This is a genomic window from Algoriphagus sp. PAP.12 (assembly GCF_026652115.1).
In the GTDB taxonomy this organism is placed as follows: Bacteria; Bacteroidota; Bacteroidia; order Cytophagales; family Cyclobacteriaceae; genus Algoriphagus.
The window spans coordinates 173,015-220,257 of record NZ_JAPPSQ010000008.1; the positions used below are offsets into that span (position 1 = coordinate 173,015).

The following is a 47,243-nucleotide window of genomic DNA, read 5'->3' on the forward strand; positions in this document are numbered from 1 at the left end:
ACTTCTCTTTTGGGCTGTGTTTGCCCAATCGCTAAAGCGGGAATTAGGAAAAGGAACAAGAGTAAAATCTTTCTCATATAAACCAATTAAAAACTAGTTGGGTCAAATTGATACAAATCCATTGGAAAATCCCCAGATAAAGTAATATCAGGTCCTCTTATGATGTACAGAAATCCATTCTTTATAAAATGCCCAACCAATATACTCTGAGGATACCCTGGCATTGGATTTTTTGATTTCCAAGTAAAAGTCTCCATATCAAGTTCCCACATCTCATTACTTCTTCTAAATAGACCAATGTAAACCTTATCTCCCAATACTCTGGCCATACCATATCCTTGACCAAGGCTTCCTGGATATGTTGACACAGGTTCCCAATTAAGACTATTGGGATCAAATCGCCAAAGCGTTCGATCTGCACCGATTACATAGCCATATCCGCCATATGAAAAAACAGCATCTTCAGCATTAAAATTTTCAGGTGGAGCAGGCAAAGAGGTCCATTGGGCCAATTGTGGATCATATTTCCTAAACGAAGCCCCCTCCTCCATTTTTGTTCCTAAGACAAAAAGGTCACTATTGATTTCAAATGCAATTGATTCTAAACTTTCAAAAGGAAGATCTGGCAATTGAGTAAAGCCATTTTCATTGATTCTCCAAAATGTATGATCAATATCTGTAGGGTTTGCTCCTCTTTCTGCAGTTCCTCCCCCTATAAAATGGTCTGTGAAAAATGCATAAGATCTATTATTTCCTGGAAACGAAACCCTTGACCACTCCTTAGAAATAAGGCTAAACCTTTGAAATCCATCTATTAAATCAATCCTTCTTCGAGAACCTAAACCAATAGTAAAACCCTGATCGGTTTGAAAGAATACATTATCATAAAGCCTAATGGCTTCAGGATACGTTGTCACCAATTCATAAGCTCCAATTTGGTATTCAAAGTTTTCAGAAAAAATTTGCTCTTCTCCTTGGGATATTAATTTTATACGTACGGATGATTCATCTTTTAATGGTGGCACAGTGAGTGTGATTTGGCTCTCTAGAATAATATCTAGTATTTGGGCTTCTTGAGAACCAAAAAATATTCGAGTATTCGCAGCGAAATTTCCTCCTGATATTACTAACTGGTCACCTTCCTCCCCATACAAAGGAGAGATACTCTCTATAAACGGCTGGAGTGTTTCTACTTCCATCACATTTCCTTCAAGAATTTCCCCTCCCAACTCCATAAAAGATTTGACATAGTATAATTGGTGTATTTCAAGCCCCTCTGCAAGACCTATAAACCTTCCGGGACCCTCTTTGGGACCTAAAGAAATAACAATAGGAGAAGAAAATGATGGATCTTGAGAAAAATAGAATCCATGGTCAGAAACCTGAATTTGGCTAGTACTAATCACTCTTCCCAAAACTCGGATCTGATCCCCACTAGCATGGAGAATTTGTTCAGTAACTACGAAAGAATTTTCATCCTCTTTTTCAGTACATGCCCATCCCAACAGCAGCATTGACAAAATGCCAAGAGACAGAAGTTTTTTCATAAATAGTTGGCAGTTAATCCAAATTGAAAATAAAAAATGTTTTTTTCTTTTTGACGGTTTAAAGAGTTATTAAACAAATAAATAGTGGAATAATCCAATCCAGTAAGAAGAAAAAAAATGGCAGTACGAAAGCACTGCCATTTCTATAAATTACTATTTCAATTATTGAAATATTGGGAAAGACTCACCGTCATTTGCGAAAATGGTAACAGTACCATATTCACCCCAAGTATTAATCCAATCGAAAGTAAACTTCTCGGAATCTGAGCTTGTAACTGTCATTGTATAAGAATCACCGTAAGTATCAGTACCTGACATAGTCAAATTGTTACATGCGTCATTCAATCTAACAGATCCAGCCCAATCATCACCATAACATTCTCCCCAAAGGCCGAACGCTGCATCACTAATGGTATAAGAACCAGTAGTACTAGTCGCTGTGAAAGTTACTGATCCTTCAAATGTTGCGTCTCCACAATAATCAGAAGTCTGAGAGTAAGCATAAGTTCCACCCAAATCAGATGGACAAACAACATTTACAAAGTACTGGAAAGGAGATGCGTAGAATGGAGCACCTGCAATATTTCCAGAAACGTTTTCTCTGTTGAAAGTACGGCCATACTTGTCATGCAATTCCAAGCTGAACTCAAACACATCCCCACCCTCGATGTCAGCCTCAGTCAAACCTACTGCAGCCATAGCTTCGGCAGCAGTGATCACAAAAGAGGTTCTCAAGAATCTAGAATCAGAGTTTGGTCCAAAATCAGATGCAGACAAAGTCTTCACTGTAACTGGTCCAGCTGTAGGAGTGTACTCCAAACCCACGCCTGTAATCAATCTTCTATGCTGAACATTGATATCTACTGTTTCCACTGAAGCTCCGTCTTCTGAATCAACAGCTTCCAAAGTCAAAGCGAAATTAGAACTTCCTAAATCGAAGAAATTAAAGGTTGTACTGGTTCGAGAGATCGTTCTCAAATATGCCCCTGTATCGAAATCAGTATAAGGGATATTTGGATCAACAGTATCGCGACAAGAACTAAGGAACACTACGGCTCCAACCAGTAAACCAAAGGTATATTTTAACATTTTCATATTATCTCAATTTTTTTTGGTTTAGTATACCCAAGAGTTACCAGAAGGATTGTTATCCCAGAAAACCTGAGCATCCAAACCGGATTTTTGAGTAGCATTGGTATTGGTTACCATGTAGTTATTAGGATACAAGAATGAGCGTGGGAAATCTCCAAAATTCTCGGCTAAGCCCGGCTGCATTTTCCTAGGTGTTCCTGTTCTCTTATATAAATTATAAGACTCCACACCATTTCCGAAAAGTGATAGCCAATATTCTCTTCCAATGATATCCATTTTATCGCTTTCAGAATCAAATTCGGAAGAAACATAATCTATATAGTCTGCAATCTCTCCATCTAGTAGATCTAGGCCATCCTCAGATAGTTCATTATAATAATCAACGACATCTCCAGAACCTCCTGAACTCAAAGCAAAATCCACAACAGAATTCATGTGCTTTTCAATTCCAGAAAGCAAGTACTCCTTTGCTTTTGCAGCATCTCCATCAATTTCCAAAGCTGCTTCTGCCAACATAAAATCAACATTTGCTGCATTCATAATAGGGAAAATACCAGCTCCTTGAGCTCCAAGGCTTGGGTTATTGGTTGGCGATGCAGAGTCATCATCAAATCTGCCACCTGCAGGGTATATTCCCCACATTGTTCTTTTCAAACCATCTGGTGGAACCCCATCTGGATCTAGGTGATCACGACCCCAGTATCCTCTTTCTCCAGGAAGACAGTAGATAAATCCACCAGCTAGGTAATGAGGAGGAGCAATCTGTCCAATACACTCAATTTCATCAACATTGGTAGAATTTACCAATACCTGACGGTACCAATAAAACCTTGCTCTAGGATCATCAAACCCTTTCGCTTCAGTCATATGCCACATGTAATAGGTAGAATGGTATTGCCCACCTCCTGAGATATAAGAACCGGTAAAATAAGGGTGCCTGGAGTCAGGATTGGCAATCGATGTTCCATATCTAAATACAAAGTCATCACCTGCCTTCAACATATTGTCAGCAGCAACCAAAGCGGAGATACCAGCTGCAGAACCAGCTTGATCTACTAACCTTGTATTCAAGAAATATCTCAACTTCAAGGTATTTACCAATCTAATCCACTTAGTATAATCATTACCATAGTAATAATCATTCGGAGTTCCAGAAGAACCAGATGCTGCAAAGTGAGCCGCAGCTTCATCTAAGATGGCAAATGCCGCATTATAAATAGACTCACCAGAATCTACTTTCGGGAAGAAGTTAGAAGGATCCAAGGCTTCAGAATAAGGAACATCTCCATAAGCATCCACCAAATTGAATAAAATCATTGCTTTGATGGTTTTGGCGATCCCCAAGTGTCTCTCTAATCCAGCTTCTTCAGCCAAAGGCTCAAGAAAAGAGATGTCCTCCAACATGTCCGCGTACGAATCTGACCACCAGCCATTTGTAGACTGAGTAGTATAGGCAGACTCATAATTCGCGCTTCCCTGATTGATCATACGGGTCAATCGCATCCCAGTATCATTAATATTTCTATAATGATCTTTGTAATCTAATTGAATCCTGTTAAGCAGGAAGTCCGGAGAAGCCGTTGCCGCAGTTACAGCATTTGGATCATCTAGCAAATCTAAGTCACAAGACGAAGCAAACAACATGGTACCTGCACACAACAAGCTATATAAGTATTTTTTCATAATTGTTTCAGTTTTGGAATTAGAATGCAAGAGTTACAGTTCCACCAAATCTCTTAGAACTAGGGCCAGTAACAAAGTCAAAGCCCAAACCGTTACCAACACCAGTTCCCAACACATCTACATCAAAGTTCATGTTTGGAGGGAAGTTCAAAGCAAGGAACCAAAGGTTCGTTCCGCTCAACGCAACAGAAGCTCTCTTGAATGGAGTCTTAGCCAACAATGTGGAAGGTAATTCATAACCCAAAGAGATTTCTCTTAATCGAATCATAGATCCATCGAATACGTTAGGAGCATCCGTTCTTCCTTGGTAACCTCCGAAGAAATAATCAGAAGCAGAGATCTGAATATCATTCTTGATATAATTAGGAGAACCATCAGCATTGGTTCCATCCTGTCTTACACCTGGCATGATGAAAGTCATTTCTCTATCAGCAACGGGGTCTTTTGTTACACCTCTTGCCAATGTAGCAGTTACAGTGTTAGAGAAAACTGCACCTTTATGTCTGTATTCCAACATTGCATTTAAAGTGAAACCTTTCCAAGAGAAGGTGTTGATCCAAGAACCTGTCCATCTTGGATTTGGATCACCTAAGATTTGCAACTCTGGATCAGCCAAATACAGCCCATCAGATGAAGACACAATCGGATTACCATCGTCATCTCTTAGAAAATCAGTTCCCTTGATCACGTTGAATGGTTCGCCAGGAATAGCGAAGTTCCCCAAGGTAGTAAAACCAGCAACCACGATCTCATCCAAACCTGAACCCAACTCTGTAGTTACAGATCTATACAAACTCCAGTTAACAGTAGAGTTCCAGGTGAAACCAGAAGCAGTAGAAACCGGAGTTACATTTGCCTGAAGTTCAACTCCTCTCGTCCTAATATTACCTATGTTGATATTTGTACTAGTGTACCCTGTAGCAGGATCAATAGGAGAGGATGTTATCAAATCACTCGTATTTTTTTCGAACAAAGAAAGATCGAATCTCAATTTATTATTAAACATCACGGCCTCAACTCCGAATTCCAATTCTTGAATCAATTCTGGCTTCAAGTTAGGGTTACCCAAGGTGTTGTTTACAGAATGGGTTTGGGTAACAGATCCATCTCTGGAAAAGGCGATTGCGTTTTGAGACAAACGATTCCTTGTATTGTATGGATTTGGGAAACCTGCAGATGTACCATAACCTAATCTCAATTTCAAATCATTCAATGTGGAAGAGTTCCAGTCAAAAGCCGTACTTGGGATAAAGGATACTGAAGCTCCTGGATAAAGAATTCTTCTGTTGTCTTTCTCAACTGTGGAAGTCCAGTCATTTCTCGCAGAGAACGTGAAGTACAAGTAATTAGAATAATCCAGAGTGATGTTGGTATAAATACCCATTCTTCTTTGCTCTTCAGTTCTATTTAACACATAAGACCCAATTGCATCTAATGAAGAAGAACTTGTAAAGTTAGAGTGCCGGAACAATCCGAAAGCCAACTGACCTTGGGAAGAAATTCCGTCTCTGATAAATGAATCATAGCGGGAGTTACCACCCAACAATACGCTCATCCCTAATTTGTCAGAAAATTCCTTCTTCCAATTGAAGATCAAATCTTGGTTCCAAATAGTATTGACAATGTTAGTAGTAGTATAAACACCTGACTGAACAGCAGCACTACCTGATCCCGCTCCTTTGTTGTACATCTTCTCTTGCTTTTCAGTATAGGTATCCAAACCAATTCTATAAGTCACAGAGAAATTATCATTGAAATCATAAATCAATGAAGTAGAGTTAAAGAAACGATTTACATTAGAAGTATTCTTGTAATATTTCGCCAACCATCTTGGGTTTACGATGTCGTTACCACCCCTATAGTATACAGAACTATTATCAACTGGATTTTCGAATGGCAAACCAGCCAAATCCACAGAACGAGGAGTATACAAAACGTGAGCAAATACAGACGGTACACCATTGGCAGGACCAGAACCATAAGAGGCATTAACTGGTGGAGCCTGCAAATCTGTGATCGCAAATGTAAATGAAGAATTCACTGATAACTTGTCATTGATAGCAGATCTGATACCCAAACCGAAGTTATATTTTTTCAATTCGTTACCAGGAGTAAATCCTTTGTCATCTGTATAACCAAAGCTTGAGCTAAAGCTAGTTCTATCAGAACCTCCAGAAATTTGGATGGAAGTATTTGACACCATGCCAGTTCTGAAGAATGCAGTAGAAGGATCTTCATAAGCCTTGTACTCATACTGAATAGGTGTACCACCGACGATTCCATCTACCCAGAACTCTGGGAAGGCTTCTCTTACTTTTGCAACAGATGAGGAAGCATATGGATGGTTAACAGTTAAGCCTTGATCCAATCTTGGACCGAAGTTGGAGAAGAAGAAACCAGGGGCTTGCTGGAATCCGTTTCCATACTCATAACCATAGGTAGGCAAAGAAGCCGCCTTATTGGAGAATACTGATTGATTGATAGTTACTTCAGCAGCTTTTCTCTTAGATGCACCAGACTTGGTAGTAATCAAGATTACACCATTTCTACCTTGGTCACCATAAAGAACTGTCGCAGAAAGACCTTTCAATACAGACATGCTCTCGATGTTGTTTGGATCGATATCCAAGAAACGAGAAGATGTCGTAGCACCACCATTCGTAAAGCCTTCCGTATTATTCGTGCTAGTATTAAATGGAACACCATCCACAACGAATAAAGGCTGGTTGGATTGAGTTGCAGAGGAATAACCTCTAATGACCATATTGGTACCAGATCCAGACATACCATTGGTAGCGGTGATATTCACACCAGGCACTTTCCCTTGCAATACACGGGATACGTCTTGTTCAGGACGATTCTCAAGTTGCTCGTCACCCACAGTGGTCACGGCATAACCCAAGGCTTTCTTTTCCCTTTCGATACCGATCGCTGTTACTACCACTTCGGATAGTTGAGCAGCGTCAGCTGTAAGGGTTACATCAATTACGGATCGATTACCGATTGTCTCTTCGTGAGTCTCAAGACCAACGAAAGAGAAAATCAGTACATCTGAACCCGCCGGCACGCTAATGGAGTAATTACCATCCAAATCGGTGGTAGTACCCACTGTCGTACCCTTAACGAGGACGGTTGCACCCGGCAAGCCTAGTCCATCTTCGTCGGAAATTACCGTACCGGTAATTACCCGCTGCTGCGCCGACACCTCATAACTGAGGGTCATGGTGAAAAGCGCAACAACAAAGAGTAAAGCTTTTCTCATAAGGTATTTAGTTTAGTTGATTCGTAAATAAAATCCCTTTCCTCTTAATTTCAAAATAGGAAATAAGAGCCTGGAAAAATATTAATATTCCAATATTTTATTTAAAAAGGATAATTTTACAAATGTTTATTCCTTATTTTATTATAAATATTGGTTAAATACCATTTTAAAGACTACACCAACAATTAACGGCGATTATTTTATGTGGATGGCTCAAAACAATGATTATTTGGCCCAACCCTCTTCATTAACAATAATTAACAGTTTATTATTTTTTTTCGAGTCAATACAGAATTTTATTCTGTTTAATATTTCAAAAATTGAATTTTGTAAAAAAATTTTAATCTGACTTTTCAATCTTTTACAAAAAAAAAGTAAAACTAAATCCGTTTAAAAAAATATATTTCTGTCAAAAAAAGCTTTTAAATAAGTTTATTTGGAAAACAAAAAAAATGAAAAATTTTACCTCCATTTTTTTTAAAAAAAATAAAAAGGAGGGGTAAAATTTATTTATACCAGCCCATTTTTTTACCAATTTTTCAAAAAGAGGTTCAAATTTTTAGGGATTCATCTTTTTTAAAAGGAATATCTCAATGTAAAGGCTGCTTCATCCTCCCATAAATCCGTGAAATCAGCGAAATTATATGCTGGTTTCCAGTATCCGCCAATATAAAAGTTGCTATGGTTGATATTATACTCTAATCCGACTATCGCATCTACCCCAAATACATTGTAATCCTGAGTAATCTTGTATTCCCAAGGCGGGATTCCTTTCCCTTTTTTCCACATTCCGTAATGACCACCTCCACCGACATACCATTCTAACCCATCAAATTCACGAATATCCCAGTGATGTTCAAAAAGCAAAGCACCAACCCATCCTTTCCATCGATTATAAACCAGCAAATCCAATGCTCCTGCATCGGTAATAAACTGCTTTACAGTCCCACCTACATTTGTCCCGCCTGTCACACCGATCATGGTATTATAAGCCCCGATCTGGGCATGACTTTTTTGACTAAAGAAAAATAGGGTGCCAAAAAATAGCACCATTAAAAACACTCTTTTCATCCTTTTCTGTGATTAATTCTAAAATGTAAGAACTTTTGCCGGAGTAATACAAAAGTCCAATGGGATATCGTGCTCTTCTGAAGGCAAGATTTCTTCAGGCTCAAAAAAACTTAATCCAACCTTTATGGGGTTATTGGAGAGACCATCAAAAAAACGATCGTAATAACCTCTACCAAAGCCCAACCTCATTCCTTTTTGATCATATGCCAAGAGGGGAACGAAAATCAAATCCAAAATGGGATTTTGAACTTCTTCAAATTCTACTGGCAACGGAATACCCCATTTATCCAAAACAAATTGAGAATGGGGCTCAAGAGTAATAGTCAACAAATCATCACTTGAAATATCAACCATGGAAGTATATGTCTCGAATCCCTTTTTCCAAAGTGACTTTAATAAAGGAATGGTATCAACTTCCATTTGAGCTTTTATCGGTAAAAAAATATGGGTTTTCTGGATAGAGCCATTTTCTAAAAGCCAATTGAATGCCCTTTCACAAATTTGGCTTGAAAGCTTTTGAAGCTCTATCTCTGAAAGCCTCTTCCTTTTTTCTTTGTAAAGCTTCCTCCAGTATGATTTGGAACTACTCATACTTCCAAAACCATCATTCTGAAATCCAATGGATCAAATAATGGATATAGATTCATAACAAATTCCGGATCCCCCAAGTAAAATTGCATCATATTAACAACTCGCTCCTGGGGACTTCCTCCTGGCTTGATCATTTCATCAATTGCATCCACTCTTTCCAAAGTAATATGCTGGCGTCTTTCCTCAGCTTTCCTGAGTTTTTTACTCATTTGGTCCAAAATCTTCAAAGACCTTACTTTTGCAGCCTCAAAGGATGCACCCAAACTCTTTTCTAATTCTGCAGAGGACTTTCCCCTCTCTTCAAAAAGCTTAGAAACTACTTCTCTTTCAGCACTCAATTCAATATCCTCCAAAGCATGAGAAGCAACATAGTCCTTTTTCCATGCATTAAAATCCTGAAACAGATCTTTAGGAAACCATCCCAATTGTTCCATTTTTTGTTGAGTCAATGAATTAATGACCAAAGCAAAGTTCCTTGGAAGTAATACTGGAAAAGGAACATCGAATAAATCAAATACTCCTTTCAATTGCAGCCAATAAACAACTTCCGCCGGACCACCCAGATAAGCAAGGTTTGGAAGAATCATTTCCTGATACAAAGGTCGAAGCACTACATTCGGGCTAAATTTCTCAGGTGATTCTTCGATTAAAGATTCAAGTTCATCTTTAGAAAATTTCAATTTGGTATTTAATACCACATACTCTTCGCCTTGTTGCTCAATTCTTTCTCTAATTCCTTTATCCAAAAAGAACAAATTGATCTCACGAGGAAAAATCTGCCCACTATAACCTAAAGACTCTAAAGACTCTGTTTTCAAAGTGGCTTCTTTATAAGGAGTATGGTCAAAAAGATCTGCCTTCATCACTTCTTTGAACAAGGCCTTCAATGAAGTATCATGTCCATCCACAATCAGTAATCCCTTTTCACCAAACAACTCGTGAACATACTTTCTTGCAGCTTCTTTTAAGGTTGTGCTTGAACCATATGCATTTTTGAAAACTTCAGCAGCAAAAGGTACCGATTTTAAAAACTCTTTAAAATCTTTGCCTAGCTCAAAGTCTCCTACAGCTCCTGTTTGATCGGATTTCCATTGGTATTTCTTTCCATCCAGCTTGAAATAATTGATTTCATCAAAATCATGATCCTCTGTCGCCATCCAATAAACCGGAACAAAGTGATAATCCGGATAAGCCTCCTTAAGCTCCTCTGCCAACCTAATAGTCGACACGATTTTATAAATGAAATAAAGGGGGCCGGTAAAAAGGTTCAGCTGATGTCCTGTAGTGACTGTAAATGTTTTAGAATCTTCTAAAGCTTCTATTTGAGAGCTCTCGATTTCAAAAAGTTCTATTCCATGATATTGTTCTTTTAAGCTTTGACAGAGAATTTTTCTCTTCTCCTGGGTAAATCCCTTTTCATCAATTGCCCTCTGAAAACTTTCAATCTTTGGTAAATGTCTATAATAAGGTCTCAGTTCGGCATTCCCTTCGATATAGTCTAAAAAAAATGAAGAAAACTGATTGGTTTCTTTAAGATCTATACTGTGTTTTTTCATGGGTGAAGAGAATGATTATTTCGTATGCAAACTGGAAGAGCCTATCCAAAGTTCTATTTTTTCATTAAAAATCTCCTATTCTTATTTCAAAGGATCATAGTTTCTTTGAAAGTTTTATGGAAATGGAACAATTCATGGCAATTTAGCTTTTCCTAGAAAATATCTGATTGTTCAAAAAAGATTAGCTTTGCAGCCTTTATGATGCTACCGTATAATCGTTTTTTTCTTGACAATGGACTAGAAGTGATCGTCCATGAAGACCATAGCAGCAAAATGGCTGTGTTCAACTTATTATATAAGGTGGGCTCAAGAAATGAAATCCCAGGTAAAACAGGATTAGCACACTTTTTCGAACATTTGATGTTTGGAAGCTCTGCCAATGTCCCTATTATTGATAGAGAACTGGAAAGAGTCGGAGGAAATTGCAATGCCTTTACCTCTCCAGATATCACCAATTACTACATGAATTTACCTGCGGCGAATCTTGAAACAGCTTTTTGGCTGGAATCAGACCGCATGCTGCAGCTATCTTTGAATGATAAAACCATCGAGACGCAACGCAAGGTTGTGCTTGAAGAGTACAAACAGAGATACCTGAACCAACCTTATGGAGAGGTCTGGCATCATTTAAGAGAATTGGCTTATGAAGTCCATCCTTACAGATGGCCAACCATCGGGCAAAGTCCAGAGGATATCGTCGGATATACCAAAGATGATGTCTGGAGTTTTTACAAAAAACACTATGCACCCAACAATGCCATCCTAGTAGTGGGTGGAGCGGTCACCAAAGATCAGGTAGCAAAACTTGCAGAAAAGTGGTTTGGCCCAATCCCATCTTTTGAATTAGATGCCCATTTGATTCCACTTGAAAGCGAACAAGACGAAAAACGAATCAAAGAGGTAGAATATCCTGTTCCTACTGACGCGCTTTACAAAGCTTTCAAAATGCCTGCAAAAGGCGTAGAGGGTTTCCTGGAAGCGGATTTAATTAGCGACTTGTTGGGATTTGGCAAATCTTCCATCTTGGAACAAAGGCTGGTCAAAAACGGGAAACTATTCGCCTCTGCCGGAGCCTATATCTTAGGGTCAATTGATCCAGGCTTACTGATTTTCTCAGGAAAAATGGAAAAAGGAGTCTCTGCTAAAGAAGCTGAAAAAGCACTCGATGAAGTGATCTATGATTTTCTTCAGCAGGAAGTTTCAGAAGAGAACTTCCAGAAAATAAAAAACCAAGGTAGAGCGATGAAAACTTACGAGTCTATTCAGCTCATCAATCGGGTCATGAATTTGGCATTTTATGCTAATTTGGGGCATCCAGACCTTTACTGGGAGGAATACGAAAAGAAATCTAACATAGGACCTGATCAATTGATGTCCTGGTCCAAAAAACTTTTAAACGAGAAGCAAGCTTCCGTTTTATATTATCAAAGCAAATAAGATGAATGCATTTCGAGTAGGATTTGGCTACGATGTACACCAGCTAAAAGAAGGATATGATTTTTGGCTGGGAGGGATCAAATTAGAACATGAAAAAGGTGCGGTGGGACATTCTGATGCAGATGTTTTGATCCATGTGATTTGCGATGCTCTTCTTGGCGCTGCAAATATGCGTGATATCGGATTTCATTTCTCTGACAAAGATCCGAAATACAAAGGAATTGACAGTAAAATCCTTCTTGCAGATGTTATGAAACTAATTCGTGAAGCTGGCTATGAAATAGGAAACATTGACACAACTATTTGCCTTCAGCAACCTAAAGTAAATCCTCATATTCCAGCTATGAAAACTTGCTTAGAAGAAGTCATGAATATTCCTGAATCTTCTATTTCCATCAAAGCCACAACGACTGAATGGCTAGGGTTTGTAGGCCGTGAAGAAGGAGTTTCAGCATATTGTGTCGCTTTAATCTACCAGGTATGAGTGAAAAGGTAAAAATCATCACGACAGAGGATGGCTCTCATTCTTTGTATCATGAGGACTTAAAAGAGACGTACCATAGTTTTCACGGAGCTTACAGAGAATCTCTGCATGTGTTTATGCTTTATGGCTTGGATACCTGGCTGGCAGAAAACCCGCAGAAATACCCAATCCGGATTTTTGAAGTAGGATTTGGGACAGGACTAAATGCCTGGCTCACTTTGGTTTGGGCGGAACAGAATCAGATTCCTGTTTTGTATCACTCCATAGAGCCCTTTCCACTAAGTGAGGAAATATATTCCCAGCTGAACTACATCGACCAAAACGATGGAATTTGGCACTACCACAAATATTTTGAGGCATTGCACAAATTTACATGGAATGAAGGTGGGCCTGTTTCAGAATATTTCAATTTCAAAAAGGATCAAACTACCCTTCAAGACGCTCAACTTTATCCAAGCGATGTGGTGTTTTTTGATGCCTTTGCTCCAAGTAAACAGCCAGAATTATGGGAATTTAGCCAATTGGAGAAGGTTTCTAAATCCATGAAGCAAGGGGGACTCTTCACTACTTACTCGGCATCTGGACAACTGAAAAGAGATCTTAAAGCTTTAGGACTAGAAGTCGTCAATCCTCCTGGACCTCCGGGCAAAAAGGAGATGACACAGGCATGGAAGAAATAAATCAATGAGTTGGAATGAGGTTTGGAAAATTGAGTACACAACCAAACCTCTAAACCAATGAAATCTGCACTATTCTTTTGGATGCTTTTTCTTCCTCTTACCATCAATGCTAGCAATGCATTGGATCAACTTTTTGAAAAAAGAAGCCAGCTTTATTATGAGCTAAAAAATAACTCTCAGGCAGAAGTCTTTGGGATTTCACTTTCCAGCAATGAAGACGCCCGATTGTTGAGGAAAATTATGGAGATAGACAATGCTATTATCCAGAAACTCCAATTGGAACAAAACATCGAAGAATCAAAAGAATTCACAACAGCAGAAAAATACAAGGCTATTGCATTCTCTCAGGAAAAAGACATTCAGTCTCTTAAATCTGCTCTCGCTAGAAAATCTCACGAATTCAACCAGGCAGGATTTGAAATCAGAAAATTCAGGCATGGAACTTGGATATTCTTCCTAGGAACGCTACTATTCTGTAGCCTTTACCTAAAAGACAAAATCAAATTCAATTTCTTGAAAGGTAAAATCCTCTCCTTTATTCCATTTGAATCTCAATAGAAAATGAAATCGCTTCTCCTTTTTTTATTCCTGCTTTCACCTCTTCAAGATGACAATGCCAGCGCTAAACTTGAGCGCCTTGTAGAGGAAAGACAATCCCTTCACGCTCAATGGCAAGCATCTGAATCCAAGAAATCTGGAATTTTCGGGAACCGTACCAAAAAGGACATGAAGGAAACCAACGATTGGCTAGAAAGAATTATCAGTAAGGACAATCAAATAGTGGAGGAACTGAAGTTGAGCGGAAAGATTGAAACCGCAGTAATTGGGCAAGAAAAAGACGATTACAAAACCATCACCTTAAGCCTTGAGCAAGACGTTCAGGCCCTCAAAAGAGCAATAGGGGAACGAGATAAAACCATAGAGGAAATGCTTTCCAACCGGAGAACATTCGAATGGACTACCCTCATATTTTTCCTGACAACTTTGGGACTGGGATATTGGATTTACAGAAGCAAAAAAGGAGCTTAATTCGACCTTTTGTATTTTTTCAAAACAGGGCAATTTCCGTCATAAGACGGGCAAGAAAATGATAAATTAAGTTCCAGCTGATTTTCTGATAAACTCCATTCTGCATAGCTATCCCCAAAAGAAAAATCTATTAGAAACTCCCTTAGATCCTCAAAAGGAGCGTAGAGAGGTCCTATATCGGGGTGCGGAAACATATAAACTTCAAAACCGTCTATAAATTGGTAATCGATAATTTCATTTTCCAAGCGGTAATCGAAATTATAAATAAACCGATAACCTAAATCAGACCCAAATTCGGATTCTCTAAACGTCTGCCGCAACTGGTAAGTGCTATCTGTTAAAAAATCTAAGGTCTCAACTGACCAAAGCCCCAAAGAATCGACATAGGCTCGGCTTTCCCACTCTCCAATCAATGGACCAAGTGGTTCTTCATCCTGATCTGAATTGCAAGAAAAAATCAAAGGAGCGCTCAAGAGCACTATTCCTAAAATCAATAGTAGCTTTTTCATCTTAATCGACTTTTATAAAGGTCCGAGCGGGGAATTCATCTGATTCTCCAGTTTCAAGTTCTAAATCATCCGGTTTTAGAATAAATTCCAATCCATTTTGGGAAAAAGTTAAAGTACCAGTCGGAATCATAAAAATATCGACAACCCCTGGTCTCATTTCCTCCTTGGGCCCATATCGAATCCATCTTGTATCTGATTCACCTCCCCAATAAAGTAAGGCGTCAGAATAATAATATTTAAAAATATCCCCCTTGTAATTGTACCAAGAGTCAGCTATCATTTGATAACCAAGAATATTCTCAGTCTCCGTTTCTCTCACAAATCTTTCATAGGTCATCAGGCTATCATTTTTGAAAGCCCAAGAATCTATCATCCAAATATCCAGAGAATCTACATAAGTTCTGTTTTCCCAAGTACCGATTAATGGACTCAAAGGTTCCTCTTTATCCTGACAGCTAAAAAGTGAAACTGAAAGAACAATAAGCATTAAATAAAAAATAGATTTCATAATAGGTTGTTTTAGTTGATACACCTATCACGAAATCTATTTAGAAAATGATACAATTGAAATGTATCTTTTTTTATTTCAGGATTTTAATCTGGCAATTGGAGTTCTACCTCCTTTGGTCACTTGCTCCAATGAAACCAGAATCTCAGCATCTAATGGTAAATACAAATCCACTCTTGATCCAAATTTGATAAAGCCAAACTCTCCGTTTTGCTCCAACTGGTCCCCTTCTTTGACATACCATTTGATTCTCCTAGCCAAAGCTCCAGCAATCTGTCTGACCATGATTTGAGTTCCATTTTTCATCTTCAGCACCATGGAAGTTCTCTCATTTTCCGTGCTGGATTTAGGATGCCAAGCCACCAAGTATTTCCCTGGGTGATATTTGAAAAACTCCACTTCCCCTTCCACTGGCGAACGATTAACGTGGACATTGATCGGAGACATAAAGATGGAAACCTGCTTTCTTTTTTCTTTCAGATATTCATCTTCTACTGCTTCTTCAATCACTACCACTTTGCCGTCTGCTGGAGCATAAACCAAACTATCATCCTTTGGGAGTTGGAAAATAGGGTTTCTGAAAAATTGCAGAATGATCAAATAAAATACGACGCTGACGATAAGACTGAAATTCAGCCAGAATCTAGCGTCAGGTAGAAAATAATACAATGCATAATTGGCTGCAGTTAAAATAATTAAGAGCCAAAATAAAAGAACTCGTCCTTCGCGATGTATGGTCATAGTATAAATGATAAGAGGCGTAGATTAAATCCACGCCTCAAAGATAAGTGTTTCTATTTATAGATTAGCCTTAGAAGCCTCCACGATAAGTATATGTTTGCGCCACTTTATCGATTGCAACGATATAAGCCGCAATTCTCATGGGCACATCATATTTTACAGCAGCCTGGTATACATTTTCAAAAGCATCCTTCATGATTCTGTCAGATCTTCTGTTAACTCTATCGGCAGTCCATTTGTACCCCAAACGGTTTTGTACCCATTCGAAATAAGAAACGGTTACACCGCCTGCGTTTGCCAAAATATCTGGAACAGCCATGATGCCTTTTTCATTGATAATTGCATCTGCTTTGGCAGAAGTCGGACCATTCGCACCTTCTACGATCAACTTAGCCTTAATGTCATGGACATTTTTGGCAGTGATCACATCTTCAACTGCTGCTGGCACCAATACATCAACCTCCAAAGTCAACAAATCCATGGCATTGTCCATCTTGTCTCCACCTTGGAATCCTTCAAGATGGCCTCCATTGGCATCCCTGAACTCGATTGCTTTGACGATGTCAATTCCTTTTTCGTTGTAGAAAGCTCCGGTATGATCAGAAATCGCAACAATCTTTAAGCCTCTTTCTTCTAAAAGTCTAGCTGCCCAAGACCCTACGTTTCCAAATCCTTGAACTGCACAAGTTGCTTGGAATGGATTGATTTTCAGCTTTTGCATCGCTGCAAGTGCTGAAACCATTACACCACGACCAGTTGCTTCTGTTCTTCCTAGTGAACCTCCCAAGACGGTTGGTTTCCCCGTCACTACCGAGTTCACGGTCATTCCTTTTGCTTTGGAGTATTCATCCATCAACCAGGCCATTTCTCTTGGCCCAGTTCCCATATCAGGGGCAGGTATATCTCTGTCCGGACCAAAATCGTCGACCATAGCCTTGGTGTATGCACGCATCAATCTTTCGATCTCTCCTTTGGACATCTCTCTAGGATTGCAACGTACGCCACCTTTACCACCACCATAAGGGATGTCTACAACCGCACACTTCCAGGTCATCCATGCTGCTAACGCTCTTACTTCATCGATATGTACATCTGGAGCAAATCGAATCCCACCCTTCGCAGGACCCAAAATATTAGAATGTACGACACGAATTCCTTCGAACACCTGAATCTTACCATTGTCCATGGTAATGGGTAGTGACACGATCACTTGACGGGCCGGATTTTTCAACACGTTGTAAACTTCATCAGACAATCCCAGCTTCTCAGCTGCAATGTTGAATCGTTCCATCATTGACTCCAGTGGATTTTCTTTATCCTTAATCGGAGCCGGTTCAATGTAAGCCATATTGGGTTTTTATTATGATAGTGAAATGCGACGCAAAATTAAATAGATTTTTAGTTTCCCCCGCCTTCAATTAGAAGATTTTCAAAAAGGCGGTAATAAATGGGGCCGATAATAACAATCCGTCAAAACGGTCCATAAAACCTCCATGCCCTGGAAGTACCGAACCTGAGTCTTTGATCTCAATAGATCTCTTAAAAAGTGACTCAATCAGGTCTCCATATGTACCTGCTATAATAATAATTCCAGCGATCACCAACCACTTCCAATCCTGAATGGAATGAAAATATCTTGCTATTAAAAATGAAACGGCAATCGCAGAAAACGCTCCTCCCAAAAAACCTTCCCAAGACTTTTTAGGAGATACTCTTTCAAATAGTTTGGTCTTCCCAAACTTGGTTCCTGCAAAGTAGGCTCCAGTATCACTTGCCCATAGAATAAGCAAGCAGCCTAATAGAATCTCGTAATGATAAACTTTGTCCACAGAAAACACTGCAAGGTTTAGCAGTGAGAACGGAACTGCCACATAAAAGATTCCTAAATAGGTAAAAGCTACGCCTGTAAATGGCTTTTTATCGGTCTTTTTATAGAGTTTGATAAAGAATACCAAAGATAGGATTGGGAAGATCAGGAAAAGGTATTCGTTAGGGAACTGCTCTTTCTCAATCAGGAACGTCACGGTAAAAGTCAACAATCCCAAAATCGTCCCGAAACTCTTTAATGGGAGCATTCCATCCAAGCCGCAAAGTTTATAAAACTCCATTTGGGCAAAGCCTAGAATGCATGCGAATACCAAAAAATAAGTCCAGTCTGAGAAAATAATTGCAGAAATTACCACTACAGCTCCTACGGCGGCGGTTATTGCTCTTTGACCCAGGTTGCTGTAGTTATTAATATTAAAACGAGATCTCATTCTGGATAATGTTTGTTGCTTTTAGGAGGTTTTCGCGATTAACGTGGACTTCATTCTTTCCAAAAACATTATAGACCGTTTCCTTTTTTTTCAAGACAACAGCCGGAATATCATTTTCCTCCAGTACCCCTTTTACGATTTCAGCCCTTACAGGCACTTCAGTTTCATAGACTTTAATCCAATTCTCCATCCGGTTCGGGCTTATTTTTTTGAAGGTAATAGATTCCCGCAATAAGGACTAATAATCCTACCAAAGCCATAGGATAAGACACTGTATCTGTTGATTCAATATCAAATTCTATCATTCCTTGATTGGAAGCATAGACCATTAAAACAGTAAAAGTATTATTAATAATATGGGCTAATATAGGATAAACAAGACTACCTGTGAATACATACATATATCCGAACATCGCACCTAAGAAAACTCTTGGCAAAAATCCGTAGAACTGTACGTGAATAGCAGAGAAAATAATTGCCGACAACCAAATTCCCCAATGTACTGAACCTGTATATAAATGCATTTTTGGCTGGAGAACCCCTCTAAAAAACATCTCCTCACCAATTCCTGCCAAAACCCCAATCACCAAAATCCCCGCCAGTAACTCGGGGATCGTCTGGAAATCTGTCAAATACTTGGTCATTTCCATCAACTGCTCCTCCATGGATCTCATCCAAGCTTCCAAAGAAGCCATGGATTCAGGAAGTACCATTTGAGAATTCCAGTAAATCAACAGGGCATTGAAGAACATTCCTCCAAAAGTAATCCCAAGCGCAACCCAGAATTTCTTGTTATTGAATCGTGAAAGCTGCAAATCCCATTTTAGGTTGGCTTTATCCAGCCAATGAATAATAATCCAAGCAGTGAGCCAAAAGCCTATACCAGAACCTAAACCTTGGATAAATAACATAGCCATCCGTCCATTTGGGATGCTATCATCCCCTTGCATCAAGGACATAATCTCCTCAATTGAGATATTAAAAAGGGGAACCGCGAGAGCTAAGGCTATTCCTTGAAGTAAAATAAGGACGCCAAGTGACACTAAAACAATGACTACCAGAGCCAAGAGCCAGCTTTTCCGCTTGGCTATTTCTGAATGAGTTTCGTAAATCTCCATATTTGGACGTAAATTTACGCCAAATTTATAATTAGCAGTGGTAAAGATAGGAAACTTAGAACTTGGAGATTATCCCCTTTTGCTGGCACCCATGGAAGATGTGAGTGATCCACCATTCCGTGCAGTATGTAAACAAAATGGGGCTGATTTGATGTACACCGAGTTTATCAGTTCGGAAGGGCTCATTAGAGATGCAGCCAAAAGCGTCCAAAAACTGGATATTTTCGACTACGAAAAGCCAATCGGGATTCAGATTTTCGGAAATGAAATCGAATCTATGAGAGAGGCTGCGGAGATTGTAGAAGAGGCCAAACCAGATATTTTGGATATTAATTACGGCTGTCCTGTTAATAAAGTAGCATGTAAAGGTGCTGGCGCTGGAATTCTTTTGGACATCGACAAGATGGTATCAATGACTGCTGAAATCGTCAAAGCTGTAAAAATCCCAGTGACTGTAAAAACCCGCCTAGGCTGGGATAATGATACCATCCGCATCGTCGAGGTTGCTGAAAGACTTCAAGATGTAGGAATCCAGGCAATCAGCATACATGCAAGAACCCGAAAGCAGATGTATAAAGGTGAGGCTGATTGGTCTTATTTGAATTTGGTAAAAGACAATCCAAGACTTCATATTCCTGTTTTTGGAAATGGTGATATCGACACCCCGGAAAGAGCTGCTGAGTATAAAGCAAAATACAATGTGGATGGCATGATGATCGGAAGAGCATCAATTGGATACCCTTGGATTTTCAATGAGATCAAACATTACTTGGCCACTGGTGAAAAATTAGCAGCTCCCACATTGGATGAAAGAATCGCTGTCGCCAAAAAGCATTTGGACTTTTCAGTAGAATGGAAAGGTGAGAAATTGGGAATTTTGGAAATGAGGAGGCATTACACCAATTATTTCAGAGGCATGCCCAACTTCAAACAATATCGAACTGAAATGGTCACCTCAGACACTTATGATGAGGTTTGTGCAATCTTGGATCAAGTCGCCAAGGTTTATGCAGACTATGAATTTTCCGTTTAATCAATTGAATATTAGATTTTTTTCATATTAATCGTCCCGATCCTGATATATATTGGGATCGGGACGATCAGCCTGACCAAGGATGTTTTTTTAAGACAGACACCTCTTTTTTAATGGGAATCTAAATTGGATTTGCTTTTTTTGCTTACGAATTCAATAAGCATCTGAATGTCTACTGGCAACTCCGAAAACACCGCAAAAAACTGGGCTTATCTGGGCATCCTAGCATTGGTTTGGGGCAGCTCATTTATATTAATAAAAAGAGGCCTTGTTATTTTTTCTCCCGGTGAAGTGGGCGCTTACCGAGTGGTAGCTGCTGCTACTTTTCTTCTTCCTTTATCCCTTCCACGAGTTCGACACCTCAATGCTACTCAAATCCAAAACCTGATTTTAGTTGGATTGGTTGGGAGCTTTATTCCTGCATTTCTTTTTGCAAAAGCTCAAACTCAACTTTCCAGTTCATTGACAAGTGTTCTAAATGCTTTGACACCTTTGTTTGTGGTTTTGGTAGGGTGGATTTTCTTTGGCTCCAGAATTACAAGACAGAATCTGATCGGTTTGGGAATTGCCTTTTTGGGCGTGATTTTCCTGGTTATGGCCAAAGAGGGCGTAGGATTTGGCGCTTTTTCCGACATCAATGCATACGCTTTCTTTGTGATCCTTGCCTGTACCTGTTATGGATTCAATCTCAACTTGATCAAATTTCGATTTGTCGAGTTGAAACCCATTGAAATTACCGCTATCTCTCTTTTAATGGTTTTGCCAGTGGCTCTGATTTATCTGATGATGGGTACGCAGTTTTCATACAAACTTGCCAACATCGATGGGGCATGGAAAGCCTTTGGCTACATCACCTTATTAGGAATAATGGGGACATCGCTGGCCCTAATTCTATTTAATATGCTGGTCAAGACTGCCAGTCCTGTATTCGCCAGTTCGGTAACTTATTTGATCCCAATTGTAGCCATCATTTGGGGAGTTTGGGATGGTGAAGTCCTTCTTTGGGGACATTATTTAGGTTTTGCAGCCGTGATTTTTGGAGTCTGGGTAGGGAATCGGAAAAAATAACTACTCCTTCCCATAATTCTTAAGTTCCTTTTTGGTCATTTCACGTGTAATCACTTCCTCTGGAAATATCACTTCAAAAGGACCATAATTTTCCAATAGGACTGACTCTCCATTTATTGCAAAATTTACTGGGATGATCTTATTCTTGATTAATCCTTCCTCATTTTTCACCACCTCCATCACTGCCATTCTTACATGTTTTCCTCCTTGATAATTATCTCCTGCTGAGGTTGCCAAAACATCACCTGGGAATACTTCTTGTCCCAATTGCACCTGTTGGGAACCTGATTTCAAAACCATGATTTTGGTAACCTTACCGTCCTCATGGTAAATCTCAATAAAATTCTCTGAACGGGTAAAATCCAAATTTTCACTTGATTTATCATTACTCATACTCAAACCTGCAACAATACCCTTTCGAGGCGCAACTATTTCAACCTCTTCATCAAAATGAAAGGAAATACCTACGTACTCATCATTGTGTTCTTTGGGTTGCAGGCGATTTTCCAGATGGGTCATGGGTACAGATCTTACAGTAGTCCCTTCCTTTACCGGGACCAAATAAATCGGCTCTACCTTTGTTTTACCGTAAATATTTCCCTTCACAAAAGTGTATTTATAAGAGTAATTGGTCCTTTGGTTAGACTGCAGCGGTTTAAGCGTTGTTAATCTACCTTTTCCAGGATTGGCTATGGCTATAACTCTTGAACCACCCGTAGTAGAAAGATTTAATAAAACCGGAAACTCCAATAAAACAGTGTAGGTCATTTCACTACTATTAACATAATTCAAAGTAACCTCACCTTTATCATCCCTTTCGGAGGTAACCTCGATTTGGGAAAAAGCTGAGAAAGAAAAAGTCAACAATAAAAAACTAACGAAATATTTCATAATAGATGGTATTAAGGATGAAAACTAAACGCATCTTACAACTTTTCAAACCTTTTAATGGAATTAAAAATCTTTCATCCTTTCTCTCCAAGCAAATGCAAGCATTGGAAGCTGCTGATAGCTGTTGATTCCTGCTTTCACGCCTTGGGATTTTAGAAAAATATCATTGGTTTTCTGGCTCAATTCAATAGATATAGGCTTATACTTATTATTGATTTCCTGAATTGCCCTGATGTCATTTTTGATCCCTTGGTCTAGAGTTTTTACCCATTCTTTATATTTATCGGGTGCCATTTTATAATAATCCCTAACCTGATACATGAGCAGTCGCAGGTGACCTGAGTACCGCAAAAGTGGGTCCGGAGAGTTGGTGGTAATTACCCAAGCAATAAAATTCGCTTCTCCTTCATTGGTTACCCCATAGCTATGCGCCATTTCATGAGCCACCGTGAAAGGCTGTTCCAATGGATGCAATGAAGGGTCAATATAGCTTTCACCTGTGTATGGAAAATAAATTCCCAAGATCCCCATTTTCCTCATAAATCCCGGAGGTGGGAATAATTTGGTTCTAGGTTTTCCTGTAAAATTCAAACCCAACATATCCAAATTATCCCTTATGTTGCCTCGAACTACTCTTTCCAAATCTGGATAGGAAATAATCCCTTCAATCGCTGAAGTATCATTTGTAATCTGATACCTAGACTGTGTCGCCAATCTTTGAGTAATGCGTATCTCCAACTCTACTTGCTCCAAATTCAAAGCTTTGGGGGTCAATGAAAGTTGTTTGAAAATCGGGGTTCGCTGATAATTAAATCCCCATAAGACCAAAAAAAAGAAAACTAAAGCTCCTAAAGCATTTAGTAGTGATCTAAAGGAAAAAAGTGCTTTTGCTTTCCACCCTTCTTTTTTCAGTAATCTTCTGAGAAATATTCCCAAAAGAATAAGTACGGAAAGTATAAACAAATAAACGCTGGGGAATGGCAGATACCCCAGCGTTTTATCAATCACATTCCGAATTACCGGAAAGAATTTTCTAGAATAGATTTCATCTGTTGCTTCCGGGTTATGAGCAGCGATCCATCGAATACCTAAAGCGATTAAGCCTAATAATGCCCAGGACCAATCTCTCTTACCCATAAAACAACTATCAAATACCTTCTGCCTCTACTTCCTTCACATCATCAGGAAGCATACGGGTAAGCAAGTTTTGAATTCCGGCTTTCAAAGTGATCGTACTGGAAGGACATCCAGAACAAGAACCCTGAAGCAATACTTTTACAACACCATCTTTGAATGAATGGAACACTATTGCTCCTCCATCTTGCTCCACAGCTGGTCGGATGTATTCATCCAAAACCCCTTTGATCTTCTTGACCACTTCAGAATCATTTTCATCAAATAAAGGATCTTTGTCCAATACTACCTGAACTGGCTTTTTACCAGCTTCTAAATAGTCTTTGATATGATCTCTAATGATATGTTGGATTTCTGGCCATTCCACATCTTCAGACTTGGTTACGGTCACAAAGTTGGAAGCTATAAATACGCGCTGCACAGCAGCAAAATTGAATAATTCTTTTGCCAAAGGGCTATTTTCAGTGCTTTTCTCATCTGGATAGTCAAAGCTAAGACCATCTTCGACCAGCATGAAATTGGCCACAAATTTCAAAGAGTTCGGATTCGGATTTGCCTCCATGTAGAGGTGAACCGGTTTAGCTTGTGCTTTTAGCATAAGTCTTTCGTGTTTTTTTGAAATAAACCCTTTGCAGGGGGATTAGTTCCTGCAAAGGTAATTTTCCTGAGGGAAATTATTTCATAGGCTCCCCAGTAGCTGCATACCAGATGCCACCAGCTAGGTGTTTAAGGAAGTCAGCATCTTGATAAGCTGACTCTACGTGGCCTAATGCAGTATAGAAAACTCTGCCGCCGTCAAATTCATGATACCAAGCCATTGGGTGATTATCACCATTTCCTTTGGCAGGCTTATAAGTACTCTCATCAGCTTTGATCAATACTTTGATATCAGGATTGATCTCTCTGAATTCATACAACTCATCGTACCACAGCCAGTTTTTAGGCAAATGCCAGGTAGCTGGATGATTTTGATCCACTACTTCCAATCTCAAGGTCTGCTGAGCTGGGTGAGTCAAAAAGTAAGCGCCGATCATTTTATTATACCAAGGCCATTCGTATTCAGTGTCAGTCGCAGAGTGAATTCCTACCACTCCTTTTCCACTTTGTACGAATTTTTGAAAAGCAGCTTTTTGTTCTGCATTGAAGATGGTTCCTGTAGTAGAAGCCAAGATTACCACATCGTATTTCTCAAGATTTTCATCTGTAAAAGCTCCCGCATCTTCGGTCACATATACTCCAAAACCTTGGGTTTTCCCCAAGTTTTTCAAAGCCACTACGGCATCAGGAATTGATTGATGTCTAAATCCAGCAGTTTTACTAAATACAAGGGCTCGAAATTGCTGGGCACTCGCCACGAAGCTTAGGCAGAAAAATACTGCAATTGCTGAAAGGAATATTTTCAGTTTCATAGGTTTTGGGTTGATTTTGTGAAGATTCGAAAATACAAAAACCTCAGGCTTAAAGCCTATTTTTTTTACAATTGGCAGAATGTGTTTTTACTGGTCAAACCACCAATGGGGAGTATCGTTTGAACTGGAAGGAAATTCACTACACCGGAGACAAGTTTTAGGATAATCATCTATCGGTCTGGCAGGATCATAGGTACAAGGAGGCTCAATGACAAAAGAAACATCACTTGGCACAGTGTATATCCTACTCTGAGAAACTCTGGCCACCTCAAAATATCCCAAAACCACTTCTTCTGGAAAATGTACACTGAATACGTTGCCTTTGATTGGGGCTGGAGGAGAGTCAAAAACTGAACCTGAATTATTCACCAATTCTCGAACTTTTCTCCAATATTCAAAAGACTCTTTGGAGGTACTTACCTGTCGGACATTGAAATAATGTCTGCTCAGAAAAGATTCATCCACTTTCCTCTCTGCGACCAACTGAGTATTGCTTCTTTGTTCCGAATCCACGTTCTCTCCGTTAAAAAGTGTAATTCTCTCCGGGTCGGGAAAACCAAAAACATAGCAATCCGGAGGTGGATTATTAAAAGGGTTTGGGAAAAAGGTCAAATCCCAATAATAGGCTTCATCCACGTCCCATCTTAAATAATAAGGTTCATCTGAATCAGGCAGCTTACTGTCCGAATAGATAGAGACGAAAGCAGTTTCTGGAGATCCTTTGAACTCTCCTCTCTGGAATTCATACCTCAATTCATCCTCACCAACAGTATCAGGCATTTTTTGAGGATCCGTTCGATATTCATTCCCGCTGACTAGAATTTCCAAATGGTAATAAACCTCATCTTCCAATTTATAAGACCGATCCAATTTGTACTTCCCGTCTTCGGACATATTCATCAGGACCTTCTCATCCCTCTCATTTACCAAGTAAACCATAGCAGAAGACACAGGCCGAGGAAGATCGTTTATCACATAAAATTGCCCAGTGTAAACAGGCTCTCGATCGGCAGAGGTAGTTTCTGAAAGGAAAACATATTGATCCTCATCCAGATTGCTGATTTGGCCAGAGACGATCAATTTAGCTACTCCTTTATCAAGCGGAAAGGAGATTTGATCCACGCAGGAATTGAATGAAAGCAGTACCAAAACAAGAGAGAAAAGAGATTTCAACCTATTCATCTGCACCTCCTCCAAATTGAATACTGTATGAAATAGAAGGAAATACGGCTCCCAAAATTGATAATCTATAAGGTCTCAACTGACTGGTATCTCCGTCCTTTTGCCAAAAAACAGAATAAGCATTTCGCCTTCCAAGAAGGTTATAAATGGAGAGATTCAGGCTATCTCCTTTTTTAGAAAAAACTTTCTCAAGCGTATAAGAAACATCCACCCGGAAATAATCTGGAATTCGATACTGATTCCTGTCGCTATATTCTGGGATCACCAAACCATTGATGATGTAATTGGCATTAACAGCATTGACGGGACGGCCTGTTGAATAATTGGCGCTGAGATTGAATAATCCCCGAGGATACATTTTTCGGCTAAGAATAAAATTCACTTCATGCGGCTTATCATAATTACTCGGGTACCATTCACCCCGATTGATTTGAGTTTCCTCATATTCTCCCAGACTTCTGAAAAATGATCTGGAATAAGTATAGGCCAACCAGCCTGTTATCACTCCCAGATTCTTTTTGATCAAAAACTCAGCTCCATAAGCTTTTCCTTCTCCAAAAACCAATTCTGTTTCCATATGTTGATTCAAGAAAACCTGAGCAAAATCCCTGTATTCGACCTGATTTTGCACTTTTCGATAAAAACCATCGATAGAGAACTCCCATTTGTTATCCTTGGAGTTTCGAAAGAAACCCATTGAAAAATTATCGGATTTCTGAGGCTGAATGTAAGGTGTACTCAATTGCCAAAGATCAATCGGCGTCGGACCAAAAGTGTTGCTTATCGATTGAATGTATTGATAGAGCCTGGCGTAACTAAGCTTCATAGAAGCATTTGCGGTTAGATTTTGGCGGATCGCCAATCTCGGTTCAAAACCAGAATAAGGTTGGATTGAACTCTTTTCATAAACAGTTTCTCCGGTGATATTTTCTTCCAAGATTGGAGCAGAAGATTGATATTGGAATACAGTATCAGGCCCTAGTTGATTGTAGGTAGAATACCTCAGTCCTGCTACAAAACCAGTATTTTCGGAAATATCCCATTCCAAACTGCTGAAAATAGCGGCTTCAAATCCTCTTTCCTTTTCTATTTTCTCTGAATTGAAATTGGATTCAGAATTGTAAGGACTGAGGATTTCCGGTTGCCCTCTGTAATTCACCATTTCCAATCCAGATGTGATCGAAACAACTTCATTTGCCCAAGTAGCACTTAGCTTGCCATGTTGATATCTCATTCCATTATCCACTCTGGCAGCATCCAAGCCTTCAGGATCAAAAAAAGCATTGTCAAAATCTCCGTCAGCCAGCAAAGCAACAACGGACCATTTTTCTCCAATAATTCCTTTATATCTCAAAGAACTGACCCGATTAGACCAATCGTAGCCAAACTCATTAGAGAATTTGAAATAATCTCCCGTCATCAAAGTATTGAACTCTATATTATGCCCTTGAGCGAGATTCCAATTCAACCCCAAATAAGCGTCATGAAAGTTCAATTTAGAGTTTTGAAGATCGTAGTCTCTTGCCTGTTTCAGAAGCCAATTGGTATTGGAAACCCTAGCCCCGAAAATCAAACTGAGCTTATCTTTTTTCAATGGTCCTTCAATAAGAAGCTTTCCATTGGAAGTACCAACTCCAACCGCTCCTTTCCAATTATTCATGTCTCCTGGCCGCATTAAAATATTCAATGCTGACCCTGCTCTCCCCCCAAAGTTTGCCGGAAGATTCCCTTTATACAGACTGAAAGTCTCAGTTACATCAGTATTAAAAGCAGAAAGAAAGCCCAAAGCATGATTGGAACTCAAGACTATTGCCTCGTTCATCATCAATAGATTTTGGTCTGTTTTCGCGCCACGGACATTGATTCCTGAGGTTCCCTCTCCGACTGTACTTACACCAGGCAATAATTGGAGTCCTTTGAAAATATCTGCCTCTCCTAGAAATGCAGGAATAGCTTTTAGCTCTTGAGCTGTGAGTTTTGTCAGTCCGGTGATAGGGTTTCTAACATTCCGATCTGGCTGATCAGACATCACCACGACACCTTCCAGTTCGAAACTTTTCTCCTTCATGGTAATGTCCACCACCCCATTATCGAAAAGAATAACTTCAGTAAAAACCGGGATTCGAGAAGAATGACGAAAAGTAACTTTATGAATTCCCGGCTGGATTTTGATAAAGTATGTCCCAAATTTATCTGTATTGACACCCGAATAAAATCCATCCACATGGAGTCCAACCCCCTCAATTCCTTGCTTAGATTCTGGGTCCAAAACCTTTCCCGTCAAAACATAATTTTCCAGATGGGCTGTTTCCTTTTTTCCAAATTCAAAAACCAATGAATCTACCTGGGAAAACGAAACATTCACCAAGAAAAACCAAAGTATAAAAAATAAGATTGAGGGTTTATTCATTGATGCTTAAAATACATCAAATTGACTAAACCTTTCTAAAAATGAATTAAAAGATCATTTTTTAATCCAAAGAAGCAATCAATTCTCTCATAACATTAGCCATGATAGGTTCCGCGACAGCAGCTGCAGCCAATACTTCCTGAATTGTAATTCTTTTGATTTTCCCCTCCACTCCCAAATCTGTGATTGCTGAAATCCCAAAAACTTCCAATCCTGCCTGATTTGCAACGATTACCTCAGGAACTGTGCTCATTCCTACCGCATCAGCACCGATGGTTCTCAAATATTTGTACTCGGCAGGAGTTTCCAAATTTGGACCTTGCACACCGGCATAGACACCAGTATGAAGTTTTACTCCCAATTTTTCACCTATTGATAAAGCCCTTTCTATCAGTTTTTTTGAATAAGCCTCACTCATATCCGGGAATCGAGGCCCAAACTCTTCTGGATTATGCCCTCTCAGTGGATTTTCGGGAAACAAGTCAATATGATCTGCTATAATCATCACATCTCCTACTTCTTGCGCTGGATTCAATCCACCCGAAGCATTGGACACAAAAAGCCTTGAAACCCCCAATGCCTTCATCACACGAACAGGAAATGTAACCTGCTTCATGCTATAGCCCTCGTAGTAATGAAATCTTCCTTTCATGGCTACAACTTTTTTTCCTGCCAGAGTTCCAAAAATCAATTTTCCAGAGTGACTCTCCACAGTCGAAATTGGGAAATGGGGTATTTCAGAATAATCAACTTCCAATTCAACTTCGATCTGATCACCTAATTTTCCCAAACCAGTACCGAGAATGATTAAATTCTGAGGATTATCAGGATAAAGGTTCTTAAGAAATTGAGCAGCTTCAGCGATTTGAGATTGATAATTCATAGGAAAAGTGATTTGAAGCAAAGATATTAATATTGCCCTTTCAAAGAACTTTAATTCAGGATAGCTTTCAATTCACTAGAAATGATCAAGATCATAGTCGGTACAAATCGTAAAAATTCAGTTTCTAAAACCATTGCAGAACTCTATCAGGAAATTTTAAAGTCCAAAGGAGCCGAATCTGAAATTTTGGAATTGGAAGACTTGCCGTCAGATTTTATCGATACAGCATTGTATGAAAACAATGGACAAAATGAAGCTTACAATGCTTTTCATGATCGCATTGAAGAAGGAAAAAAGTTTGTTTTCATCGTTCCAGAATACAATGGATCTTTCCCAGGAATCTTGAAAACCTTCATAGACGGGATGAACTATCCCAATACCTTTAAAAACAAAAAAGCCGCACTAGTCGGCCTTTCTTCTGGAATCGGCGGAGGTGGCATCGCTTTGAGCCACCTCACCGATATATTCCATTACCTAGGGATGCATGTCCTTGCTCTAAAGCCGAAACTGGCCAAAATAGAGCAGAATATGTCAGATAACCTGCTCACCAACAGGTTGTATTTGGAACTTCTGCATTCCCAGGCTGAGATGTTGCTTGACTTTTAGGACTTAGTCCACGTTGTCATGCAAGAACCTATTGTTACCTAGGATCTCGTTATCATCAGAGACATTGAACTTGCTGATGTTGTTTTCTGAGCTATGCTCAGGCTCATTCAAAGTCACGTTTTTTCTCAAGTAAGCAGGAACTTCCATCTTTTCCTTTAACTCTTCTGGAGTCGGATTGAACGAACGGTTTCCTTTAAGCTTTTCAAATCTCTCATGAGCTCTTTGAATTGCTTTCTGCTTCATTTGCTCGTAGTAATCATTGGCATAAACCGGCTTTGCGGGCTCTGCTTCCACTTTTGCTTCAGGAGCTTTCACTTCTTCAGGCTCTTCTTCGTACAAATCATGCACGATTTTCTCTTGCTGAACTGGCTTCACTTCAGGTTTTCTCTCTTCTGATTTTCCAAAATCAAAAGTGAATGAGTTCTGCTTTGGTTGCTCTGTACGTGGAGCGGGAGCTGGCTCTTCTACAGGCTCAGGAGTGGAAGGAGCTGATTGAACTGGCGCTTTTGGAGTATTAAAAACGAAAGTTGTCCCATTGCTGATCGGTTCTTCTTTTACTTTCTCAGTCTTTCCAGAATCTAAGTTGATAACCGTTTTCACTTCTTCAACTTCTGGAGCAGGGCTTGGCTCAGGTTTTACAGCTTGGACTGGTGCGGGAATAGGCGCTGCTGCAACTGGCTGTGCTGTAGTTTGCTCAGACTGAGCAGAACCAGCCAATTTATCCATCTCGAACCCCGTAGCAATTACGGTCACACGGATAGCTTTACCCAATTCTTGGTCGATACCCTGACCGAAGATAACCTCAGCATTATCACCGGCTTTCTCCTGGATGTACTCAGTGATTTCACTCAATTCGTCCATAGACAATTCCTCATCCTCACCAGACATGATGGAAAGAAGGATTTTTTGAGCCCCTTTGATATCTACATTATTCAAAAGCGGAGAAGAGATGGCTGCTCCAGCTGCACGGATCGCACGACCTTCGCCTTCTTCAGTTGATGATCCCATCACAGCAGCTCCAGCATCTTTCATGACTGTCTTCACATCTTCAAAATCCACGTTTACATCTTGGTGGATTGTGATGATCTCAGCGATTGATTTAGCAGCTGTAGTCAAAATATCATCAGCTTTACCGAAAGCAGTTCTAATCGCCAAGTTGCCATAGATTTCTCTCAACTTGTCATTCAAAATTACCAAAACGGTATCACAGCTTTCTCTCAAGGACTCGATACCCGATTGAGCAACTGACATCTTTTTTCTACCCTCAAACATAAATGGCGCAGTCACGATACCCACGGTAAGGATATTCAATTCCTTCGCGATTTTTGCGATGATCGGAGCAGCACCAGTGCCGGTACCACCACCCATACCAGCAGTGATAAATACCATTTTCGTATTGTCTGCCAACAATTCACGGATCTCATCTTGAGACTCGATTGCGGCATTTTTCCCTTGCTCAGGGTTTGCACCAGCACCCAAACCTTCAGTAAGGTTGGCTCCCAATTGCAAACGAAGAGGAACAGGGCTTGATTTCAAGGCTTGAGCATCGGTATTGACTACCACAAACTCTACATCCTTGATTCCTTGGCTAAACATATGGTTTACGGCATTTGAGCCGCCACCACCTACGCCAATTACCTTGATAATTGACTTTTGATTCTTCGGTAGGTCGAATCTGTAATCTTTCATGTTATCTGACATATTTATTAATTGGTGAATTGTGTTTCATTGTTAAAAAGGGAAAATCAGGGAAATAGAAGACAGCATCTTATATCTCCCCCAATCATAAGCCCTAGTAATTTCCGTCGTCTCCGATGTCATCGTGAATTATACTTTTCAGCTTATCACCGATGTTTCGGAAAATATCTTTTGCGTTAAAATCTTTTTTATTGACACTACTTTGAGGGATAGCATTTGCAACCCTAGTGTTGTAGCTATTATCTCTATCGTCCAAAGCTTTGAAGCCTGCCAAAACCAATCCTACAGAGGTCGCATACATCGGACTTTTCACTTCCTCCACCACAGACTTGCCCAAGTGTTCATTAGGATATCCAATACGTGTATCCAATCCGGTCATGTATTCGAAAAGCTGAGAAATAAACTGAAGCTGAGAACCACCACCAGTGATCACGATACCTCCAGCCAATTTCTTGTAATGACCACTTTGCATGATTTCGTTTTGAACGATCTCAATGATTTCTTCCATCCTTGCCTGGATGATTGATGCCAAGTTTCTAATAGAAATTTCCTTTGGCGGTCTGTTTCTCAATCCCGGAATGGAAACGATTTCATTTGGATTCGCCTCTTCAGCAATGGCTTTTCCAAATCTGGTTTTTAGCAACTCTGCTTGGTTTTGCATCACCATACAGCCTTCCTTAATATCCTTGGTGATGATATTACCACCCAATGGAATTACTGCAGTATGCCGGATGATATTCTCATAGAAAATGGCAATATCTGTAGTACCACCACCGATATCCACAAGACAAACACCAGCTTCTTTTTCCTCATCACTCAAAACTGAAAGCGAACTAGCCAAAGGCTCCAGAATCAACTGCTTGGAAGTCAAATCTGCTCTTCTGACACATCTATTGATGTTATTGATCGCTGTAGTTTGTGCGGTGATGATATGGAAATCCGCTTCCAATCTGGTTCCGGACATTCCTACTGGATCTTTGATTCCACCTTCGTAATCAACGGTGTAATCCTGTGGCATCACGTGGATGATTCTGTTTCCAGGAGGGACCAAAATATTCTCCATTTCAGAAGATAGCCTTCTTACGTCCTCCACAGTGATCTCATCATCAGTTGGAGATCGCATGATACTTCCGCTTTGGATTTTGCTTTGGATATGCTGACCTGCAATCCCTACAATCACTTCACCAATTTCCACATCAGCCATATCAGAAGCATCTTCCACAGCTTTTTGGATCGCATGAACAGTCTTGTCAATATTGGTCACCACGCCACGGTCTACTCCGTCAGAGACAGCTTTACCCATCCCGAGAACTTCAAGTTTTCCGTATTCATTTTTGCGACCGACGATCGCGCAAATCTTCGTGGTTCCGATGTCCAGTCCGACGATTAATTTTTCGTTTTCCATATCCAAGCTATTATTCACAAACAATTTGATCCTTAAATTTCACGCTCACCCTGCTGTAGGCATCCCATCCTTTGCGGGGTAATATCTCTTTGTAAAAAATCTGGATTCGATCAAACTTGTCATCCAAGTCCATCGCATTTCCAAACTCTATAATTTGTTTTCCCACCTGCTGATACATTCTGATATCATTGGGTGAGTTCACCTCCAATTCTGTAATCTGGGCATTCCAAAACTCATCCTCAGTGATGTACTCAATCAGATCCATCAACTCAGGCATTTCCGCCATCACATCACCTTTTTCCATCAGCTTTTCAGCTTGCTTTCCTTCCAAAATCAACACCCTACTGGTGTATGATTGAGAAGTTGGAATCACTTTCCCTTCAGTGGTGATGTATCCATCTGCAGCCAAAGGCCTTGCGATTCTGGCAATCGGTTGGTGTTGAGAAATACTCAAATTCAATATCCCTTTTTGGCCAATTGTCGCCTCCACAGACTTGACAAATGGATGGCCTCCAATTCTATTTTCAATTTCTTTCAAAGGCACTTCTTCCAGCACCAATCCTGCTTTCAGATCTGGAAAAGACGTTTCCAATATTTTTCTGATCTCCTTGTCTTCCACGAAGTACAAACCAGACACTCCACTGATTGAAATTTCAGCTCCTTGATAAGTTTTATAGTCACTTTGTTTCTCAACAAAACCAATAAATCCAACCAGCACTAAGCAGAGGACTAGAAATGCCAATGTCTTTTTCAGATTCGCCTTCTTCATACCTCTGTTGGGTTTAAGCGTGAACGAGTCCATTTTGCAATCCCAGGAACCAATCGATCAATGTCTCCAGCTCCTAATGTCACCAAGACTTCAGGTTGATTTTCTTCGAGATAGGCCATGACATTTTCCTTGGAAACCACACCTTTCTTACCTGATTGGATTTCACCCAAAAGCATTTCTGAACTCACTCCTTCAATCGGCAACTCCCTAGCCGGGTAGATATCCAATAGGATTACCTCATCTGCCAATGACAAGCTTTCAGAGAATCCATCTGCAAAATCTCTGGTCCTGGTATACAAATGAGGCTGAAAGACAACAGTCAATTTCTTGCCTGGGAACATTGCTATCACCGAGCTCAAACAAGCCCTGATTTCCTCAGGGTGATGAGCGTAGTCATCGATATAAACCAAATTGCCTTCGTTGACATGGATCTCAAATCTTCTTTTCACGCCTTTGAAAGATCTTACTCCTTCCCGGATTTCATTTTCAGTGAATTGATGATCCAAGCAAACAGCAATGGCAGCTAAAGCATTTTCAACATTGTGAAACCCAGGAATAAACAATTCCAATCCTTTGATTTCCTTATCTCCATCAACATAGTCGAATTGGAAGGATCCAGGTCTTGCTTGGATATTTTCAGCTTTAATGCCATCAGATCTCAATCCATAGAATCTGGTTTTCTCCAAAGGCAAACTCTTGTTTCCAAGGCGATAGGCTGCATTGTTTTGGATGTAGAGTTTCCCCTTTTTATCCAAAAGAGCAATAAACTCTCTGAAACCATCCAAAATAGAATCCTCAGTTCCGTAGATATCCAAATGATCAGGATCGGCACTAGTCACAATCGCCTCATTCGGATGAAGTCTTAGGAAAGACCGATCAAATTCATCTGCCTCAACCACTACCACAGGTTCGCCCTTTTGGGCATTCAGGATCAAATTGCTTTGATAATTCTGAGTTATCCCACCCAAAAATGCTGTCACTGGCTTACCAGCCGACTTAAACAAATGGGCTACCATGGAAGAAGTTGTCGTTTTCCCATGCGTCCCAGCCACAGCAATACTGTGATGAGAAGAGGTTAAGACACCCAAAACTTCAGATCTCTTTTTCATTTCGAATCCGTTTGATTCGAAAAAGTTGAGCAATACAGAATTCTTAGGAATAGCAGGTGTCCATACGATCAATACTTTGGAAGCCTCTTCCTTATATTGGGATGGAACCGTCTCCAAATCATCTGCAAAGCTGATTTGAATTCCTTCATTGATGAGCTCATCAGTCAAAGGCGAAGAAGTCTTATCATATCCTGCCACAGCAAATCCCTCATGATGGAACCACCTGGCCAAGGCACTCATACCTATGCCACCAATTCCGAGGAAATACACGCTATTTTTACCTTTGAAACTCATGCAATCAGTTGCTCTATTTCATTTACTATGGCTTCAGCCGCTAGAGGCTTCGCCAACTTTTTAATATTCTTACCGAGACTTCCTACCAATTCCGGATTGGAAAGCACCTCGTCTGTTTTTTCTTTTAAATGCCCAACAGCCTCTTTGTCTTTCAACAAAACCGCAGCATCATGAACCACATAAGCCAAGGCGTTTTTGGTCTGATGATCTTCTGCCACATTAGGAGATGGAATGAAAATCACGGGCTTTCCGACCAATGAAAGTTCAGATACTGACAAAGCTCCTGCTCTGGAGATAATGATGTCAGCAGCCGCATAGGCCAAATCCATCTCTTTGATGAATTCTCTCAAATGGATATGCTTCAGGGAGGCTTTTTCTGTCGCCTCAAGCATGTCTTTGAAATAGAACTTTCCAGACTGCCAAAGCACTTGGTATCCATCTCGATCAAAGGCTTTCATATCCTTCAACATGCCTTGATTAAGAGTTCTAGCCCCCAAAGAGCCACCCAAAACCAAAACTGTTTTACGTTCAGGATCCAAACCAAAATGTTCAAGGGCTTGCTCCCTTTTTCCATCCAGATGAAGAATATCCTTCCTTACTGGATTTCCGGTATAGGCAATTCTATCCTCTGGGAAGAACTGGTTCATATCCGGATAGGCAACGCATATTTTCTTGGCTCTTTTAGCCAGGATTTTATTAGTCAATCCCGCATAGGAATTTTGCTCCTGTACGAGAGTTGGGATCTTTTTCCCCTGAGCTGCATAGAGCACAGGTCCACTTGCATAGCCCCCTACTCCAACTACCACATTGGGTCTGAAGTCCTTGACGATATCAGATGCCTGGGACAAGCTTTTCATCAACTTGAATGGAAAACTCAAGTTGGCTAAAGTCAACTTTCGCTGAAGGCCAGCCACTGGCAATCCCACAATCTGGTATCCAGCTTCAGGAACTTTCTGCATTTCCATTTTGCCTAAGGCCCCCACAAATAGCACCTCACTGTCAGGATGTTTTTCTTTCCAGGCATTAGCAATAGCAATCGCCGGATAGATATGTCCACCGGTTCCACCACCACTGATCAAAATGCGATATGTAGATTGCTGTCCTATGATAATGCAGGTTTAAGTTTTGGTCGGTTCATAGCCGAACCAGTTTGTATTTCGTCCTGGTGATCACCCCGACTCACACTGAGGATAATTCCCAATGAGATTCCTGTGAATACCAAGGAGGTTCCTCCCATACTCAATAAAGGCAAAGGCAAACCTGTGATGGGGCCTAGTCCAACGGCCACGGCCATATTGACTAAGGCTTGGATCACCAAAGCAAAGCTGAGCCCTGCGGAAAGTAATCCTCCAAATGCTTTATTGGAATTGGCAACGATTCTCATTCCCCGATATAGCAAAGCCAAATAGAGAAATAGAACTGTCACACCGCCTACCATTCCATATTCCTCAATGATGATCGCATAAATGAAATCTGAGTATGGGTGAGGCAATGAATTTCTTTGCTCTGAATTTCCAGGACCTTTTCCTGTTACACCACCAGTTGCAATGGCTATATAAGATTGCTCGGCTTGAAAAGGAATCTCATCTTTATCCATAAAGGATTCTATTCTGGATCTGAAGGTTCCCCCTCTTTGTCCCAAGAATACCGCGGAGGTCAATCCTAAAACTCCAACCATGACTACGATCACCAGATATTTCATTGGAACTCGACCGATGAACATGATCAGTAAGCAGGTAGAAAGCAACAAAATTGCCGTGGACATATTCGCCAAAGCGATCAATAAGCTGATGATCCCGATTGCGATGATGATTGGCAGGAAGGTGCTTTTGAAATCCTTGATATTGTTTTGGCGTCTAGCAAGCATGGCTGCCAATGCAGCAATCAAAGCAAGCTTTGCCAAATCCGAAGGCTGGAATGCCTGATTGATCACTGGAATAGTCAACCAACGATTGGCCTCATTGATATTGGAACCAAATAGGTACGTCACCAACAACAAGGGCATGCTGATATACATGGCCAAGCGAGCATAAAGTGCATAGTTTTTATAGGGAACTTTATGTGCCAACCACATCACGAATAGTGATACAAAAACCAACGAAGCATGACGAAAAAGGTACAATTCAGTATTTCCTCCGGCATATTTATAGGCTAATGAGCCGGTCGCGGAATACACCACCAGGATACTGAAAAGAGAAAGCAAAATCACGATGCCCCAAATAATCGGGTCACCCTTGAAATGCTCATCTATCCATGTTTTAAACTGACTCATGCGCTTACTTCTAATTTTAATTCCTGAACTGCAGATCGAAACTGATTTCCGCGGTCCTCATAATTTTTGAACAAGTCAAAACTTGCACAAGCTGGCGATAACAAAACCGTATCACCTGCCACTCCCATATCCAATCCCCATCGAACAGCCTCAGCAATTTTTTGGGTTTCTCTGATTTCAGAAATTGATCCTGAGAAAGCCTTTTTCAGCTTTTCATTGTCTTTTCCCAAACAGATCAGAGCCTTCACCTTTCCATTGGTCTCAGGTAAAAGCAATGAATAATCATTTCCTTTATCCACTCCACCAGCGATCCAAATCAATGGATTCTGGAAACTGCCTAAAGCATAATAAGTAGCTTCTACATTGGTCCCTTTGCTGTCATTGATGAAGCTTACTCCATTGATTTCACCAACAGGTTCCATTCTATGTGGAGCATTCTTGAAAGATTTCAATCCTTCCAAAAGCTGACCTTCAGTCACACCAGCCAAAACAGCTGCGGTGCTTGCGAAAAGCGTATTCAGCACATTATGCTTTCCTTTCAAAGGCAAAGCCGATTCAGGGATGGAAACTTTCTTTTCATTCACTTGAATCACCAAAGTTTCTCCTGCCAAAGAGGCTCCATTTTCCAATTGACTTTTCAAGGAAACCGGAAGCATCTGAGCTTTTATTTTCACCGAATCAATCCCTTTCAAACTGATGGGATCTTCAGGGCAATACACTGCGAAATCCTCCTTGAGCTGGTTTTTGAACAAGCTCACCTTGGATAGCATATACTTTTCAACTTGGTAGTCGTAGCGATCCAAATGATCTGGAGTAATATTGGTCAGCATCCCGATGGCAGGTCGGATAGAAATCATTCCGTCAATCTGGAAACTGCTACACTCCAATACCCACCAATCATAATCTTGATCGACTAATTGTGCAGCCCAACTTTGACCCACATTACCAGCAAGTCCGACATCCAACCCGGCCTCTTTCATCAAGTGATAAGTCAGCAAAGTGGTGGTGGTTTTCCCGTTGGTTCCGGTAATCGCTATCACTTTTCCCTTGGAGAATCTGGATGCAAATTCCAACTCATCGATCACAGCAATTCCTTCCTGAATTGCTTTTTGTATCAAAGGAGCCTTCTCGGGAATACCTGGACTCTTGATAATCAAATCAGAATGAAGCACCTTTTCTTCTGTATGCGTTCCTTCTTCAAAATCTATCCCCTCAGTTTGCAAACGCACCTTTCTGGATTCAGAAATAACTCCTGCATCCGTTACAAAAACAGCATAGCCTTCCTTTTTTGCGAGCAATGCTGCTCCCAATCCACTCTCTCCGGCTCCTATGATGGCTACGCGCTTCATTTTATCTCAACTTCAAAGTTGCTAGGGTCATGACTGCCAATAGAATCCCCACAATCCAAAATCTTGTCACGATTTTGGCTTCTGGAATATTCTTTTTCTGATAATGATGATGGAGTGGGGACATCAGGAATATCCTTCTGCCTTCTCCATATTTTTTCTTCGTGTATTTGAAATAGCTGACTTGTAATACCACACTGACATTTTCGATCACGAAAATCCCACACATGATTGGAATCAATAGTTCTTTGCGAAGTGTCAAAGCCAAAACGGCAATCACTCCACCCAGCATCAATGATCCAGTATCCCCCATAAAAACTTGAGCTGGATAAGCATTGTACCATAAGAAACCAATACAGGCACCGATGAATGCAGATGCAAAAATCACCAACTCGCCTGATCCAGGGATATACATGATATTGAGATATTGGGAGAAAATCGCATTACCACTCAGGTAAGCGAAAATCGCAATCGTCAACCCAATTATGGCCGATGTTCCAGCCGCCAGACCATCTATTCCATCTGTGATATTGGCTCCGTTAGAAACAGCAGTGATGATGAAAATCACCACCAAAATGTATAGAACAGGGGTCATAGCTTCTCCCATAAAACCTAGGATAGTTTCATAGTTCAGCTCATTGTTTTTGACAAAAGGAATGGTAGTCTTTGCTATTTTCACATCTTGATAAGCAGGAGTTTCAATGACTCCTTCCTCGATAGAAACAGGATTTTGAAACTCACGAATCACTACATCCTCATGGAAATAAAGTGTCGCTCCAACGATCACACCGATTCCGATCTGACCAATGATCTTAAATCGACCCGCTAGTCCTTCCTTGTTCTTTTTGAAAACCTTGATGTAATCATCCAGGAAGCCAATTCCGCCCAACCAAACCGTCGTAACCAATAACAAGATGATGTAGATATTATCCAGGTCTCCGAACAAAAGAGTAGGAATCAAAATCGCAGCAATGATCATCAAACCACCCATCGTAGGAGTTCCTTTCTTTTGGCTTTGGCCTTCCAAACCCAAATCACGGACAGTCTCACCGATCTGCTTGTTTCTGATCCAAGCGATGATTTTGTGACCGAAAGTAATGGTGATGATCAAGGACAGAACCGCAGCCATCCCAGCTCGGAACGAGATGTATTTGAACACCCCCGCACCAGGGATATCCAACACTCCGTCTAAGTAGTCAAAAATGGGGTACAACATTTTAGCTTTGGTTCAATTCAGTTAAAAACTCAGTTACTACTTCTGCATCATCGAAATGATGCTTTACTCCTTTGATTTCTTGATAATCTTCATGACCCTTTCCTGCCACCAGTATGATATCTCCCGGTTGAGAAAGCATGCAGGCTGTTCGGATAGCCTCTTTTCGATCTACAATTGTCAAAGTCTTTCTTCGCTCAGTGGGCCCAACACCGGCTTGCATATCTTTTAAAATCTCCTCAGGATCTTCAAATCGAGGATTATCTGAAGTCAAAATCGCTTTATCACTTTCCTGCACAGCCATTTTAGCCATGATAGGACGTTTGGTTTTATCTCTATTTCCGCCACATCCGACAACAGTGATCAATTGCTCCCCTCCAGTTCTGACACCATTGATAGTTTTCAACACATTATCCAAGGCATCAGGGGTATGGGCGTAATCCACGATGGCAGTGATTCCTCCAATAGAGATCCTATCAAACCTTCCTTTTGCTCCTCGAATACTGGAAAGCGTCGTCAAGACTTCTTCCTCGTCTTCACCCAAAAGAATGGCTGTCCCCAGTACTCCCAAAAGATTGTAGGCATTGAAAGCTCCAATCAATCGGAACCAAACCAGCTTGCCATTAATATCCAGCTCCAATCCTTCCAGCGTATTGGAAATGATTTTTGCCTTGAAGTCAGCCGGAGACTTTAATGCAAATGTCTGATGATTGGCTTTGCAGTTTTGAAGCATCACCATTCCTCTTTTATCATCAGAATTGACTAGCGCAAAAGCATCTTTTGGCAGATCATCAAATAGCTTTTTCTTAGCCTTGATGTATTCATCAAAAGTCTTGTGATAGTCTAGATGATCATGGGAAATATTGGTAAAAACAGCTCCAGCAAGCTCCAATCCAGCAATTCTTTCTTGAACAATCGCATGAGAACTAGCCTCCATAAAACAATGTGTACATCCTGCATCCACCATTTTGCGAAGCAAAGCCTGAACACTTACAGCATCAGGAGTGGTATGAGTAGCAGGAATTACCTCCTCATTGATTTTATTTTCTACCGTAGAAAGCAAGCCTGTGCTGTAGCCCATCGCAATAAACAACTGATGCAAAAGTGTCGCGGTCGTTGTCTTCCCATTGGTACCTGTGATTGCAACAACTTGGATTTCATCGGAAGGATTTCCATAATAATTGGAAGCCATGATTCCCAAAGCCTTTGCAGAATCCCCAACCTGAACCCAGGTAATACCTTCTGTTAAGTTTTCGGGTAAATCCTCACAGACAATCGCTGTTGCACCTTTTTCCAGAGCTGCATCGATGTAGTCATGTCCGTTTACTTGCGTACCGGCTATGGCTACAAATGCAGAACCTTCCTCCACTTTACGACTGTCGAAGACGATGTTCTTCACATCAACCCCCATGTCGCCAGAGGTCGAAACCAATGATACTTTATACAATATGTCCTTCAGCACTTTCATCACCCTAGCACAAGATTTATAGTTGTATTGGAAGAAAGCTTGGTCCCAGGATTAATCGACTGCTCCTTTACCAAACCCTTTCCACGGTAATTCACTTTGATCCCTTTATTTTCCAAAATGAACAAAGCATCCCTCAAGGGGAGGCCTGAAACATCTGGGACAATTGGGGTATCCATGTTATTCTCTTTCCACACGATCTTATCTTCAGCGGCAAGGGTTTTAACCCACTCTTCAGCCTGGGTTGGATTTGCTTTTACCCCCAACTCCTCCAAGATCTGATGGATTTCTTCAGCCTTACCGGCTTTTACATAAGGTAATTTTTCCTTAGAAGCGTCAGCTCTAAGAATTTGCCCCTCACTGGTGGGGTTCAATTCCAAATCCAAAGCGTAGATGCGATCTGCGATTTCTTTGAAAACAGGGGCAGATACATCACCACCATAAGCCGCATAGCCATTTGGACTATCGATGACGACAATCATAGAGTACTTCGGTCTGTCTGCAGGAAAATATCCTGCAAAACTGGTGTAGTATTTTTGAGTATATCGACCATCAATCAGCTTCTGAGCAGTTCCGGTTTTTCCAGCAATTTTATAATCAGCATCTGCGATATTTCTAGCAGTCCCTTTATCCACTACTCCAATCAGCAATTCCTGAAGGTTTTTAATGGTCTTTTCGGAGGCAATTCTCTTTCTGACAACTTCAGTATCAAACTCTTTTTCAATTGACTTTCCTTTCACGATCGCTTTGACGATGTATGGCTTTACCATTACCCCATCATTGGCGACTGCATTGTAAAGTGCTAGCGTGTGAAGTGGATTCAATTTGATCTCATAACCGATAGAAATCCAGGGAAGGGAAGTGCCGTACCATTCTTTTGTTCCTGGCTTTTTGAAATAGGGTTTTCCTTCGCCCGCCAACTGGAAACCAAAAGGCTCATTCAATCCTGCCTTTTCAACATAGGCCATGAACTTGGAAGGACTTGAACCAAAATTTTCATCCACCAATTTGGAAATGGCCACATTGGAAGATTTTTCAAAAGCTTCACGGATCGTAATAGTCCCAAATCCACCTCGCTTGGCATCATTCATTGTTCTGTCATAGAACTTGTGAGAGCCAGTACCAGTCTCGATTTTTTGCTCCAGGCTGATTTTATTCTCTTCCAAAAGCGCCAACATGGAAAGCAATTTGAAAGTAGATCCAGGCTCTGTATTTCCCTGGTCACCAATCGCGAAATTGTAGTTTTCGCCGTAACCGCGACCACCACTGTTTCTTTGCAAATTGGCAATGGCTTTAATCTCACCAGTTTTCACTTCCATCACGATCACTGAACCGAAAGCAGCTTCTCGTTTTTCCAACTGATGTAGCAAAGCAGTTTCAGCCACATCCTGAATATTGACATCCAAAGTGGTCACTACATCATAGCCATCTTCAGGCTTTACATCCTCAGCATCAAACACTGGTTTCCAGCTTCCGCCGGCCAATCTTTGAAACAAAGCTTTTCCATCTTGTCCTTGCAGGTATTCATTGAAACTGTACTCGATTCCAGCTCCGTATTCGTTTTCATTCAAAAAACCAACAGTACGGCTTGCCAAAGAATTGAAAGGCCTATAGCGCTTTTCAACTTTTTCAAACAAAACACCTCCACCCAAACGGCCATCTCTGAAAATTGGCCAATTGGACATCTGCTGCATGTCCTGATATCCGATCTGCTTTCTATTTAACACCAAATACCTCTTGCTATCTCGTCTAGCATCGGTTATCATTCTTTTGTATGCAGTAGCAGATTTGTCTTTGTAAAATCCCGAAAGTAAACGAGCCAAAGAATCAATCCCGGCATTGTACTTTTCAGACTTGGCAATCATCGGATCCATCGCCACTCGGTAGAAAGGCAGGCTGGTAGCCAACAAGCTCCCATCTCCCGCATAGATATTTCCACGAGTAGCAGGAACCTCTCGGTATTGGAAATTGACAGTTTCAGCTTTAGCGCGCCACTTATCCCCTTCTTCGAATTGGATTTTGGCAATACGAAGCGGTATCGCTGCTGTCGCAAGCGCAATCAGGATAAAAACTATCCTTACTCTTAGCACTATGGAACGCTTGATATTCACTCGTCTACTTCTATTTTGATGGGAGGCTCATTCAATTCAATGATTCCCTGATCTGCTACTTTTTTTGCCAATTCTGACTGCATGGAGCTAAGCATATACTCAGCCTCCAACGTTGTCACATCTGCCCTCAGATCTTCTACTTCCTGCTGGGCCTTTTCTATTTTCCGGACCATGTTCTCTGCCCGGTGATTACTCCATATATATATAAGTGCGAGCACCACGATAAAACCAACTGGAGGAACAAGTTGCACAGGAACGCCCTCCCCCAATACTTTGGTGATATCGAGTTTTTCCTCTATCCAAGAAAAAATAGTCTTTCTTGGCCCAGTACTTTTGGGCTTATTTCCAGACTTCAGTTTTTTCTTAAATGTATTCTGACTCATTTCCCTACTTTCTTAGCCACCCTCAACTTTGCACTTCTTGCTCTTGGGTTTGCCGCGATCTCCTCTGAATCTGCCACAATCGCACCACGACTCACCGGTTCCAATGGACGAATAGGATTTCCAAAAAAATCCTTTTCCAACTCTCCTTGGAATTTCCCTTTTTGGATCAGGTTTTTCACCAGGCGATCCTCCAAGCTGTGATAGCTCATCACTACCAATCGGCCCTCAGGCTTCAATAATTCCACAGCACCTAAAAGCATTTCCTCTAGCGCTGCCATTTCATCATTCACTTCAATTCTCAAAGCCTGAAAGACCTGAGCGAAATATTTAAACTCCTTACCACGAGGAGCGTACTTTTTCAAAAAAGCCGTAAAACCTTCTGTTGTAGAAAAAGGCTGGGAGGATCTTTCAGAGACAATAGCTTGAGCCAATGTCTTTGCATTTTTCACTTCTCCGTAGATCCCGAAAATCTTATGAAGCTTTCCTTCTTCGTAAGTATTCAGCACTTCTTTGGCTGAAATCTCAGCTGATTGATTCATCCTCATATCCAGATCTCCGCTGAACCTGGTAGAAAAACCACGAGTCGGCTCGTCAATCTGATGGGAAGAAATCCCCAAATCGGCGAGAATCCCATCTACTTTTTTCACCCCGTATAGGCGAAGGTACTTTTTGATATCCCTGAAATTGGCCGCCACAAAAGTGAAGTTTGGGTTCTCCGGGATATTTGCTTCAGCATCTTGATCCTGATCAAAGCCAAACAAATGGCCTTTATCCAAATGCTTCAGGATTTCTTTGGAATGGCCACCACCACCAAAGGTCACATCGACGTATGTACCGTTTGGGTCAATAGCCAAGCCTTCAGTGCATTGGGCAAGCATCACTGGGATATGGTAAACAGACTCTGTCATAGCTTTAGGAGAGATACTTTTCCATTAGGCTGGACATGTCCGCCGGATCGATGATATTATTCAGATAATTTTCCGGATTCCAGATTTCGATTCGACTTCCCATTCCCACGACTACTACTTCTTTTTCCAGCCCGGCGTATGTTTGATAAAGCTTCGGAATCAAGAGTCTTCCAGAATTGTCCAGTTCCACATCCACACTTGTGATGAAAAATGCCCTCTGCAATTTTCTCTGCTCGGGATTATTGATAGACAAAGCCTTGATCTGATTCTCCAGCTTTTTGAACTCGACCATTGGATAAAGCGCAAGACATTTGTCTTCGGCCATGCGGAGCATGAGCGTAGTACCATTAGCCTCTGGAATCGCCGACTTGATTTTAGACGGCAGCACCAGACGACCCTTTGGATCCAGCTTACATTCGTACTGACTGTTGAACATTTCCTTGACGCGCTTTTTGACGAGTTTCTAGTAAAGACAAAAGTAATAAAATGCTTTGCACATTCTACCACTTTCCCCCACTTTTTCCCACTTTGTCTTAAAAGTAGCTAAAAGAATCAACGAAGCCAATATTTGATTTATTTTTTACAAGATTTTTTTACTGAAAGTCAGGGGGTTAGAAAAGTATTATCATTTACTCAAAAAATGCGTTTTCAGCGTTTTTAAAGGGATTTTAGAAATTGAAAATCAAATTTAAATGATTCCAATTTCTATTTTTCCAAAAAAGTGGGGTGATTTCCCGTGATTTTTCAATTCTCTGATCAAATCCTCACCCTTGAATTGAAACCTAGCATTGAAATCCGTCTAACTATCAGGTCAATACCAAAGAAATCAGAACAAAGCCGACTATTTTTCATTCAATTCTATGGCATTCATCAAATTTTATATTTGATTCATTCTTTGAAAATGAAACAAGCCCTTTCAATATTCCTTTTGAGCTGCTTTACATTTTACCAATTTGGGTATTTTGTGGTTTTGGTGTGTATGCCTAGGATTATTGATAAGCACTGGGAGGAGCGGATTTGGAACCAAGGCATTTCTCTTTCAGAAGGAGAACTTGTCAAGATTCCATTTGCTATGCCATATGGCCAAAATCAAGAAGAATTTACCTCGGTCAATCATTCCATTCAAATTGATGGAACTTGGAAAAGGGTCATAAAACAAAGGTATTATGATGATCATCTGGAAGTAATTACTGTTCCAGATAGACTAGAATCCAACCTAGAGACCCAGTTAAAAACCTTGGGCTCCACATTCAATCCCGATTCTGACACCAACGATATTCCTCCTCTTCAGAAACTGATCTTAAAGTCATTTAATAAAAATTTTACCTCGCCAATTCAAGAACCTAATCAATTCATTTTTAATGATTTAAAACCTATAAATCAACAAGGGCTTTACGCATTCTCCATTTTAGAATCCAATCCTGAGGTCACCTCTCCTCCACCCCAGATTTTGCAATTTCTTATCGGTTAAACAGGGGAATCTATCCCTATTCACATTGCAAAATCTTTAAAATGAAACACAAGCATTTACTTAGCTTGCTGTTTTGCTTTGGGCTTAGTATATCATGCTTTGCGCAACAAGACAGCGTCAAAACACTTGAACTAAAGGAAGTTCAAATCCAAAACTTTCGAATTCAAAACCCTGTAACCAGTCTTCCTAACACCCATCATCTTCAGCTGATTGGAGGTAGAAAAACTGAGGTGATACAAATATCATCTCTCGCCGCAAATCTTTCGGAGAAAACAGGGAGAACAATTTTCGCTAAGATTCCATCTGCCTTCATTTATGACATGGATGGAACTGGAAATCAAATCAATCTATCCGTTAGAGGATTGGACGGACACCGGAGCTGGGAGTTCAATGTTCGCCAAAATGGAGTCATGATCAATACCGATATCTATGGCTATCCGGCAAGTCATTATTCCATGCCAATGGAAGCTATAGAAACCATAGAATTGATTAGGGGAACAGGAGCGCTTCAATATGGACAACAGTTTGGTGGAATGCTGAATTATGTCTTAAAGAAACCCAATGCTTTCAAAAAATTTGAATTGGAAAACATCAGTTCGGCAGGATCTTTTGGGTTA

Annotated in this window: 45 protein-coding genes (1 of these 45 cut by a window edge); 10 read left to right on the forward strand and 35 right to left on the reverse strand. The window is 40.5% G+C overall.

The annotated features are described in order from the left end of the window. The 8 genes from O0V13_RS11785 to bshC form a co-directional block, all read right to left on the reverse strand. Nucleotides 1-77: the 5' end (the start) of a TonB-dependent receptor gene (locus tag O0V13_RS11785; protein ID WP_268035160.1), read on the reverse strand. Its footprint begins 2,323 nt before the window's first position; only the first 77 of its 2,400 coding nucleotides appear in the window; the start codon lies at nt 75-77; the stop codon falls past the left edge of the window. A 9-nt stretch (nt 78-86) separates the two neighbouring features. Further along, nucleotides 87-1,547 carry an IPT/TIG domain-containing protein gene (locus O0V13_RS11790; protein WP_268035161.1) on the reverse strand — a complete coding sequence of 487 codons (1,461 nt, stop codon included), beginning with the start codon at nt 1,545-1,547 and terminating at the stop codon, nt 87-89. A gap of 162 nt (nt 1,548-1,709) precedes the next feature. Further along, nucleotides 1,710-2,642, reverse strand: a complete 933-nt coding sequence (locus O0V13_RS11795) for a hypothetical protein (protein ID WP_268035162.1) — start codon at nt 2,640-2,642, stop codon at nt 1,710-1,712. A gap of 21 nt (nt 2,643-2,663) precedes the next feature. Then, nucleotides 2,664-4,322: a SusD/RagB family nutrient-binding outer membrane lipoprotein gene (locus O0V13_RS11800; RefSeq protein ID WP_268035164.1), complete on the reverse strand. Its 1,659-nt coding sequence runs from the start codon at nt 4,320-4,322 to the stop codon at nt 2,664-2,666. Nucleotides 4,323-4,341: 19 nt separating this feature from the next. Next, nucleotides 4,342-7,584, reverse strand: coding sequence for a SusC/RagA family TonB-linked outer membrane protein (locus tag O0V13_RS11805; RefSeq protein WP_268035165.1), 3,243 nt, complete (start codon nt 7,582-7,584; stop codon nt 4,342-4,344). Nucleotides 7,585-8,160: 576 nt separating this feature from the next. After that, nucleotides 8,161-8,655, reverse strand: a complete 495-nt coding sequence (locus O0V13_RS11810; RefSeq protein ID WP_268035166.1) for a hypothetical protein — start codon at nt 8,653-8,655, stop codon at nt 8,161-8,163. 18 nt (nt 8,656-8,673) lie between these two features. Next, a complete protein-coding gene (locus O0V13_RS11815; protein WP_268035167.1) occupies nt 8,674-9,246 on the reverse strand; it encodes a 5-formyltetrahydrofolate cyclo-ligase in 573 nt (190 codons plus the stop codon). Next, a complete protein-coding gene (gene bshC, locus O0V13_RS11820) occupies nt 9,243-10,802 on the reverse strand; it encodes a bacillithiol biosynthesis cysteine-adding enzyme BshC (RefSeq protein WP_268035168.1) in 1,560 nt (519 codons plus the stop codon). The genes O0V13_RS11815 and bshC overlap by 4 nt, the downstream gene beginning before the upstream one ends. Before the next feature lie 201 nt (nt 10,803-11,003). Between bshC and O0V13_RS11825 the strand changes: the two genes are divergently transcribed. From O0V13_RS11825 to O0V13_RS11845, 5 genes are read left to right on the forward strand one after another with little or no spacing between them, the layout of a single operon-like run. Next, entirely contained in the window at nt 11,004-12,239 is a 1,236-nt protein-coding gene (locus tag O0V13_RS11825; protein WP_268035207.1) for a M16 family metallopeptidase, read from the forward strand. A gap of 1 nt (nt 12,240) precedes the next feature. Next, nucleotides 12,241-12,723: a 2-C-methyl-D-erythritol 2,4-cyclodiphosphate synthase gene (ispF, locus tag O0V13_RS11830; protein WP_073571014.1), complete on the forward strand. Its 483-nt coding sequence runs from the start codon at nt 12,241-12,243 to the stop codon at nt 12,721-12,723. Further along, nucleotides 12,720-13,403, forward strand: coding sequence for a tRNA (5-methylaminomethyl-2-thiouridine)(34)-methyltransferase MnmD (gene mnmD, locus O0V13_RS11835; RefSeq protein WP_268035169.1), 684 nt, complete (start codon nt 12,720-12,722; stop codon nt 13,401-13,403). The genes ispF and mnmD overlap by 4 nt, the downstream gene beginning before the upstream one ends. Before the next feature lie 57 nt (nt 13,404-13,460). Further along, nucleotides 13,461-13,961, forward strand: coding sequence for a hypothetical protein (locus O0V13_RS11840; RefSeq protein ID WP_268035170.1), 501 nt, complete (start codon nt 13,461-13,463; stop codon nt 13,959-13,961). Between the two features lie 3 nt (nt 13,962-13,964). Beyond that, nucleotides 13,965-14,432, forward strand: coding sequence for a Clp protease ClpB (locus tag O0V13_RS11845; RefSeq protein ID WP_268035171.1), 468 nt, complete (start codon nt 13,965-13,967; stop codon nt 14,430-14,432). Here O0V13_RS11845 and O0V13_RS11850 read toward each other — a convergent pair. The 7 genes from O0V13_RS11850 to O0V13_RS11880 form a co-directional block, all read right to left on the reverse strand. Continuing rightward, the gene (locus O0V13_RS11850; protein ID WP_268035172.1) at nt 14,429-14,941 is read right to left on the reverse strand and encodes a hypothetical protein; all 513 of its coding nucleotides are present in this window, start codon (nt 14,939-14,941) and stop codon (nt 14,429-14,431) included. The genes O0V13_RS11845 and O0V13_RS11850 overlap by 4 nt on opposite strands. A 1-nt stretch (nt 14,942) precedes the next feature. After that, complete coding sequence (locus tag O0V13_RS11855) at nt 14,943-15,449, reverse strand: hypothetical protein (protein WP_268035173.1); 507 nt, start codon at nt 15,447-15,449, stop codon at nt 14,943-14,945. A 78-nt stretch (nt 15,450-15,527) separates the two neighbouring features. Further along, entirely contained in the window at nt 15,528-16,190 is a 663-nt protein-coding gene (locus tag O0V13_RS11860; protein ID WP_268035174.1) for a phosphatidylserine decarboxylase family protein, read from the reverse strand. A gap of 70 nt (nt 16,191-16,260) precedes the next feature. Continuing rightward, nucleotides 16,261-17,538 (reverse strand): Glu/Leu/Phe/Val family dehydrogenase, encoded by a 1,278-nt coding sequence (locus O0V13_RS11865; protein WP_268035175.1) that lies wholly within the window; start codon nt 17,536-17,538, stop codon nt 16,261-16,263. Between the two features lie 70 nt (nt 17,539-17,608). After that, nucleotides 17,609-18,448, reverse strand: coding sequence for a phosphatidate cytidylyltransferase (locus tag O0V13_RS11870; protein ID WP_268035176.1), 840 nt, complete (start codon nt 18,446-18,448; stop codon nt 17,609-17,611). After that, a complete protein-coding gene (locus O0V13_RS11875; RefSeq protein WP_268035177.1) occupies nt 18,432-18,638 on the reverse strand; it encodes a putative signal transducing protein in 207 nt (68 codons plus the stop codon). Before O0V13_RS11875 ends, O0V13_RS11870 begins: the two co-directional genes overlap by 17 nt. Beyond that, complete coding sequence (locus O0V13_RS11880) at nt 18,622-19,566, reverse strand: CPBP family intramembrane glutamic endopeptidase (protein WP_268035178.1); 945 nt, start codon at nt 19,564-19,566, stop codon at nt 18,622-18,624. The genes O0V13_RS11875 and O0V13_RS11880 overlap by 17 nt, the downstream gene beginning before the upstream one ends. A 37-nt stretch (nt 19,567-19,603) precedes the next feature. On the opposite strand from O0V13_RS11880, the gene dusB reads away from it, so the two are divergent. Then, the gene (gene dusB, locus O0V13_RS11885) at nt 19,604-20,599 is read left to right on the forward strand and encodes a tRNA dihydrouridine synthase DusB (RefSeq protein WP_268035179.1); all 996 of its coding nucleotides are present in this window, start codon (nt 19,604-19,606) and stop codon (nt 20,597-20,599) included. A gap of 168 nt (nt 20,600-20,767) precedes the next feature. Then, on the forward strand, nt 20,768-21,667 hold the full coding sequence (locus O0V13_RS11890; protein ID WP_268035180.1) for a DMT family transporter: 900 nt from the start codon (nt 20,768-20,770) through the stop codon (nt 21,665-21,667). On the opposite strand, the gene O0V13_RS11895 is transcribed toward O0V13_RS11890, so the two are convergent. From O0V13_RS11895 to O0V13_RS11925, 7 genes are all read right to left on the reverse strand, one after another. Further along, nucleotides 21,668-22,558 carry a hypothetical protein gene (locus O0V13_RS11895; protein ID WP_268035181.1) on the reverse strand — a complete coding sequence of 297 codons (891 nt, stop codon included), beginning with the start codon at nt 22,556-22,558 and terminating at the stop codon, nt 21,668-21,670. A gap of 63 nt (nt 22,559-22,621) precedes the next feature. After that, the gene (locus O0V13_RS11900) at nt 22,622-23,695 is read right to left on the reverse strand and encodes a DUF3810 domain-containing protein (protein ID WP_268035182.1); all 1,074 of its coding nucleotides are present in this window, start codon (nt 23,693-23,695) and stop codon (nt 22,622-22,624) included. A 10-nt stretch (nt 23,696-23,705) separates the two neighbouring features. After that, nucleotides 23,706-24,290: a NifU family protein gene (locus tag O0V13_RS11905; RefSeq protein WP_268035183.1), complete on the reverse strand. Its 585-nt coding sequence runs from the start codon at nt 24,288-24,290 to the stop codon at nt 23,706-23,708. Between the two features lie 76 nt (nt 24,291-24,366). Next, entirely contained in the window at nt 24,367-25,101 is a 735-nt protein-coding gene (locus O0V13_RS11910) for a ThuA domain-containing protein (protein WP_268035184.1), read from the reverse strand. Nucleotides 25,102-25,188: 87 nt separating this feature from the next. After that, on the reverse strand, nt 25,189-26,283 hold the full coding sequence (locus O0V13_RS11915; RefSeq protein WP_268035185.1) for a DUF4249 family protein: 1,095 nt from the start codon (nt 26,281-26,283) through the stop codon (nt 25,189-25,191). After that, the gene (locus O0V13_RS11920; protein ID WP_268035186.1) at nt 26,276-28,693 is read right to left on the reverse strand and encodes a TonB-dependent receptor; all 2,418 of its coding nucleotides are present in this window, start codon (nt 28,691-28,693) and stop codon (nt 26,276-26,278) included. The genes O0V13_RS11915 and O0V13_RS11920 overlap by 8 nt, the downstream gene beginning before the upstream one ends. Nucleotides 28,694-28,754: 61 nt before the next feature. Next, nucleotides 28,755-29,576, reverse strand: a complete 822-nt coding sequence (locus O0V13_RS11925; protein WP_268035187.1) for a purine-nucleoside phosphorylase — start codon at nt 29,574-29,576, stop codon at nt 28,755-28,757. 81 nt (nt 29,577-29,657) lie between these two features. Between O0V13_RS11925 and O0V13_RS11930 the strand changes: the two genes are divergently transcribed. Further along, on the forward strand, nt 29,658-30,182 hold the full coding sequence (locus O0V13_RS11930) for an NADPH-dependent FMN reductase (protein WP_268035188.1): 525 nt from the start codon (nt 29,658-29,660) through the stop codon (nt 30,180-30,182). A gap of 3 nt (nt 30,183-30,185) precedes the next feature. Here O0V13_RS11930 and ftsZ read toward each other — a convergent pair whose 3' ends face one another. The 13 genes from ftsZ to mraZ all read right to left on the reverse strand — a co-directional run bounded on the left by ftsZ (nt 30,186) and on the right by mraZ (nt 45,591). Beyond that, nucleotides 30,186-31,871, reverse strand: coding sequence for a cell division protein FtsZ (gene ftsZ / locus O0V13_RS11935; protein ID WP_268035189.1), 1,686 nt, complete (start codon nt 31,869-31,871; stop codon nt 30,186-30,188). Nucleotides 31,872-31,974: 103 nt separating this feature from the next. Further along, on the reverse strand, nt 31,975-33,285 hold the full coding sequence (gene ftsA / locus O0V13_RS11940) for a cell division protein FtsA (protein WP_268035191.1): 1,311 nt from the start codon (nt 33,283-33,285) through the stop codon (nt 31,975-31,977). Between the two features lie 10 nt (nt 33,286-33,295). Then, nucleotides 33,296-34,054: a cell division protein FtsQ/DivIB gene (locus O0V13_RS11945; RefSeq protein ID WP_268035192.1), complete on the reverse strand. Its 759-nt coding sequence runs from the start codon at nt 34,052-34,054 to the stop codon at nt 33,296-33,298. After that, nucleotides 34,051-35,457 (reverse strand): UDP-N-acetylmuramate--L-alanine ligase, encoded by a 1,407-nt coding sequence (murC, locus tag O0V13_RS11950; protein ID WP_268035193.1) that lies wholly within the window; start codon nt 35,455-35,457, stop codon nt 34,051-34,053. Before murC ends, O0V13_RS11945 begins: the two co-directional genes overlap by 4 nt. Continuing rightward, nucleotides 35,454-36,536, reverse strand: a complete 1,083-nt coding sequence (gene murG / locus O0V13_RS11955; RefSeq protein ID WP_268035194.1) for an undecaprenyldiphospho-muramoylpentapeptide beta-N-acetylglucosaminyltransferase — start codon at nt 36,534-36,536, stop codon at nt 35,454-35,456. Before murG ends, murC begins: the two co-directional genes overlap by 4 nt. 23 nt (nt 36,537-36,559) lie before the next feature. Beyond that, nucleotides 36,560-37,729 (reverse strand): FtsW/RodA/SpoVE family cell cycle protein, encoded by a 1,170-nt coding sequence (locus O0V13_RS11960; protein ID WP_073571037.1) that lies wholly within the window; start codon nt 37,727-37,729, stop codon nt 36,560-36,562. Further along, nucleotides 37,726-39,078 carry a UDP-N-acetylmuramoyl-L-alanine--D-glutamate ligase gene (gene murD / locus O0V13_RS11965; protein ID WP_268035195.1) on the reverse strand — a complete coding sequence of 451 codons (1,353 nt, stop codon included), beginning with the start codon at nt 39,076-39,078 and terminating at the stop codon, nt 37,726-37,728. Before murD ends, O0V13_RS11960 begins: the two co-directional genes overlap by 4 nt. 1 nt (nt 39,079) lies before the next feature. After that, entirely contained in the window at nt 39,080-40,291 is a 1,212-nt protein-coding gene (gene mraY, locus O0V13_RS11970; protein ID WP_268035196.1) for a phospho-N-acetylmuramoyl-pentapeptide-transferase, read from the reverse strand. A gap of 1 nt (nt 40,292) precedes the next feature. Next, entirely contained in the window at nt 40,293-41,756 is a 1,464-nt protein-coding gene (locus O0V13_RS11975; protein ID WP_268035197.1) for a UDP-N-acetylmuramoyl-L-alanyl-D-glutamate--2,6-diaminopimelate ligase, read from the reverse strand. Beyond that, on the reverse strand, nt 41,756-43,864 hold the full coding sequence (locus O0V13_RS11980) for a penicillin-binding protein (protein WP_268035198.1): 2,109 nt from the start codon (nt 43,862-43,864) through the stop codon (nt 41,756-41,758). Before O0V13_RS11980 ends, O0V13_RS11975 begins: the two co-directional genes overlap by 1 nt. Then, entirely contained in the window at nt 43,861-44,247 is a 387-nt protein-coding gene (locus O0V13_RS11985; RefSeq protein ID WP_268035199.1) for an FtsL-like putative cell division protein, read from the reverse strand. Before O0V13_RS11985 ends, O0V13_RS11980 begins: the two co-directional genes overlap by 4 nt. Next, complete coding sequence (rsmH, locus tag O0V13_RS11990; protein WP_268035200.1) at nt 44,244-45,155, reverse strand: 16S rRNA (cytosine(1402)-N(4))-methyltransferase RsmH; 912 nt, start codon at nt 45,153-45,155, stop codon at nt 44,244-44,246. The genes O0V13_RS11985 and rsmH overlap by 4 nt, the downstream gene beginning before the upstream one ends. A 4-nt stretch (nt 45,156-45,159) precedes the next feature. Beyond that, nucleotides 45,160-45,591 (reverse strand): division/cell wall cluster transcriptional repressor MraZ, encoded by a 432-nt coding sequence (mraZ, locus tag O0V13_RS11995; protein WP_073571044.1) that lies wholly within the window; start codon nt 45,589-45,591, stop codon nt 45,160-45,162. 465 nt (nt 45,592-46,056) lie between these two features. Between mraZ and O0V13_RS12000 the strand changes: the two genes are divergently transcribed. Further along, nucleotides 46,057-46,626, forward strand: coding sequence for a hypothetical protein (locus O0V13_RS12000; protein ID WP_268035201.1), 570 nt, complete (start codon nt 46,057-46,059; stop codon nt 46,624-46,626). Between the two features lie 41 nt (nt 46,627-46,667). Beyond that, nucleotides 46,668-47,243, forward strand: a 576-nt coding sequence (locus O0V13_RS12005; RefSeq protein ID WP_268035202.1) for a TonB-dependent receptor plug domain-containing protein, incomplete at its 3' end; no start/stop codon positions are given.

Excerpts from the sequence above, each read along its gene's own strand:
- O0V13_RS11790 (WP_268035161.1), bottom strand. The coding sequence starts at position 1,547 with ATGAAAAAACTTCTGTCTCTTGGCATTTTGTCAATGCTGCTGTTGGGA.
- O0V13_RS11795 (WP_268035162.1), bottom strand. The coding sequence starts at position 2,642 with ATGAAAATGTTAAAATATACCTTTGGTTTACTGGTTGGAGCCGTAGTG.
- O0V13_RS11800 (WP_268035164.1), bottom strand. The coding sequence starts at position 4,322 with ATGAAAAAATACTTATATAGCTTGTTGTGTGCAGGTACCATGTTGTTT.
- O0V13_RS11805 (WP_268035165.1), bottom strand. The coding sequence starts at position 7,584 with ATGAGAAAAGCTTTACTCTTTGTTGTTGCGCTTTTCACCATGACCCTC.
- O0V13_RS11810 (WP_268035166.1), bottom strand. The coding sequence starts at position 8,655 with ATGAAAAGAGTGTTTTTAATGGTGCTATTTTTTGGCACCCTATTTTTC.
- O0V13_RS11815 (WP_268035167.1), bottom strand. The coding sequence starts at position 9,246 with ATGAGTAGTTCCAAATCATACTGGAGGAAGCTTTACAAAGAAAAAAGG.
- bshC (WP_268035168.1), bottom strand. The coding sequence starts at position 10,802 with ATGAAAAAACACAGTATAGATCTTAAAGAAACCAATCAGTTTTCTTCA.
- O0V13_RS11825 (WP_268035207.1), top strand. The coding sequence starts at position 11,004 with ATGCTACCGTATAATCGTTTTTTTCTTGACAATGGACTAGAAGTGATC.
- ispF (WP_073571014.1), top strand. The coding sequence starts at position 12,241 with ATGAATGCATTTCGAGTAGGATTTGGCTACGATGTACACCAGCTAAAA.
- mnmD (WP_268035169.1), top strand. The coding sequence starts at position 12,720 with ATGAGTGAAAAGGTAAAAATCATCACGACAGAGGATGGCTCTCATTCT.
- O0V13_RS11840 (WP_268035170.1), top strand. The coding sequence starts at position 13,461 with ATGAAATCTGCACTATTCTTTTGGATGCTTTTTCTTCCTCTTACCATC.
- O0V13_RS11845 (WP_268035171.1), top strand. The coding sequence starts at position 13,965 with ATGAAATCGCTTCTCCTTTTTTTATTCCTGCTTTCACCTCTTCAAGAT.
- O0V13_RS11850 (WP_268035172.1), bottom strand. The coding sequence starts at position 14,941 with ATGAAAAAGCTACTATTGATTTTAGGAATAGTGCTCTTGAGCGCTCCT.
- O0V13_RS11855 (WP_268035173.1), bottom strand. The coding sequence starts at position 15,449 with ATGAAATCTATTTTTTATTTAATGCTTATTGTTCTTTCAGTTTCACTT.
- O0V13_RS11860 (WP_268035174.1), bottom strand. The coding sequence starts at position 16,190 with ATGACCATACATCGCGAAGGACGAGTTCTTTTATTTTGGCTCTTAATT.
- O0V13_RS11865 (WP_268035175.1), bottom strand. The coding sequence starts at position 17,538 with ATGGCTTACATTGAACCGGCTCCGATTAAGGATAAAGAAAATCCACTG.
- O0V13_RS11870 (WP_268035176.1), bottom strand. The coding sequence starts at position 18,448 with ATGAGATCTCGTTTTAATATTAATAACTACAGCAACCTGGGTCAAAGA.
- O0V13_RS11875 (WP_268035177.1), bottom strand. The coding sequence starts at position 18,638 with ATGGAGAATTGGATTAAAGTCTATGAAACTGAAGTGCCTGTAAGGGCT.
- O0V13_RS11880 (WP_268035178.1), bottom strand. The coding sequence starts at position 19,566 with ATGGAGATTTACGAAACTCATTCAGAAATAGCCAAGCGGAAAAGCTGG.
- O0V13_RS11890 (WP_268035180.1), top strand. The coding sequence starts at position 20,768 with ATGTCTACTGGCAACTCCGAAAACACCGCAAAAAACTGGGCTTATCTG.
- O0V13_RS11895 (WP_268035181.1), bottom strand. The coding sequence starts at position 22,558 with ATGAAATATTTCGTTAGTTTTTTATTGTTGACTTTTTCTTTCTCAGCT.
- O0V13_RS11900 (WP_268035182.1), bottom strand. The coding sequence starts at position 23,695 with ATGGGTAAGAGAGATTGGTCCTGGGCATTATTAGGCTTAATCGCTTTA.
- O0V13_RS11905 (WP_268035183.1), bottom strand. The coding sequence starts at position 24,290 with ATGCTAAAAGCACAAGCTAAACCGGTTCACCTCTACATGGAGGCAAAT.
- O0V13_RS11910 (WP_268035184.1), bottom strand. The coding sequence starts at position 25,101 with ATGAAACTGAAAATATTCCTTTCAGCAATTGCAGTATTTTTCTGCCTA.
- O0V13_RS11915 (WP_268035185.1), bottom strand. The coding sequence starts at position 26,283 with ATGAATAGGTTGAAATCTCTTTTCTCTCTTGTTTTGGTACTGCTTTCA.
- O0V13_RS11920 (WP_268035186.1), bottom strand. The coding sequence starts at position 28,693 with ATGAATAAACCCTCAATCTTATTTTTTATACTTTGGTTTTTCTTGGTG.
- O0V13_RS11925 (WP_268035187.1), bottom strand. The coding sequence starts at position 29,576 with ATGAATTATCAATCTCAAATCGCTGAAGCTGCTCAATTTCTTAAGAAC.
- O0V13_RS11930 (WP_268035188.1), top strand. The coding sequence starts at position 29,658 with ATGATCAAGATCATAGTCGGTACAAATCGTAAAAATTCAGTTTCTAAA.
- ftsZ (WP_268035189.1), bottom strand. The coding sequence starts at position 31,871 with ATGAAAGATTACAGATTCGACCTACCGAAGAATCAAAAGTCAATTATC.
- ftsA (WP_268035191.1), bottom strand. The coding sequence starts at position 33,285 with ATGGAAAACGAAAAATTAATCGTCGGACTGGACATCGGAACCACGAAG.
- O0V13_RS11945 (WP_268035192.1), bottom strand. The coding sequence starts at position 34,054 with ATGAAGAAGGCGAATCTGAAAAAGACATTGGCATTTCTAGTCCTCTGC.
- murC (WP_268035193.1), bottom strand. The coding sequence starts at position 35,457 with ATGAGTTTCAAAGGTAAAAATAGCGTGTATTTCCTCGGAATTGGTGGC.
- O0V13_RS11960 (WP_073571037.1), bottom strand. The coding sequence starts at position 37,729 with ATGAGTCAGTTTAAAACATGGATAGATGAGCATTTCAAGGGTGACCCG.
- murD (WP_268035195.1), bottom strand. The coding sequence starts at position 39,078 with ATGAAGCGCGTAGCCATCATAGGAGCCGGAGAGAGTGGATTGGGAGCA.
- mraY (WP_268035196.1), bottom strand. The coding sequence starts at position 40,291 with ATGTTGTACCCCATTTTTGACTACTTAGACGGAGTGTTGGATATCCCT.
- O0V13_RS11975 (WP_268035197.1), bottom strand. The coding sequence starts at position 41,756 with ATGAAAGTGCTGAAGGACATATTGTATAAAGTATCATTGGTTTCGACC.
- O0V13_RS11985 (WP_268035199.1), bottom strand. The coding sequence starts at position 44,247 with ATGAGTCAGAATACATTTAAGAAAAAACTGAAGTCTGGAAATAAGCCC.
- rsmH (WP_268035200.1), bottom strand. The coding sequence starts at position 45,155 with ATGACAGAGTCTGTTTACCATATCCCAGTGATGCTTGCCCAATGCACT.
- mraZ (WP_073571044.1), bottom strand. The coding sequence starts at position 45,591 with ATGTTCAACAGTCAGTACGAATGTAAGCTGGATCCAAAGGGTCGTCTG.
- O0V13_RS12000 (WP_268035201.1), top strand. The coding sequence starts at position 46,057 with ATGAAACAAGCCCTTTCAATATTCCTTTTGAGCTGCTTTACATTTTAC.